Origin of the sequence: Streptomyces sp. NBC_00019 (genome assembly GCF_045041015.1) — a bacterium.
Taxonomy (GTDB): Bacteria; Actinomycetota; Actinomycetes; order Streptomycetales; family Streptomycetaceae; genus Streptomyces.
Genome location: NZ_CP108302.1, coordinates 5,568,925 through 5,625,914, shown reverse-complemented (window position 1 = coordinate 5,625,914; position 56,990 = coordinate 5,568,925). Strand labels below are relative to the sequence as shown.

Sequence of the window (56,990 nt, the reverse complement as noted above, 5' to 3'; positions counted from 1 at the left end):
TCGGTCAGGAGGTTCGCGACGGCGATCTCCTTGACCGTGATCCGGTCCCGCTCCACGCGGCGGCGGTAGTTCTGGAACTCGGCCTGGAGCCGCTGGAGGTCCGCGGTGCGCTCTTCGAGCGCCTTGCGGGCCTGGTCCAGCTGGGCCGTCAGACCGGCGATCTGTGCTGTTGCGTCCCCGGCCGGGGCCGCCCCCTCCTGAGGGGCGGCCTTCGGCTCGGCGTCGTCGGGGGTCGCGCCGGAGGGGACGTCGGGCTTCTCCTCGAAGCCCGGGGTCTCCTCGGTCACGCGGCACCGTCCTTGCGCTCGTCGTCCACGATCTCGGCGTCCACGACGTCGTCGTCGGCCTTGGGAGCCTCGGCACCGGCGTCGGCGCCACCCGCGGACTGCGCGGCCTGGGCGTCGGCGTACATGGCCTGGCCGACCTTCTGCGAGACGGCCGCGACCTTCTCGGTGGCGGTGCGGATCTCGGCGGTGTCCTCGCCCTTGAGCGCGGTCTTCAGCTCCTCGACGGCGGCCTCGACCTCGGTCTTGACCTCGCCGGGGACCTTGTCCTCGTTGTCCTTGAGGAACTTCTCCGTCTGGTAGACGAGCTGCTCGCCCTGGTTGCGGGACTCGGCGGCCTCGCGGCGGGCGTGGTCCTCCTCCGCGTACTTCTCGGCCTCTTCGCGCATCCGGTTGACCTCGTCCTTCGGCAGCGAGGAGCCACCGGTGACGGTCATCTTCTGCTCCTTGCCCGTGCCCAGGTCCTTCGCGGTCACGTGCATGATGCCGTTGGCGTCGATGTCGAAGGCGACCTCGATCTGCGGGACACCGCGCGGGGCCGGCGGCAGACCGGTCAGCTCGAACATCCCGAGCTTCTTGTTGTACGCCGCGATCTCGCGCTCGCCCTGGTAGACCTGGATCTGCACGGAGGGCTGGTTGTCCTCGGCGGTGGTGAAGATCTCGGACCGCTTGGTCGGGATCGTCGTGTTCCGCTCGATGAGCTTGGTCATGATGCCGCCCTTGGTCTCGATACCGAGGGACAGCGGGGTCACGTCGAGGAGCAGGACGTCCTTGACCTCACCCTTGAGGACACCGGCCTGCAGGGCGGCGCCGATGGCGACGACCTCGTCCGGGTTGACGCCCTTGTTGGCGTCCTTGCCGCCGGTGAGCTCGCGCACGAGCTCGGCCACGGCGGGCATCCGGGTGGAGCCACCGACGAGGACGACGTGGTCGATCTCGTTGATGGAGACGCCGGCGTCCTTCATGACGTTGAAGAACGGGGTCTTGCAGCGCTCCAGGAGGTCCGCGGTCAGCTGCTGGAACTGAGCCCGGGTGAGCTTCTCGTCCAGGTGCAGCGGGCCCTCGGCGGAGGCGGTGATGTAGGGCAGGTTGATCGAGGTCTCGGTGGAGCTCGACAGCTCGATCTTGGCCTTCTCGGCGGCCTCGCGGAGGCGCTGGAGGGCCATCTTGTCCTTGGCGAGGTCCACGCCGTGACCGGACTTGAACTGCTGCACCAGGTAGTCGACGACGCGCTGGTCCCAGTCGTCACCACCGAGGTGGTTGTCACCGTTGGTGGCCTTCACCTCGACGACGCCGTCGCCGATCTCCAGGAGGGACACGTCGAAGGTGCCGCCACCGAGGTCGAAGACGAGGATCGTCTGGTCGTCCTTGTCGAGGCCGTACGCGAGCGCGGCCGCGGTGGGCTCGTTGACGATACGAAGGACGTTGAGACCGGCGATCTCGCCGGCTTCCTTCGTCGCCTGACGCTCGGAGTCGTTGAAGTACGCCGGGACGGTGATGACCGCGTCGGTCACCTTCTCGCCCAGGTAGGACTCGGCGTCGCGCTTCAGCTTCTGCAGGATGAACGCGGACATCTGCTGCGGGTTGAAGGGCTTCCCGTCGAGCTCGACCTTCCAGTCCGTGCCCATGTGGCGCTTGACGGAGCGGATGGTCCGGTCCACGTTCGTGACCGCCTGGCGCTTGGCGACCTCGCCGACCAGCACCTCACCGTTCTTCGCGAAGGCGACGACGGACGGCGTGGTCCTGGCACCCTCGGCGTTGGTGATGACGGTGGGCTCGCCGCCCTCCAGAACGCTGACGACCGAGTTCGTCGTGCCCAGGTCGATGCCGACCGCACGTGCCATGGTGATTTCCTCCAGCTGACTTGAGTGGAACGGACTCAAGTGTGCATGACGCCCGCCGCTCGGTCAACAGACCTGAGCCAGGAGGGCTCAACTCTTATCCGTTCCTTACACGCAACTGAGCTCTGACCTGCGCGGACGGCTTCGCACGGAGGAGTGCGAGAACGACGATCAGGGCGCCCGCGACCACCCAGAGGACCCCCGACTCCGCGAGCCACCCGACGTGCACGAGGACCCCGACGAGCACCCCGCAGAAGGCTCCCGCACCGAGGACGACGATCACTCCCTGCGGAGTGAGCCCGAGCCGCCTGAGCCGGTGGGCGAGGTGGCCGGTGCCGGTGCCGCGGCGGGTCAGGGCGACAAGGAGGACCTCGGCGGCGATCAGGGCCGTCAGCGCGAACAGCACCGCCGCGCTGGAGCCGAGCCCGTAGCCGGCCCGGGTCACCACCGCGGCCGAGGCGAGCACGAACCCGGCGAACAGCGACCCGCACGAACCGAGCCCCACGCGCGCGGGCGGCCAGTTGTGCATGAGGAACCCGGTCAGCGCAGCGGCCAGCACGCTCAGCAGCACCGCGAGCCCGTCCATCACCTCGACCGCGGCACAGGCGCCGACCCCGAAGGCGGTGACGACCCCGACGGCCCCCGCGAGACCGTCGGCATGGTCCAGAGCCCGGAAGCCGACGGTGACGAGGACGATCCAGCAGACGGCGAGGAGTCCCCCGGCGACACCGGTCTCCCCGTACGGCACGACACAGGCCGCCGCCACCGCCGTACCGGCGACCAGCGCCCGCGCCTTGACCCGCCGTACGTCCGCGAACAGCCCCAGCCCGGCGACCACGGCCCCGGCGACGAGCAGCTCGCCGACGCCGGAGCCGAGGGGCGCGACACCGGTCCGGTCCCCCACGACCGCCACCAGGCAGGTCGCGAGCACCACCGCCACACCCCCGAACAGCGGCACCTTGCGGTGCTGCCACCGCCGGTCGACGACCCCGAGCCGCAGAGCGGCCGTGCGGAGCAGTGCGGTGAGGACGGTGGCGAGAAGGAGGGCGGTCGTGGCGGCTGCGATCCCGTAGAGCACAGGTCTAAATTAGGGGCGAATGTATCAATTTGGTACGAATAACACGGTCAGTTCTTAAGGCAACCCTCAGCGACATAGATCACCGCACGGCTGGCTACAGTGCGAGAGACGATGCGGGTACTCTCGTAGAACTGCATAAGTTACCGCTTAGTAATCTCGCTTCACCCCGCTCGAAAGAACCCCATCGCAGGCCCGAGGAGCCCCGACATGCAACTCGCCGCGATCATCGTGTCGCTGGTCCTGACCGTGGTCGGCGCGGCACTGTTCGCACGCGTCATCGCGCAGTTCGTCCGGTTTTTCATGCTCGGCCAGCCTCTGCCCGCCGGCACCCGGATCGACAACCCCTACCAGCGCAGTGTGACGTTGGTGAAGGAGTTCCTCGGCCACACGCGGATGAACCGCTGGGGGATCGTGGGCTTCGCCCACTGGTTCGTGGCGATGGGCTTCCTGACGCTGATCCCGATCCTGGGCCAGGCCCTGGGCCAGCTCTTCCAGGCCGACTTCGTCCTCCCGGTCATCGGCGGCTGGCTGCCCTGGGAGATGTACGTCGAGTTCATCACCGTGATGACCGGCCTCGGCATCGCCGTGCTGATCGCGATCCGCCTGCTGAACCTGCCCTCGCGCCCCGGCCGCAAGTCCCGCTTCACGGGCTCCACGGCCTGGCAGGCGTACTTCGTCGAGTACGTCATCCTCACCATCGGCATCGTGATCTACGTGCTGCGCGGCCTCGAGGGCGCGATGCACCACGTGGACCACTACGAGGCCGCGTTCTTCGCCTCGTACCCGCTGGTCGCCGCGTTCCGGACGCTCGACGTCTCCACGCTGCAGACGCTGGTCTACCTCTTCGCCGGCATCAAGGTCAGCGTCTCGTTCATCTGGATGATCGTCGTCTCGCTGAACGCCAACATGAGCGTCGCCTGGCACCGCTTCCTCGCGTTCCCGAACATCTGGTTCAAGCGCAACGCTGACGGCTCCACCGCGCTCGGCGGCCTGCAGCCCATGACCTCCGGCGGCAAGCCGATCGACTTCACCGACCCGGGCGAGGACGACGTCTTCGGCGTCTCCCAGGTCGAGCAGTTCTCCTGGAAGGGCCTCCTCGACTTCTCGACCTGCACCGAGTGCGGTCGCTGCCAGTCGCAGTGCCCGGCCTGGAACACCGGCAAGCCGCTCTCCCCGAAGCTGCTGATCATGTCGCTGCGGGACCACTCGCACGCCAAGGCGCCCTACCTGCTGGCGGGCGGCGGCAAGACGATGGAGGGCGAGGAGAAGGCGTCCGAGGAGCAGCTGGCCGGCGTGCCCGCCGCTGCTCTGGCGGAGGCCGAGCGCCCGCTGATCGGCACCGCCGAGGAGAACGGCGTCATCGACCCGGACGTCCTGTGGTCCTGCACCACCTGCGGCGCCTGTGTCGAGCAGTGCCCCGTCGACATCGAGCACGTCGACCACATCGTCGACATGCGCCGCTACCAGGTGATGATCGAGTCCGCGTTCCCGTCCGAGGCGGGCACGATGCTCAAGAACCTGGAGAAGAAGGGCAACCCCTGGGGCCTGGCCAAGAAGCAGCGCCTGGAGTGGCTCAAGGAACTCGACTTCGAGGTGCCGGTCGTCGGCAAGGACATCGAGGACCTGTCCGAGGTCGAGTACCTGTACTGGGTCGGCTGCGCGGGCTCCCTGGAGGACCGCGCCAAGAAGACCACCAAGGCCTTCGCGGAGCTGCTCCACATCGCGGGCGTCAAGTTCGCGATCATGGGCGGCGACGAGAAGTGCACGGGTGACTCGGCACGCCGGCTGGGCAACGAGCCGCTGTTCCAGGAACTCGGCATGGAGAACGTCGCGGCGCTGAACATGGCGTTCGGCGAGGACGACGAGGACGAGTCGACGAAGAAGCCGCGGTCGGCGAAGAAGATCGTCGCCACCTGCCCGCACTGCCTGAACACGATCGGCAACGAGTACCCGCAGCTCGGCGGCGACTACGAGACCATCCACCACACCCAGCTGCTCCAGCACCTCATCGACGAGGGCAAGCTGCTCCCGGTGACCCCGGTCGACGGCCTCATCACCTACCACGACCCCTGCTACCTGGGCCGTCACAACAAGATCTACACGCCCCCGCGCGAGATCATGTCGGCCGTCCCGGGCCTGCGTCAGCAGGAGATGCACCGCCACAAGGAGCGCGGCTTCTGCTGTGGCGCCGGTGGTGCGCGGATGTGGATGGAGGAGCGGATCGGCAAGCGCATCAACAACGAGCGCGTCGACGAAGCCCTCTCCCTGAACCCCGACATCGTCTCCACGGCCTGCCCGTTCTGCCTCGTCATGCTGACCGACTCGGTCAACGGCAAGAAGAACGAGGGCAAGGCCAAGGAGTCCATCACGGTCGTCGACGTGGCCCAGCTCCTGCTGGAGTCCGTGAAGACCCCGGTGGACCCGCAGGACGCGACGGAGACGGAGCCCGCCCCGGAACCGGAGCCGGTGAAGTAGCCCGTACCGCACTCCGACGCCCCTCACGCCCACCTGGGTGTGGGGGGCGTCGTGGCTCACCGGCCACAAGGCTCCGGATCCGGTCCAGGTGCTCGGCGATGTCACTGGCGAGGCCGCCGTCTTGTCGTAGGGGACGACGACAACCTCGCTCAAGGACTCAAGGAGTGGACGATGAACCTCGCCCTGTGGATCGGTGCCGCACTGCTCGCCGCGGTCGCCCTGGCCGGTGGCGTCACCAAGACCTTCGTGCCCCGGGAGAAGCTGGCCGCAGCCCCCGGCGGGGGCTGGACGGCACAGGTGAGCGTCGGTTTCCTGAAGAGTCTCGGCGTCCTCGAACTGCTGGCCGCCGTCGGCCTGATCCTGCCCGCCGTGGTCGACATCGCGCCGGCCCTGGTGCCGGTGACCGCCGTCAGGCCTACGTCGGGCCGTGGTTCCCGGAGCCGTTGCTCGCCGACCCCTACCAGGACCCGGAGCGGTCGGCGGAGCTGGCGGACTCGGTGTCGATGGCGGCCCTGTTGCTGCTGGAGCGGCTCAGTCCGCTGGAGCGGGCGGTGTTCGTGCTGCGGGAGGTGTTCGACTTCGGCTTTCCCGAGGTCGCGTCGGCGGTGGGGCGCTCGGAGGCGGCGTGCCGTCAGCTGGTGGTGCGGGCGCGGCGCCACATGGCCGAGGGCCGGCCCCGGTTCGAGGCGAGCCACAAGGAGCGGACGGAACTGGCGTCGCGGTTCTTCCAGGCGCTGCGCGAGGGCGATGTGGACGGCCTCCAGGAACTGCTCGCAGGCCGCCCCCCACCTGGACCAGCGCTGCGACGACGTCGTCACGGCGCCCGGACCGCCTTGGCGGACCCCCGGGCACCACAGCGCTCCCCAGCACTACATCGGCATCGACCGCAGCCGCGCGGGCCCCTGCGGCCACACCGCCCCCTCCGCCAGCGGCGTCCACATCGTCCGCAGCGGATGGTCGATCACCCCGCCCGGCTGCTCGATGCGCATACCGCCCGGCAGCACCCGCCACCCCAGCTTCTCGTACAGCTCCACCCGGTCCGGCAGACAGAACAGGAGCCCGAACTCCGCCCCGGCTCCCCGGGCGTGTGCGACGGCCGTGTCCACGACCAGCCGGGCCAGGCCGTGCCCTCGCATGCCGGGTGCGACGACCACACCGCCGAGCCCGGCCACCCGCAACCGCCGCTCCCCCACCTCGACGTCCGCCTCCACCAGCCCGGCGTGCGCGACCAGCCGGCCCTCGCTGCGGACCCCGAAGTGCACGTCCTTGTCCCGGGCCGTCACCCCGTACGCGGCGACCTCGAAGGGGTCCTCGGCACCGCCGGTGATCTCGGCGAGGTCGGCCTTGGTGTACCGCGCGAGCCGTACGACGGGGAGTTCCTGAGGGCCGTGGAGCGCCTGTCCGGCTCCGGTGGCGAGCGCCCAGTAGCGGTCGCCGTAGGACCAGTGCCACCACTCGGTGGGGTAGTTGACCAGGCCGGCCGCGGTCAGGGCGGTGCCGAGCAGCCGACGGTTCGCGCGCGCCTCGGCGCCGATGCCGGGGGCGTCCGTGAAGCAGGCGCCGTCGCTCTCCTCCGGACTGGCGTTGACCCGGGTCCCCATGTCGAGTTCGTGTCCGTCGGCGTCCACGAGGGTGAGGTCGACCGCCGCGCCGGCGCTGTGCGGGGCGATCTCCGGCGGGGAGACGTACCGGCTGGTGGCGTCCCGCAGCTCCGCCTCCGTCCGGTCCGGGTGGGCGGTGCGCAGGGTGCGGGCGTACTTCTCGAAGTAGAGGCGCTGAAGGGCGGGCGGCCGGTACCCCTCGACGAACAGCAGCCGGAGGCCCTGCGGCAGCAGCTCCTGCGCCTTCAGCAGCCGGGCCAGGACGCCCTCACGCAGATGCGCGAAGGCCCCGTACGCGTCCTCCCTGCGCGGGTCGACGTCGAGGAACTCCCTTACGTCGACGAAGGGTTCACCCCTGTCGGCCACGGGGACCGCCGCGATCCGGGGATCTGACATCAGCACGATCTCGGTCATGCATCGATCATGGCTTGCGGCACGTATGCGGCCATCACGCGGGCCCCTGCCCGCAAACCCCGGCTGAACTCCCCCTTAACCCCGGGCTCGAACGCGTGCATCATTGCCGGGGTTCGTTGTCGATGATGCTGACGAGGTGTGCGGTGCGCGTGCGAATGGCCGGGGCGGGTACGGCGGTGCTCTGCGGCGCCCTCCTGCTCGTCTCCTGCGGACCCACCCAGCACGCCGAGAGCGCCGACCACAGCACGCCGCCCGTGCGCGCCGCGAACGCTCCCGCGAAGCTGCCCGTCCCGCGCGGCAAGGGCAGTGAGGTCGCCGACGACTTCAACGGCGACGGCCACCGGGACCTCGTACTCGACGACCTGGTCAAGGCGCAGGAGCACGCGGACGACGCGGGCATCGGGGTCGTGTACGGGAGCGCGCGCGGGCTGACGCCGGGAGCGAGACAGTTGCTGAGTCCGGCGAAGCAGGCCGTCGCCACCAAGGGGCAACTGCCCGCAGTGTTCGAGGCGGAGGCCACCTGTGACCTCGACGGGGACGGCTTCACGGACCTCGTCGTGTCGACCGATCCGCCCTACGACGGCCAGGGACAGCCGCCGGTCCCGCTCCAGATCCTCTTCGGATCCCCGTCCGGCCTGACCGGCAAGGCGGTCAAGCTCGTCGTCCCGGCACGCGCCCGGGCCGGCAACGACTGGCCGGACCAGCCGGTGTGCGGCGACTTCGACGGGGACGACGCCCAGGACCTCGTCCTGCACGCGTCGGGCTCCCGACTCACCTATCTGCGGGGCCCGTTCACCAAGAAGGGCGCCCCGAAGGCGGCCACTGCTCCCGTCACCGCCCCCGGCGAGCTCCCCACGGGCCCGGCCACGGACGTGAACCGCGACGGATACGACGACCTGGTCGTCCGTACGGCGGACGGCACCGCCACCTCCGCCCTCGTCCTCGGCGGCCCCACCGGGCCGACCAGCACCGGCACCCTCCTGCCGGCCGGCATCGACGTCGCCCTCGGCCGCTTCGGCAAGGGCAAGGCCCTGGACGCGGCGATCGGCGCGATGGGCGGCACCGCCCTGCGCTACGACCTGCCCACCGCCGGCCGCGCCACCCTCTCCTCCCCCGGCTCCATGCTCGACGCGGCCGACTTCGACGGCGACGGGCTGAGCGAACTCGTCTCCAGCGGGTCGCGGATCAAGGTGTTCCGAGGCCGTACGGCCGGACTGTCGACGTCGGGCATGGTCACCGTCGAGCCGGGCGCGGTGGGCACCACCCGGGTCCTCGCCGTGGGCGACTTCGACGGGGACGGGCGGGCGGACCTCGCGGTGCGCACGTACCAGGGCGAGACCAAGGACACTGTCGCCGTCTTCCCCGGGGCGAAGAAGGGGCTCGTGAGCACCGAGCCGACGGTCACCTTCTCCACCTCGGAGTTCCTGGAAGTCGACTGAGAAACCCCAGCGGTCACAGAGGGCACAAGAATTTACCGAACACACGTACAACCCTTACGTACCGACAGAGGTCTCCTGTGCGCCGACCGACCTGTGTAGCCGAGGAGTACTCCCGGCGAACACGGCCGGTCCGCCCCCATCGACTGTGGACGCCCCGCCAGGCGTCCCCGCATGCCGCAGGAGAACCCGCATGCACCAGCACCATCTGCGACTCGCCCTCGCGACGGCCACCGCGGCCGCGCTGACGGGCGGTCTGCTCACCTTCTCGGCCGCGACGGCGACGGCCGCGGACTCGACGGTCGTACCGAAGGCCGACTTCAACGGTGACGGCATCGGCGACGTGGCCTTCTCGGCCGCCGGTGCGTACGTCAACGGCAAGAGGGGCGCCGGGCAGCTCGTCGTCCTGTACGGCACCGGCACCGGAGTGTCGTCCGCGAAGCGCTCCGTCATCAGCCAGAACACCACGGGCGTGCCCGGCACCGCCGAGACGGACGACTTCTTCGGCGCGGAGACCGCCTACGGCGACTTCAACAACGACGGCTACGACGACATCGCCGTCTCCGCCCCCTGGGAGGACGTCGGCAGCGACACCGACGGCGGCGGTCTCGCCGTGCTGTGGGGCTCCACGAAGGGCATCACCGGCACCGGCGTGACCATCGCCGACCCGGCCCCCTCCTCGCACGACACCTGGGGCAAGAACCTCGCCGCCGGCGACTACGACGGCGACGGCACGGACGACCTCGCGGTGGGCAACACCTCCAGCACGATCTACGTCTACAAGGGCGGCATCAGCGCCTCCGGCACCGCGGTCGGCGGCCGCTCCACCATCAAGCCCCCGATCCAGTCCGGCGGCAGCGCCCGCGGCCCGCTCAACCTCACCGCGGGCGACGTCAACGGCGACGGCCGCACCGACCTGGTGGTCGACGGCTTCGAGACCGAGACCGACTACGGCTGGAACACCAACTACCTGGTCCCGGGCACCGCGAGCGGCCTGTCCGTCGCGTCCGCGCAGACCCTCAAGCCCGGTGCCATCACCGCGATCGGCGACATCAACGCCGACGGCTTCGGCGACATCGTCTCCGGCATGTACTGGAACAAGACCACCGACGACGGCAGCGTCACCTACCCGGGCGGCGCCGACGGCGGCAAGGTGTGGATCACCTACGGCTCCGCGAGCGGCGCCGGCTCGGTCACCGGCATCACCCAGAACACCGGCAACGTCCCCGGTACCTCCGAGAAGAACGACTGGTTCGGCTACGAACTGGACCTCGGCGACATCAACGGCGACGGCTTCCAGGACCTCGTGGTCGGCGTCGCCGGCGAGAACATCGACGGCGTCACGGACACCGGCATGGTCACCGTCCTGTACGGCTCGGCCTCCGGTCTGAACACCTCCTCCGGCGCCCAGTCCTTCGCCCAGTCCACCGCGGGCGTGCCCGGCGAGGACGAGAAGAACGACGCGCTCGGCGCCGACGTCAAGCTCGACGACGTCACCGGCGACGGCCGCGCCGACCTGATCGCGGGCTCGTACGAGAACGACGGCAACGGCGCGGTCCTCTACCTGCCCTCCAACGGTACGAAGATCACCACGGCCGGCTCCCGCACGGTCTCCCCGAGCACGTCGGGCGTCTCGACGACGGGCAGCCCGGCCTTCAGCGCCAACTTCGCCGACTGACCGACTGACCGGCTGAGCGGCTGAGCGGCTGAGCCACTCGGCCACTGAGCGGCTGAACCACTCGGCCACCGGGCCGGTCCGCGGCCCGGTGGCCCGGCGCCGTACGACCTCGACGTACCCCCGAAACGGAAGAACCCCATGCGACTTCTGCGCATCGCCACCGCGGTGGCGCTCACCGGCGGCCTGCTCACCCTCGCGGCCCCGGCCTCGACGGCGGCCACGACGAAGCAGTACACCGCGGACTTCAACGGCGACGGCTACGGCGACGTCGCGTTCGCCGCGCCGTACGCGAAGGTCGGCGGCAAGGGCATGGCCGGCTACGTCGCCGTCCTGTACGGCACCAAGATCGGCCTCGACCCCGCCAAGCGCACCGTCCTCAGCCAGAACACCACGGGCGTGCCCGGCACCGCCGAGGCCGAGGACGCCTTCGGCGAGGCCCTCGCGATCGCCGACCTCAACAAGGACGGCTACACCGATCTCGCCGTCGGCGCCCCCGGCGAGGACGTCGGCACTGACGTCGACGGCGGCTCCGTCACCGTGCTGTGGGGCTCCGCGAGCGGCGTCAAGGGCGGCACCACGGTCAAGGACCCGGCGGTCTCCTCCCACGACAACTGGGGCAGCCTCCTCACCACCGGAGACTTCGACGGCGACGCCAGGGCCGACCTCGCCGTCGGCACGGGCGGCACCAAGTCGTATGTGATCCGCGGGGGTTTCACCAGGTCCGGCACCACCGGCACGGTGAAGAAGATCGGCCTGCCGGAGACGGCGTACTCCGTCGACGCCATGAAGGCCGGCGACACCGACGGCGACAAGAAGTCCGACCTGGTCCTCACCTACCGCACCCACAACACCTCGCACGCCTCGGGCAGTTGGTCCAGGGGCGTCGCCTACCTCGGCTCCGCCGCCGGCCCCGACACCAGCTCGCCGCGCCCCCTGAACGGCGGCACGTCGATCGCGCTCGGCGACATCGACGGCGACGGCTACGACGAGATCGCCCTCGGCAACGTCTTCACCGAGGAGGACGACCAGTCCGGCAGCCTCGGCGGCCGGGTCGTCGTCATCCGCGGCTCGGCGGGCGGGCCCGTCAACGGGGACGCGCCGATGGCCGAACTCACCCAGAGCTCCGAGGGAGTCGCGGGCACGGACGAGGCCGGCGACGGCTTCGGCGGCGCGGTCTCCATCGGCGACTTCAACGCCGACGGCCGCGGCGACCTCGCGATCGGCGTCCCCTTCGAGGACACCACCCAGGCCGAGGACGCCGGCGCCTCCATGGTGCTGGTCGGCCCGCGTCTCGACGGCGGCCGCGCGATCTCGCAGGACACCTACGACGTGCCCGGCACCTCGGAATCCACCGACTACTTCGGCTCGGACGTGCTGCTCTCCGACGTCGACGGCGACGGCCGCGCCGACTACACGGTGACCGCCGGCTTCGAGAACGAGGGCACCGGCGCCGTCTGGTCGCTGCACGGCACGACGAGCGGCATCACCACCGCCGGCATCCGTTCCTTCGGACCCGGTTCCCTCGGCATGTCCAGCGGCTACGGCGCGTTCGGCGCCGGCCTCATCGGCTGACCCACAGGAGCGATACCCATGCGCAGAAGCACCGCAGCCGCCCTGACCGTCACCCTCGTGGCGACGGGCCTCACCCCGCTGTTCCTCGCCGCCCCCGCGTCGGCGGCGGTCGCCAAGCACTACGACGACTTCAACGGCGACGGATACCGGGACCTGGCGTACAGCCACTACTACTCGGGCATCTCCGGCGACGACGGCTGGACCGGCGGCGCCGTCAACATCGTCTACGGCAGCGCGAGCGGCCTCGACACGACGCGCACCCAGGTCGTCCACCAGGACAGCGCCGGCATCCCCGGGACCGGCGAGGAGGACGACTACTTCGGCGAGTCGATCAGCAGCGCCGACCTCAACAAGGACGGCTACGCGGACCTGGTCGTCGGCAACGACACGGAGCACGTGGGCAGCGCGCAGTACCGCGGGACGGTCACCATCGTCTGGGGCTCCAGGACGGGCCTGTCCGGCGGCACCGGCCTCGCCCCGAAGTCCGGCGCGAGCGGCTCCCAGTCCCACTTCGGCAGCGAGCTCGCCACCGGCGACTTCAACGGCGACGGCTCGCCCGACCTCGCCGTCATCGGCGGCAACGAGACGTGGCTGTACCGCGGCCCGTTCACCAAGTCCGGTACGACGGGCAGCGTCAGCAAGATCGACAAGGTGGGCCAGGGCTGGTACTCGCACGGCCTCGCCGCCGGCAAGGTCAACGGCGACGGCAGGACGGACCTGGTCGTCCTCGGCACGCAGTTCGTCGACAACCGGCCCGCCAACCGCATCTGGTACCTCAAGGGCGCCTCGTCGGGCCTGACTTCGGGCGCCTCCAAGACGTACGCCAGTGAGCCGTGGGCCGCCGCGATCGGCGACTTCGACAAGAACGGGTACGGCGACATCGCGGTCGGCCTGCCCGACAACAACGACGGCAGGGGCATCGTCAGCGTCTGGCACGGGACGTCCTCGGGGCCGAGCGGCTCGATGACGTACAACCAGGCCTCCTCCGGTGTGCCCGGCAGCCTCGAGGCGGGCGACAACTTCGGCTACTCCGTCTCGGCCGGCGACACCAACGGCGACGGCTACGCGGACCTCGCGGTCGGCGTGCCGCAGGAGGACGTGGACGGCAAGGAGGACCAAGGCGGCGTCACCGTCTTCCGCGGCGGCTCCGGCGGCCTGACCGGCACCCGCTCCACCTGGATCCCGCAGACGGTGCTCGGCCCGGCCGACTCCTACGTCTCCTTCGGCTCCCCGGTCCGCCTGCGCGACCTCGACCGCGACGGCAAGGCCGACCTGACGGTGGGCGCGAACGGCGACGCCCTGCTCATGCGCGGCACGAGCACCACACCGACCGCGACGGGCGCCGTCCACCTGCCGGAGTACGGCGGCGGCTTCCTCGACTGACCTTTCCCTCCGCGCTTTCTTCGCTTTCCTCGCTTTCTTCCAGGAGAACCCGATGCGTCACCTCAGAACCACCCTCGCGACCGCCGTCGCGGCCACCCTCACCGGCGGTCTGCTCACCCTCTCGGCCGCGACGACCGCGACCGCCGCCCCCTCCGGCCTGGCCGGCGACTTCAACGGCGACGGCTACCGCGATGTCGCGATCGCCGCCCCCATCGCCAAGATCTCCGGCAAGACCGGCGCGGGCTATGTCGCCGTCGTCTACGGCAGTGCGAGCGGCCTCGACACCAGCAAGCGCCAGATCATCAGCCAGGCCACGGACGGCATCCCCGGCACCCCGGAGGCCGGCGACTACTTCGGCGACCGCCTCACCACGGGCGACATGGACGGCGACGGCTACACGGACCTCGTGGTCGGTGTGCACGGCGAGAAGATCGGCTCCACCGACTCCTACGGCGCGCTGACCGTGCTGTGGGGCGGCGCGACCGGCATCAAGTCCGGCACCGACATCTCCTCCCCGCTGCCGGAGTACCGCAACGAGTTGGGCTGGTCCCTCGCGGCCGGCGACTTCGACGGCGACGGCCACACCGACCTGGCCGCCGGCAACAACTCCACGCCGTCCCTGAACATCTTCCGCGGCCCCGTCTCCCGTACCGGCAAGGCCGCTTCGCTCGTCGGCGTCGACACGATCGCCCAGACCACGATCTACCCCGACGGCCTCATCGCGGGCGAGGTCAACGCCGACGGCCGCACCGACCTGCTGGTCATGGGCCAGGAGGAGACCAGCACCGGCGACTACCGCACCCGCAGCGTCCTCTACACGGGCGACGCCACCACCACCCTCAAGGTCGGCAAGAAGCTCGCGGGCGGCTACGCCGGCGTCATCGCCGACGTGAACAAGGACGGCTACGGCGACATCGTCACCGGCAACTTCATGGAGAAGTCGACGTCCGAGCCGAACGGCGGCCTCGGCGGCGCGGTGACGGTGACGTACGGCGCGTCCACGGGCGTGTCCACCCGTACGCCGGTGAAGTTCACCCAGGACTCGGCGAGCGTCCCCGGCACGGCCGAGAAGTTCGACTTCTTCGGCTGGAGCCTGTCGGCCGGCGACGTCAACGGCGACGGCTACGCCGACATCGCGGTCGGCTCCGAGCAGGAGACCATCGGCTCGGCGAAGCACGCGGGCACGGTCACCGTCCTGCGCGGCTCGGCCTCCGGCCTGACCGGCACCGGCTCGAAGTCCTACTCCCAGAACACGGCGAACGTCCCCGGCACGGCGGAGTCCTACGACCACTTCGGCTACGCGGTCCACCTCACGGACATCGACAACAACGGCCGCACGGAACTGGTGACCTCCGCCTCCGGCGAGAACAGCAGCGACGGCGCCGTCTGGTTCCTCAAGTCCACCACCTCCGGCATCACCGCCACCGGTTCGAAGTCCTTCAGCGGCCCGACCCTGGGCGGCCCCTCCGGCGACGCGTACTTCGGCGACGTCCTGGAAGGCTGACCCGTGCGCATCCGTACGACGGCGCTCGCGGCCCTGCTGGCCGCGGGCCTCGCCCCGCTGACCCTGGCCGCCCCGGCCACGGCCGCGCCCTCGGGCCTGCCCGGCGACTTCAACGGCGACGGCCGCGACGACCTGGCCGTGGGCGCGGGCAACTACAACGGCGTCTCCCTCTACCTCGGCGGCACCGGCAAGGGCAGCACCCTGGCCGGCCGCACCGGCTTCGCACCGGGCGGCCGCAACGCTCTGGGCCTCGACAGCCTCACCGCCGGCGACATCGACGGCGACGGCACGGACGACCTGGTGATCGGCGGCGGCAACCTGGCCACGGTCGCCCGCCAGGCGGTGTACCTGTCGCCGGGCGGCTCCGCCAGGACGTTCGCCGGGGAGGCCGGCCCGGGCTACGCCACCGCGGTCGGCGACATCGACGGCGACGGCCGCGCCGACCTCGCGGTCGGGGCCCGCCACGAGACGATCGGCAGCAAGGAGTACGCCGGTTCGGTCACGGTCGTCCCGGCCGGTACGACGGGCCTGTCGCCCGGCACGTCGTACAGCTACCAGCAGGACACGGCCGGCGTCCCCGGCACGTCCGAGCGGGACGACCAGTTCGGCACCGCCGTCCAGCTGACCGACACCAACCGTGACGGCAAGGCCGATCTGGCCGTCGGCGCGCCTGGTGAGAACGCTCACGACGGGGCCCTGTGGTTCCTCAAGGGCACCTCGACCCGGCTGACGACGAAGGGTGTTGTGAGCTTCGGTGCGGCCTCGATCGGTCTGGGCGCACACCCCCAGCCGGAGCTCAGCACGCCGATCACGGGCTGACCCTCACGACGTGTCAGGGACAGGCATGACAACCCCTTAGGGGATGTCACAGCTCGGCCGCAAAGCCGGGCCCGAACCCTCGGGCCCGGCACGTGACTCTCCGGGACCAGGTACGTTCGAAGGCGTGGCTGGATTCAGGATCGGACGCGGCCGGGACAACGGCGCTCCTCACACGCGACCGCAACAACCTCCGTACGGGCAGCAGGCCCCGCAGGGACCGTCGTACGGCGGCTACCCCGCGCCGCCTTCGCACCCGCACCCGGGGCAGCAGCAGTACGGCGGCCCCCAGGGCGGCGGCTACGACGAGCCGGAGTACTTCGGCGACGGCGGCCACGACCCGTACGCGGCGAACAACCCGGGTCACACCCAGGCCTTCTCGGTCGGCGAGGACCCCTACAACCAGGGCGGCACGTACCGCGCGGGCTCGACCCCGCCGGCCGGCCCGGTGGGCCCCCGCCTCCACTGGAAGGACCTCCTGAGGGGCATCGTCACGGCCCCCAACCGGACCTTCCTCCAGATGCGCGACTACACGATGTGGGTCCCGGCCCTGATCGTGACGTTCCTCTACGGCCTGCTCGCCGTCTTCGGCTTCGACGGCGCCCGTGAGGACGCGATAAACGCCACCCTCTCCAACGCGGTGCCGATCGTCCTGACGACGGCGGTCGCGATGGTCCTGTCCTCCTTCGTCCTGGGCGTGGTGACCCACACCCTGGCCCGCCAACTCGGCGGCGACGGCGCCTGGCAGCCCACGGTCGGCCTCTCCATGCTGATCATGTCCCTGACGGACGCCCCCCGCCTCGTCCTCGCCATGTTCTTCGGCGGCGACGCCACCTTCGTCCAGGGCGTCGGCTGGGCGACCTGGGTGGCAGCAGGCGCCCTCCTGACCCTGATGGTCTCCAAGTCCCACGACCTCCCCTGGCCGAAGGCCCTGGGCGCGGCGTCGATCCAACTGATCGCCCTGCTCTCGATCGTGAAGCTGGGCACCTTCTAGGCGACGGTCCTCCAAGTACGCCGAAGAGGGGCTCCCCACAACGGGGAGCCCCTTTGGCTTGCTCAGGGCGAGGGCGTGAAGCCGGTGGAGAGGTTCAGGTGGAACGGGGAGCCCGGAGCCGTTGGGGTCCAGCCCTCACGAAGAGCAAGCTGGATGGTCCGGGTGACGTCGGACGGCAGGACGGGCTTGGCTTCGCGCCCGAACCAGTTGCTCGGGTGCGGCTGGTCGGTGGTGACCACGAGCGTCGTCCCGGGAACGTCCGCGTGCTCGACCGCGAACGTGCACGGTGTCCAGGCAAGAGCCTGGAAGTAGGTCGGCCTGCGTCGCAACCGCCAGCGGTAAGCCGTACCGTCCACGACGATGCGTCGCGCTCCCTTGCGGCCCAGTGCCATGACTCCTCCTCGACTCCGAGAAGGCTAACCAGTCCGGCCAGCCCGGGTGGGTCAGCAGTCGCATACTCCCTCGCCTGTTGGCCGCAGCCCGCGTATGGTCGCGCGTCGGGAGTGACTCACTGACGGACCGCACGCGGCTGTGCCGGGAACGGGGGACCGTGAGCAGGAGACGCTACGTCGCCCGGGGCGTGCCGGGTGGCTACCGGATCTGGGACAACCGGGGACGTCGATGGTGGGGCGACTTCTACGAGTTGTGTCCTGACGATCTCCTGGCCGAACTCAATGGCCAGGCTGACCAGGCACGGATCACTGCGCTGATGAAGCGCTACAGGGCGCAGAAGAGGTAGGCGGCCCCCACCGGTTGTTCACGATGTGGCGGGATACCGGTAATGGCCGACCTCTGGATCCGGCAGGCCGCTCATCCCCAGGTCTCTGCGCATGGCCTCCCGGAGATGAGCGTTCTCCCGCCAGAGATCAGCCCGTACCTGAAAGTACGCGTCCCCTCTGAGGTCGGGGTCTGCGACGAGCCCGTCTCTCATGCTGATCAACGCGTCACAAGCCTTCACAGCCAGCCCAATGATCTCGGCCGAAGCAGTGAGCGACAGACTCTGCCTCAGCCGCCATACACCCGAGCCATCCAGAGCCTGATGAAGGTCGGCGTAAAGTCGATCACCGGTCGCGCCATCGACTCGGAAGACGACTGTCCGCATGTCGGAGTGTCCTCGGCTGAGCGCCATGAGGAACTCGGAGTACACGCCCCTGCGTGTCTGGACGCCCTCCCGCTCTTGGTCACGACGCCAGCGAATGCGCTCAGCGATCAGAGCGGAGCTCACGCCGACCACGGCACCGGCCAAGGTGCTCACGGGAGATATCCAGTCCACCGAGACGTGCTACCCAGATGACCGATATCCACTAACACCTGGGTGCTGACGAATGCGTGCTAGACCGCTTCCTTGTTCTCCTTCGGCGCCTCGCCCGACCTACCCACCGGAGGCAGCACACTCCACGGAAAGTTGATCCACTCGTCCGTCCGCTTCCACACGTACTCGCACTTCACCAGTGACTGCGTCTTCTCGTAGATGACGGCGCTGCGGACCTCGGCGACGGTGTCGAGGCAGAAGTCGCGGACCAGCTTGAGGGTCTTGCCGGTGTCGGCGACGTCGTCGGTGATGAGGACCTTTTTGGAGGAGAAGTCGATGGTGTTGGGGACGGGGGCGAGCATGACGGGCATGTCGAGGGTGGTGCCTACGCCGGTGTAGAACTCGACGTTGACCAGGTGGATGTTCTTGCAGTCCAGCGCGTACGCGAGGCCACCCGCGACAAACACACCGCCGCGGGCGATGGAGAGGACGATGTCGGGCTCGTAGCCGTCGTCGGCGATGGTCTGCGCGAGCTCGCGGACGGCGACGCCGAATCGCTCGTACGTCAGGTTCTCCCGTACGTCGCTCATACCTGCGTCCGGTGGAAGTTGAGGAAGGAACGGGAGGCCGTCGGGCCACGCTGGCCCTGGTAGCGGGAGCCGTAGCGCTCGCTGCCGTAGGGGAACTCGGCCGGCGAGGAGAGCCGGAACAGACAGAGCTGGCCGATCTTCATGCCGGGCCAGAGCTTGATGGGGAGGGTGGCGAGGTTGGAGAGCTCCAACGTCACGTGCCCGGAGAAGCCGGGGTCGATGAAACCGGCGGTGGAGTGGGTGACGAGGCCGAGGCGGCCGAGGGAGGACTTGCCCTCCAGGCGCGAGGCGAGGTCGTCGGGGAGCGAGATGACCTCGTACGTCGAGGCGAGGACGAACTCGCCGGGGTGGAGGATGAAGGGCTCGTCGCCCTCCGGCTCCACGAGGCGCGTGAGGTCCGCCTGTTCGACGGAGGGGTCGATGTGGGGGTAGCGGTGGTTCTCGAACACCCGGAAGAAGCGATCGAGGCGCACGTCGACACTGGACGGCTGCACCATGGATTCGTCGTAGGGATCGATCCGTACTCGCCCGGCATCGATCTCGGCCCGGATGTCCTTGTCTGAGAGAAGCACGCCCCGAGGATACGCAAGGCGCGCGGACCGACCACCATCGGACGGTCCGCGCGCCTGGGTGCTACTCCTTTATCGCTTCTCCAAGGTCACCGGAACGACGCTGCGAAGCCGGGCGCAACGAGGGCACCGGACGAGTCTTCCGGGACCGAGCCGCTCGGCCTGCTGCATCGGGAACGAAGCGGTGCTGAACACGTGCCCATCGGCACAACGGACGACAGTGCGCTCCATCAAGTTCTGGAGTCCCTTCCCCAAGAGCCGCGTCCGGCTGCTGCTCGCCGGACGACAAAAGCCACATTACGGGATGGAAGGAACGACTCTCCAGGCGGCACTCCGACCTCTCCCGGAGCCTCTCCCACCTCTCCACCGTACGCCCCAACTCCGGCGCCCCGCAGCCCCATCGCTCCCCTGAAACGCACTCAGACCCCGCGGCTCCGGCGCCGGGGGTCTGGCATGAGGTAGAGTGACAGAGCGTTCCGACACCGGTCTCAACCGGCGTCTTACGCGGGTGTAGTTTAGTGGTAGAACATCAGCTTCCCAAGCTGAGAGTGCGAGTTCGATTCTCGTCACCCGCTCTTTTCGTAGCCCCAGGTCAGTGGCCTGGGGCTTGTGCATTGGCGGGGATTTTCCGCAGGATCTGGCCTGCAGGTGCATGAAAGACAGGGCACGTGGAGGGCACGAGTTCCCGGTGGCCGTGGCAGGCTCGTCGCTACCGGCGCCAAAAGGCGCATCTGACCTGCCATTCCGCTGTGGCATCCGCATCGGTCGTGCCCGTAAGCCCTCAGCCTGCCCGTCCCCTCGGGAGAGCGGACGGCGTTTGCGGACGCCGCAGCATTGCCGGTCGCCCAACTCATGTCCAAGAGGCAGTACTTCAACTGACGCGCCATGGTGGCCACGAACGGACCGGGCGGCACGCAGGCTCGGCGGAAACGACTCAGACGATGTCGTGGATGTTGTGCTCGGTCAGGTCGGATGCGTGCCGGGCGATGGCGCGGTAGTCGGCGTCGTCGTGGAGGACGGCGAGGCCGTGGTGGGCCGCCGTGGCGGCGATGACCAGGTCGACCGCCGATGCGCTGCGGTGCTCCCCGGCCCGGGCCATACGGTTCTGCACCGCGCCGATCCAGCGTCCCGCGTTCTTCGGCACCGACACGTCGGGGTACAGGTCGGTGAACATCTCCACGATCTCGCCATGCTCGCGTCCGTTCCGCGCACTGTGGAGGAACTCGGCGCGTTGCACGTAGCAGGACGCGATGGCCCCGGCGTCGATCGCGTCGTACCAGGCCACTTGGAGTTTCTGATCGCGGAGGAGGCGGACCAGGCCGGAGGTGTCGAGCAGGTAGATCACCGGCTGTTCTTCTCCGCCCGGTGCAGGCGCTCGGCGTCCTCGACAGCACCCCATTCACGCGCACGCTCGAAATGACGGCTGATGCGCGCCGCACGCTCCTGCTGCTCGGCGTAGAAGTTCAACGCGAGATTGACCGCCTCCTTCTTGGTCCTGACCTTGGCCAGAGCCATGGCGCGTTCGAGGGCGTCGTCATCGATGTCGATCTGCGTCACAGACATGTGGCACCTCCTACACGATGTTGGCAATGTACATAAGAGAATATGTCACCAACATCGACGCGCAAATGCCGTCAGGCCGATGTAACCGATCTCGTCGGTGCCCTGGATCCCCTTCTCCGCATCCACCGTCGTCGCGAAGAGAGCTCATGGGCGTCAACCCGATCGAGGCAAGCAAGGCGAGCACACCGTCCGGGCAGGTGGAGGTCGGTGAGCGGCGAGTCATCGCTCTCGTCGCGCATGCGCGGCCCGGAGGGGCCTGAAGCGAGTGCCGTTCCGCCCCCGTATCCGCCGTCCGTGTCAGTCCGCGACCCATACGTATCGGTGTTCGGGGCGGCCGGTCTCGCCGTACTTGAGGGTGAGGCCGATGCGTCCGGCACGTTCGAGGTACTTGAGGTAGCGCTGGGCGGTGGACCGGCTGATGCCGGTGCGTTCGGCGACTTCGTGGGCGGAGAGGGGCTGTCCTGCCTGGTCCAGGGCGCGGCGAATGACGTCGATGGTGGGAGTGGAGTAGCCCTTGGGGAGGGTGGAGTGAGGGTCGGCGGTGGATCTCAGGGCGCTGAAGATCTGGTCCACCTGGTCCTGGCCCGCCCGGCCTCGTCCGCCGACGTCCTCGAGGGCGTGGCGGAGGGTGGTGTAGCTGTCGAGTTTGGTGCGCAGGGCAGCGAAGGCGAAGGGTTTGACGAGGTACTGGAGGGCTCCGTACCGCATGGCGGCCTGGACGGTGACGATGTCGCTGGCCGCCGTCACCATGATGACGTCGGCATGGTGGCCGAGCTGGCGCATGCGGCGCACCAGGGTCAGCCCGGTCTCGTCGGGGAGGTAGTGATCGAGGAGGACGAGGTCGATGTGGGTGCGCTCGAGGGTGGCCAGGGCGTGGGCGGCGGTGTGAGCGCGGGCGGCGACCCGGAAGCCGGGTACCTGGGTGACGTACGTGGCGTTGATCTCGGCGACGTGGAAGTCGTCGTCCACGACGAGGACATCGATCATCGGGACTCTCCTGAGGCGGCGAGCTCGACCACGGGGGCGTTGTCGTCAGCGGTGTCGTCGGCCATGTCGTCGAGGGCGAGCGCTTCGGGCAGGACAACGGTGAAGACAGCGCCTCCGTCGGCGCGGGCGGCGACCCGGGCCGTACCGCCGTAGCGCTCGGCGAGTCGCCTGACCAGGGCCAGGCCGATGCCTCGGCCGTGCGGGCGGTGGTCCGGGGGTTTGGTGGACCAGCCCTCGGTGAACACCTGCTCGCGCATCTCGGGCGGTACGCCCGGCCCGTTGTCGGCCACGCGCAGGACAGCGGTGGTGTCTTCGGCCCGCAGCTCCACCTCGATGAACGGGCCGGAGGGTCGGTGCCCGGCCACCGCGTCCACCGCGTTGTCGATGAGGTTGCCCAGGACGGTGACCAGGTCCCGCGGGTCGACCACCCGCTCGGCCAGCAGCGTGGCGGGGGACAGGCGCAGGGGTACGCCGCGTTCGGCGGCGACGGCGGACTTGCCGACCAGCAGCGCCGACAGCAGCGGGTCCCGTACCCGCTCGGCGATCTGCTCGGCGGAGGACCGGTGGGTGTGGGCGACGCCCGCGATGAGCTGTGCGGCCCGGTCGTGGCGGCCGATCTCGATCAGCCCGAGGATGGTGTGCAGGCGGTTGGCGTGTTCGTGGCCCTGAGCGCGCAGCGCGTCCAGCAGCCCTTGCGTGCTGTCCAGTTCGCGGCCGAGGAGTTCCAGTTCGGTGCGGTCGCGCAGCGTCACCACCGTCCCGCCGTCCCGGGTCGGCATGCGGTTGGCGACCAGTACCCGGCCGCCGCTGACGGTCAGCAGGTCGGCTCCGTCGACGCGTCCGGCCAGTACGTCCGCCGTTCGGCCCCGGGGCAGGGCCTCGTCCGGGGTGTGGCCGGTGGCGTCCGCGTCGAGCGTCAGCAGTCTCCTGGCCTCGTCGTTGACCAGGCGGATCCGACCGCGCCGGTCGCAGGCGACGACACCCTCCCGGACACCGTGCAGCATGGCCTCGCGCTCGTCGAGGAGGGCGGAGATGTCGGCGAAGGCGACGCCGTGGGTGCGGCGGCGCACACTGCGGGAGACCAGGAGCGCGGCCAGGACACCGACGGCGAGCGCGGCGCCCGCGTACAGCATCATTCCGGGAACCGCACCGAACAGCTGATCGCGCACGCTGCCGTAGGCGATGCCGACCGAGACCGCCCCCACGATGTCGCCCCGGTCGTCGCGCAGCGGCACTTTGGCGCGGGCGGAGCGGCCGAGCGTTCCGGTGTCGATCTCCATGACCTCGTGGCCGGCGAGCACGCGACCGGGATCCGTGGAGACGTGGTAGCCGATCTCGGCCGGGTTGGTGTGCGACCAGCGCACGCCGTGGGTGTCCATCACGACGACGTACAGCGCCCTGGTGGCCCGGCGTATGCGTTCGGCCTCGTGTTGCACCGGCCCCGACGCACTCGGCTCGGTGGCGACCAGATCGCGCGCGACGTCCGGCTCGGCGGCGGTCTGGGCGATGGCGAGCGCCCGGCGCATCGCCTGGTCGTCGAGCTGGGAGCCGAACGGGGCGAGGAACAGGCCGGTGGCGAGAATCGTCACCCCGGTAGTGATGGCCAGCTGCACGGCCAGCACCTGGGCGAAGACACGCCGGGGCCGCGGAATCCGCACCTGCCCACCTCATCTTCCCTGGTCACCCGACGTCACCCGCCGTCTCGTGAACTGATTCATCCGATTGACGTGGTTGTGAACGCAAGGTAAGCGCCAGAGAGGCTGCTGCCCAGACCTATGGCGTGTTTTCGTCGTCACAGCGTCATCCCGGGCGTCGGCACAACGAGCAGAACAGGGCTTGTGAGCACAAGAGGGGGTTGCGCCCACAAGACTCCCGGTGTGGCTGCGGTCACTCCTAGCCTCCCGGCAACAGATGCCGACGGGCATGCACTAGGAGGAGAACCATGGCCAGAAACCACCGCTCCGCGATCGCACTCGTTCTGGCGCTCACGCTCGGCGGCGCGCTGACCGCCTGCGGGGGCGGCGGCAGTGACGCACCCAAGGCGGCGGAGAACAAGATCAGCAAGGGCGAGGTGCCGGCCTACTACCCCAAGGACTACGACGCCCTGATCGAGGCGGCCAAGAAGGAGGGCGGGAAGATCACCGTCTACTCCAACCTCGGCGACGACAACATGGCGCCCATCGTCCGGGACTTCAAGAAGAAGTACGGCTTCATCAAGACCGTGGACATCAACGAACTGGACAGCGACGAGCTGTTCCAGAAGGTCCTCTCGGAGAACGCGGCCGGCTCGTCCCCGGCGGACGTGATGATCTCCAGCGCGGCGACCGCCTGGGCGGACTTCTCCGGGCGCAAGGACACGGTGCTGGAGTACAAGTCCCCGGAGCTCTCCGAGCTCGGCGAGTCCGCGGAGCTGCTGCCCAGCGTCTACGCGATGTCCAAGGACCCGATGACGATCGCGTACAACACCTCGCTGATGGAGAAGGCGCCGACCGGCATCGCCGACCTGGCCGCGATCATGAAGGCCGACGAGGGCAAGTTCAAGAACAAGGTCACCGTCCGTGACCCCGAGGGCTCGTTCGGCTTCACCGTCACCCACGCCCTCACCGAGGGCAACTCCGGGGCGTGGGACGCCCTGGGGACCATGCTTCCGCTGGCCCGTCCGGAGACCTCCTCCGGCACGCAGCTGGAGAAGATCGTCGCCGGTGAGTACACGGCCGGCTTCCTGATCAGCGCCTCCCCCGCGTACCCGGTCGTCGAGGACAGCGCGGGCCTGGTGAAGATCGTCTTCCCGAAGGACGGCACCGTCGTCCTGCCGCGCGGCATCGGCATCGCCGCCGAGGCCCCGCACCCGGCCACCTCGAAGCTGTTCCTGGACTTCGCGCTGTCGCAGGAGGGCCAGCGCGCTGTCGCCGAGGGCGGCCTGTCGTCGTACCGCAAGGGCGTCCAGGGGCAGGGCCTGCACACCTACCAGGAGGTCGTCGACGCGGTCGGCGAAGACCACATCATCCCCGTCGAGTACACCGCCGTCAGCAAGAACGACGCCGAAGCCTGGCTCGACCGCTTCAACGGACTCGCCAAGAAGTAGGCACCCCTGACGCGACGATCGGAGCCAGAGCACATGTCAACCCTGACCCAACCGCCCGGCACAGTGGCCGACGAACATGCGGAAACGTTCAAGCCGCCGCGCTACCGCCGCCCCCTCGGCATCGGACGTGACCAGGCCGTCCAGTACGCGGTACTCGCGTTCCTCGCGGTCCTGGTGCTGGCTCCGATCGTCCCGACCCTCTACCAGAGCGTGCGCAACCGCCCGCTCTACGAAGCGGGCGGCGCCTTCACCCTCAGCGGCTACGCCCGGCTCTTCACCGACGCGGGCTTCGGCGAAGTCGCCCTCAACACGCTGCTGTTCGCCGCGATGACCACGCTGCTGAGCCTGGTCATCGCGATCCCGATGGCGGTCGTGGTGGTCCGTACGAAGCTGCCGGGCGGCCGGCTGATCGCGCTGGCGATGCAGTGGCCGTTCTTCATCTCCTCGCTGATCCTGGGCTTCGGCTGGATCATCATGTACGGGCCCGCCGGGTTCGTCTCCATCAAGTTCCAGCAGGTCTTCGGCGGCGTGCCGTGGAACCTGTACTCGATCCCCGGGATGGCCCTGACGGAGGCCGTGGCGCTCGCCCCGATCGCCTACGTGTTCTGCGCCAACGCCCTGCGTCAGTCGGACGCGTCCCTGGAGTCGGCGGCCCAGGTGTGCGGTGCGGGACCGCTGCGGATCCTGGCGCAGGTGGTCGTACCGCTGCTGCGCCCGCCGATCGTCTACAGCGCCATCCTGGTGTTCTCCGTCTCGCTGGAGACCCTGAGTGTGCCGCTGCTGTACGGCCAGCCGGTGAACATCGACGTGTTCTCGACGTTCCTGTACCACAACGGCCTGACCTCGGTGAATCCCGACTACACGGTCCTGGGCGCCGCCTCCACGCTCATCCTGCTGATCGCGCTCAGCCTGGTCGTGGTGCAGGCGAAGCTGCTGAAGAACGCCGCCCGGTTCGTGTCCGTGCGCGGCAAGGCGACCCGCCCCCACAAGCTCGACCTGGGCTGGCTGAAGTGGGTGAGCATCGTGTTCATCTGGTGCTACCTCATCGCCGGGGCCCTGATCCCGATCGCCGGCCTGGTCTTCCGCTCGTTCACGCTGATCTTCACCCCGCTCCAGTCGCCGCTGAAGACGGTCACCACGCAGAACTACGCGATGGTCTTCGAGTCCGACAACTACGTACAGTCCCTGTGGAACAGCCTGATCGTGTCCGGGGTCGGCGCGGTGACGGTCAGCACGCTCGCGGTGGTCTCGGTCATGGTCGCCCGCCGCTCCACCTTCCGCTTCGGCCGGGCCGTGGAGTACCTCGCGCTGATCCCGCAGTCGATGCCGGGCATCATCGTCGGCATCGGATTCTTCTGGGCGCTCGCCCTCGCCCCGTTCGGCATCGGCTCGGTGCTGCAGGGCACGATCTACGCCGTCATCATCGCCTTCGGCATACGCGCCCTGCCCAGCGCGTTCGGCTCGGTCGCCCCGGCGATCATGCAGATCGGCGGCGAGCTGGACAACGCGGCCCGGGTCTCCGGCGCCGACTGGGTGATGACGTTCCTCCGCGTCCTGCGGGCGCTCGTCACCCCGGCCTTCGCCGGGGCGCTGATCCTCACGTTCGTGATCATGCTCAAGGAGTACTCCCCCGCGGTGTTCATCAGCTCCGCGGACAACAACATCCTGGGAACGACCATGCTGCGGCTCTGGACCCAGGGCCGGGCCGGGTCCGTCGCCGCTCTGGCAACCCTCCAGATCGCCATCACCGCGGTCTTCGTCGCACTCGCAGGTCTGCTCATGAAGGGAAAGCACGATGCCTGAGGTGACCGTGAAGAACCTGGCCAAGACGTTCGGGGACAACTCCGTCCTGCGTGACGTCACCTTCACCATCGAGGACGGTGAGTTCTTCACCCTCCTGGGAGCCAGCGGCTGCGGCAAGTCCACGACGCTCAACTGCATAGCCGGCCTCGAACAGCCCACCGAGGGCTCCATCACCGTGGGCGGCCGGCCCTTCGTCGACGCGGCGGCCGGTGTCTTCCTGCCCCCCGAGGAGCGCAACCTCGGCATGGTGTTCCAGTCGTACGCGCTGTGGCCGCACATGACCATCGCGAAGAACCTGGCGCTGCCCCTGAACATCCGCAAGGTCCCCAAGGACAAGCAGAAGACCCTCATCCACGACGCCCTCGACAAGGTCGGCCTCGCCGAGCTCAGCGGCCGCTACCCGCACCAGCTCTCCGGCGGCCAGCAGCAGCGCGTCGCGCTCGCCCGCGCCCTGGTCTACTCCCCCACGGTCCTCCTCCTCGACGAGCCGCTGTCCAACCTCGACGCCAAGCTCCGTGAGCAGGCCCGGGCGTGGCTCAAGCGCCTGCAGGAGGAGCTGGGCATCACCACCGTCTACGTCACCCACGACCAGGAGGAGGCTCTCGCCCTCAGCGACCGGATCGCGGTCATGGAGGGCGGCAACATGATCCAGATCGGCACGCCGCACGAGATCTACGAGCGCCCGGCCGCCCCGGCGGTCGCCGCCTTCGTCGGCCGCTGCAACTTCCTCACCGGCCGGGTGATCGGACAGGAGGGCAGACGGCACCGGATCCTCCTCGACTGCAGCGCCGACGTGGTGCAGGTCGACAGCGACGAGCGCCTCGGGGGCGGCCAGTCCGTCACGGTGGCGATCCGTCCGGAGCGCCTCGAGGTCGTCCCGCAGTCCGGTACGGCGTCCGGCACCAACCGTCTGACGACCCAGGTCCTCACCAGCTCCTACGTCGGTTCCCGCTACGAGTACGACGTCCGCCTCGGCGACCAGGTCGTCCAGGTCCTCAGCGGCCATGTCGGACTCTCCGGGGAAGTGTCCCTCGTCTTCGAGCCCGCCCATGCCCTCCTGTACGCGGACAAGGTCGAACTCCCCGAGGAACAGCGCGACTTGCTGACGGTCAGTCCGTGAGGAACGCGAACCCCGGCCGACCGGCCCGGAGACGGCGCCCCGACCCGCGTTCGGGTCGGGGCGCCACCGGGGCCTTCACCGGACCCCAGGTCCTCCGCGGGGCACGCTGAACAGCCGCTCTGCTCCACGCTCTGTGTGCCTTCTGGGCCATACCTGGGAGCCCGTGCGAGCTTCAGTCGGTGAGGGTGGGGTAGTCGGTGTAGCCGCGGTGGTCCCCCGCCGTAGAACGTGGTGGCGTCGGGCTGGTTGAGGGGGGCGTTGTCCTGCCAGATCTGCACCAATTGTTTGCGCCCGCAACATCGTCCGGCAGCACTTCACGGAACCGGTATCCGGTACACCACCCCGCCGACAGGACCGCTGTGATCAGTGGTCGGGTGCCGGATTCGTTCCGGCGTGCCATGCAGGCTCAGACGCCGGCCCGGTCCAGGGCGCTCTGCAGGGATTGCTGGTAACCCGCGCTGGTGTACGTGGCGCCGGACACCGTGTCGATGTCCGCGCTCTGTGCCTCAAGGGTCTCCCGGTTGAGCTGGGGGACGGCCGTGGAGGAGATGTCCTTGCTCCGCCCCGTCTCGTCGGGAGACTGGACGGCGGTCGCCCCGGTGATCCTGCTGCCGGTGAGGGTGATCCTTACCTGGACCGGACCGTACTTCGTCTGCGCCGTGGCGCCGGTGACGGAGCGGGTGGTGGGCGCGGCCGAAGTGGTCTTCGGGGCGGAGGGGGCGCTGCTGGTCTTCGCCGGGGTGGTCGACGCCGGGCGTGACCGCGACGCGCTCGTGGTGGATGAGGGCCGGGCGTCCTTTTTCCTGGGCGCCTTCGGCGGCGAGGCCGACACGGACGGGGACACCGACACGGAAGGGGACGCTGAGGCCACCGCCGTGATCCCGGGCGTGGGGTCGCCCGCCTGCGCGAGCGACGGGTCCGTGGTCGGCTTGAGCGCGAGCAGCAGCACGATGCCCGAGACGGTGCCGACAGTGGCCAGCAGGGCGTGGCGAAGGGGGTGCTTCTTCCTCACGGGAGTCCCAGCGGATCAGAAGGAGTGGGTGTCACAGGGGCAGCGCCTCAGAACTCGAAGGACTCGTGGTGGATGCGGCGACGCGGGACACCGGCCTCGCGGAGTGCGTCGTACGACTCCTCGGCCAGTCCCGGCGGCCCGCACAGGTAGACGTCGTGACGGGCGATGTCCGGCAGGATCCCGCGCAGCATCTTCGCGGTGACAGCGGGTCGTCGTCCCTCCGGGCTGTTGACCGCGTACAGCAACCGCGCTCCACGTTCGTCCGCGATCGCCTCCAGTTCGTCCCGCAGTGCCAGTTCCTCAGCCGTGCGGGCCCGGTAGAGCAGGGTCAGGTCTCCCGGTGCGCCGGGCAGCGTCTCGAACAGCACCCTCAGCGGTGTGATACCCGCTCCGCCCGCGAGCAGGAGCACCTTGCCGCGACTGCGGCGGGCGGCCGTCATCGCACCGTACGGCCCTTCCGCCCACACGCGCGTGCCCACCCTCAGCCCGGCCAGCGCCGCGCTGTGCCCGCCGGCTGCCTTGACGGTGATCCGCAGCAGGTCGGGGCGAGGCGGTGCCGAGAGTGAGTACGGGTTGGCGCTCCACCGCAGTCCCCTGGTGAGGAACCGCCAGCGGAAGAACTGGCCCGCCTCGGCGCCCAGACGGTGCAGCCGCCGGCCCCGGATCAGTACGGAGACCACCTCCGGAGCCTCCTGCACGACCGACTCGACCCGCATGCGGTGCAGGAGGTTGAGCCGCACCGGGGTGAGCACGCGGTACCAGAGGACCAGGGCGCCGACCGTGGCATAGAGGGCGTACCAGGCCGCACGGGCGGCGGCGTTGGCGGCGAACTCGTCGCCCGTGGCGAGCTGGTGCCAGAAGGCGAGGTAGACCGCGGCGTAGGTGAGCAGGTGCAGGTAGTACCAGAGTTCGTAGCGCATACGGCGGCGTACGGCGCCGGCGGACACGAAGCCGACGAGGAGCAGGAACAGCGTGCCCACGGTCGCCTTGATCATCTTCGGGTAGTCGGTGACGACGGAGACCGTCTGCGCCACGATGCCGGTGTCCGACTGCAGCGCGTATCCGTAAAGGATCAGCACGACGTGGGCGACGGTCAGGCACAGCGCATAGCGGCCGGTTCTCGCGTGCCAGCCGGCCACGCGGTCGGACCCGACCCGGCGTTCGAGGGCCGGGACGCGCGCCATCTGCGCGATCACCAGGGCGATCGCATAACCGGCGAGCAGTCCGGTGATCCGGCCCGCGTTGACCATCCGTTCGGCGGTGCTCGCGGCGACGGCGGGGGTGTTGTGCCACCACAGCCACAGCACGGCGGCCGCACCCGTCCAGGAGAGCACCAGCAGGGGTGCCGCAGGCGAACGCCGGGGTCGGATCCGGCGCGTGGCCTGGCGTCGTCCCGCCCGGCTGTGCTGGATGGTCGTCAAGGACGTACTTCCCTTTACTTGCCTCGTGCCCTGGCACCGTACAGCGGCTGGATGGCCGAAACCCGCCGGTGAAGACGGGGCGCGCGCTCCAGGAGACCCACTCCGGGAAGCGGCGTTCGCGGGCCCACTTCCCCCTATCCACCTAGTCCAGCGCATCGGCAGGCCTGAGCGTCACCGTCTCCGTGACGCGGGAGCCGCCCGCCCCTTTCGGACACTCCGGCGGTACAACGCGTGGCTACACTCGCCGCCCATGCAACAACTCGGACCGAAGACAAATCAGCAGAAAATACATGCCCCTTCATCGGGTGCCAACGCTTTCAACACCCCTGTGGAGAGTGCGTGGACCACTGCCGCATTCGTCGCGGTCCGCCTCGTCGGGCCGGCGTCCCCCACCGCTGAGCGCAGTCTCGGATCCGCACTCCTCTCACCGGTCCGCAGCGGGCCCGGAGCGCCCGCAGTCGCCCCCGACACCCGCCGGACAGGCCCCGGTTCAGCCGTGATTAACGTCACTCCGGGGAGCGTGGTGTGAGCCGTTCGGCACGACGCAGGCACGCCCGTTCCCGCGAGCCCCGCGGTCACTGGCGGCTGCTGGCCCTGACCCTGACCGTCGTGTTCGCCGCCCTGCTCTTCGAGGGCTGGACCATCCAGGAGGTCGACGCCGCCAAGTCGCGGCTTCCCTGCACCAGGCCCGTGCCCAAGGCCGTGGACGAGAGCGGTCCGGTCCTGCGTCGCATCAGCGGGGACGACGTCGAGTCCTCGTCCGTGCCGGCACGTACCGTCGCGCTCACCTTCGACGGCGGGCCCGACCCCGTATGGACCCCGCGCCTCCTCGACCTGCTGCGCAAGCATCATGCGCACGCGACCTTCTTCCTGTTCGGTGCGCAGGCGGCCCGCCATCCGGAGCTGGTCCGGCGGATCCTCGACGAGGGCCACGAGATCGGCTCGAACACGTACACGGGGGCCGACCTCGGTTCCTCGTCGCGCGTGCGCACCGCGATGGAGCTGACGCTCACCCAGAAGACCCTCGCCGGCTCGGCGGGCATCCGCACGAGCCTGCTGCGGATGCCGCTGACCACCCAGGTGGACACGCTGTGCGGCGCCGAGTGGACGGCGGCCCGGCACGCCGCGGCGGACGGCTATGTGCTGGTCGCCGCGGACCGGCCCGACCGTGATCCGGCACACGGCATGGTCCGCCAGTTCAGCCAGACGGACCTGGCGTACCAGGAGGCGAAGGACCTGCTCGGCAACCGGCACGCCGACCGGTTCACCACCGTCACGGACGCGCTCGGCATGCCCTCGGCCGACACCCGGGTGTCGGCCGTCGAACGGTGGCAGGGCAGGGCGTTGATCTGGACCACGACCGCCGGTCACGCGTTCACGCACGCCATGACCTGGGTGTTGTTCGGGCTCGGCGTGCTGGGCGTGCTGCGGCTTGTGCTGCTGACCGCCTTCGCGCGTGCCCATGTGCGGCGCCTGACCCGCTACCGCCCCGGCGCGCCCCGGCTTCGGGAGGTCGACGCACCCGTGACGGTGCTCGTACCGGCGTACAACGAAGAAGCCGGCATCGAGTCCACGGTCCGTTCCCTGCTCGCGTCCACGCACCCGTACCTCGAGGTCATCGTGATCGACGACGGATCGACGGATCAGACGGCGGATCTCGCGACGTGGATCGACGACCCCCGGGTGCGGGTGATCCGGCAGCCCAACTCGGGCAAGGCTGCCGCGCTCAACACCGGCCTGGCGCAAGCCTCGTACGACGTCGTCGTGATGGTCGACGCCGACACCGTCTTCGAGCCCGACGCCCTGTACCGGCTCATCCAGCCCCTCGCGCACCCGGCCGTCGGAGCCGTCAGCGGCAACACCAAGGTGGGCAACCGGCGCGGGCTGCTCGGCAGATGGCAGCACCTGGAGTACGTCTTCGGCTTCAACCTCGACCGGCGGATGTTCGAGGTGCTGGAGTGCATGCCGACAGTTCCTGGAGCCATCGGCGCCTTTCGCCGGGACGCGCTGATGGGTGTCGGCGGGGTCAGCGAGGACACCCTCGCCGAGGACACCGACCTCACAATGGCCCTGTGGCGGGCCGGCTGGCGGGTGGTCTACGAGGAGTCGGCCGTCGCCTGGACCGAAGTACCCACCTCGCTGCGGCAGTTGTGGCGGCAGCGCTACCGCTGGTGCTACGGAACGATCCAGGCGATGTGGAAGCACCGCGGAGCCCTCCTGGAAGTGGGCACGGCCGGACGCTTCGCCCGCCGCGGTCTGACGTATCTGACGCTGTTCCAGGTGTGCCTGCCGCTGATCGCCCCGGTCATCGACCTGTTCGCGCTGTACGGGGTGCTCTTCAGCGATGCCGGGCAGTCGCTGGGGATATGGCTGGCCTTCCTCGTCATCCAACTGTTCTGTGCCGGTTACGCGCTGAGGCTCGACGGGGAGAGGCTGCGGACCCTGTGGTCGATGCCGTTCCAGCTCTTCGTCTACCGGCAGCTGATGTATCTGGTCGTCATCCAGTCCGTCTTCGCCCTCCTGGGCGGAACCCGGCTGAAGTGGCACCGCATGCAGCGTGCGGGTACGGCCGCCACCGAGCAACTGAGACAGCCGGTCGCCGCACGGGAGTTGTCGTCGAGGTGATCAGGGGGTGGAGCCCATGAGTGACTGGAACAGGAACGGGGAGACACAGGCGCACCGAGTGATCACGGGACACGTCGTCGCACAGACGGAACAGACACGGCCGTACGAGCAACCCGTCCCTGGCCCGCAGGCGGTGCGACCCGGCGGTGGTCACACCCGCAGCACGCGGCCCCCCTGGGTACGCCCCAGCCGGCGGCGGCGGATCGCCCGTCTGCTGGCGCTCCTCGTGTGCGCGCTGATGCTCGCCGGCGGCGGCACGTACGCCTGGGCCGACTTCGAGCTCGACCGGGCCGTCGACCTCGGCAAGGTCGGGGACCGTCCGCCGCAGGGGAAGGGAACCACGTACCTCATCGTGGGCTCCGACAGCCGCGACGGCCTGTCCGAGCAGGACCGGAAGGATCTGCACGCAGGCGGTGGCGGCGGCAGCCGCACCGACTCGATGATGCTCCTGCACACCGGCGCCCACGGCACCACGATGGTGAGTCTGCCCCGCGACTCGTGGGTGACCCTCCCGTCGTACCTCGACCCCGACACCGGCAAGCGGCACCGCCCGGCGAAGGACAAGCTGAACGCGGCCTACTCGCTGGGCGGTGCCCGGCTGCTGGTGCGGACCATCGAGCTCAACACGGGTATGCGCGTCGACCACTACGCGGAGATCGGCTTCGGCGGCTTCGTCGGTGTCGTGAACGCCGTCGGCGGCGTGGACATGTGCGTGGACCGGAACATCGAGGACGAGAAGTCCGGTCTCGACTTGACGAAGGGCTGCCACACCCTGGACGGCTCCCAGGCGCTCGCGTTCGTCCGCCAGCGGCACCAGGAGGCCGATGGCGACCTGGGGCGCAGCAGGAACCAGCAGAAGTTCCTCGCCTCGCTGGCCCACAAGGCGGCCACCCCGGGCACCGCGCTCAATCCGTTCCGGGCCTATCCCCTGCTGGGCTCGGTGCTGGACACCCTCGTGGTGGACAAGGACATGCAACCGCGCACCCTCGTCTCGCTGTTCCAGGCGATGCGGAGGGTCTCGTCCGGCGACGGCAGGCAGCTCACCGTCCCCCTGGCCGGCCTCGGATTCAGCACGTCGAAGGGCAGCGCCCTGAAATGGGACGTGGTGAAGGCGCACCAGCTCTTCACCGAGCTGAGGAGCGACCGGCCGGTGAGCTTCGAGGGGAAAGGCTGACTGTCCGCTGTCGGTCCGAAGAACGTGCAGAGCGGCCGGGGCCCCGTGCGTGGCCGGAGCCCCGGCCGGCCCCGTCCCTCTCCATGTCGCTCCCGGGGGGAGTCAAGGGCGGCGCGGAGAGAGGTTTGGGCAGTGGTCGGGTGGGCGACGTCCGTTCGTGCGGCCGCCGTTGGCCGGTCGGGCGTGGCCTATGACTCACACAACGCTCGGCCGGCGCGAAACATCACCCGGAGGCCGGTGCGCGGCCACGGCGGAGCACGCCGGCCGAGCGCCGGATGCGCCTGGCGTCGATAAGCCGTCACGCCGCCCGGCCTCGGCGTACCGGCTCAACGTGCGGACGCAGCCCGTGCCTTGGGCGCGGTCGACGGCCTTCGTGTCTTCGCCGCCCGGGCGACGGGGCGCCGGCGACGACGTGAAGGACTCCTGATGCGTTGTGACACTTCGGTGAGAGCGCACGCTTGTCACCATGGGGCCGTCGATGCCATTGGGGCGCCTCGGACAGCGCGAAACTCGCAATGAACCCGGTGCGAACGAGGACAGTCTTGGGCAAGGAACGGCAACCCCGCCAGGCACGGCCGTACGACGGGGAACTGGGTGCGGCCGTCGCGCGGGCCCAGGACGGGGACGAGAACTCTTTCGCGGTCGCCTATCGGATCATGCAGCCGGGCCTGCTCGGCTATCTGCGCGGAATCGTCGGCGAGGACGCGGAGGACGTGGCCTCCGACGCCTGGCTGGAGATCGCCCGCAACCTCGGACGGTTCAAGGGAGACGGGGCCGGTTTCCGCGGCTGGACGGCGACGATCGCCCGACACCGGGCAGTGGACCATCTGCGCCGCCAGCGTGTGCGGCCCCGGCCAGGGGCGAACGAACAGGACATACTCAACCTGCCCGGCCCGCACAGCACCCATGAACAAGCCCTGGAATCCCTCTCCACCGAGCGGGCCCTCGAACTGGTCCGCGGACTGCCGCAGGACCAGGCCGAGGCCGTGCTCCTGCGGGTCGTCGTCGGCCTGGACGGTCCCGCTGCCGCACGCGTCCTCGGCAAGCGCCCGGGAGCGGTGCGCACGGCCGCCCACCGAGGTCTGAAACGCCTCGCCCGCCAGCTGGGCGTCGAGAGCGAGGGGGGAGGGAGCGTGACGGATGAGGCTTCCCGGACGCTGGGGAGTCGGAATGAACGACTACGGCGGCAGCGGACCGGCGGACCGGCCCGAGGGACCGGCACGCCGTATGAATCGAACCTGTCGGACAGGAACGGAAGCGGACATGGGTGAACGGCTGAGCGGCAACGGAGTTGCGGGCCCTGGCGATGCCGTGTCCGGCCCGGGGGGCGTACGTCACGACGTCGCGCTGGAGACGGTGCTGGCCGCCGTCCTGCGAGCGAGCGATCTCGGCCCCGAAGCCGAGCAGCGGGCGGCGGCCGCCTTCCGGGACGCCCGCGGCACGGGCCTGCACCGGGCGCGTACCCGGCGCCGGGACGACTGGCGGCTGCCCGCCGAGCGGCGTGCCGGGCGCCCTGTGAAGGCGACGTTCGGCGCCGTGTTCGCCAGTCTCGCCCTGGGCGGTGTCGCGGTCGCGGCCATTGGTTCGGTCGGCTCGTCCGCGGACGGCGGCGGCCGGAGGACTGCGCACCCCCCGGTTGTCGCCCCGCTCCCGCCGGGCGGTGAGACCTCGACAGCGTCCTCCGATGGCCTCGGAACGGCGAACGGTCCAGCCACCGCCCAGGACATCGAGGCCCACTGCCGCGCCTACGAACAGGCGAAGAAGCGCGGCAAGGCGCTCGACGCGACGGCCTGGCAGCGACTCGTCGCGGCCTCGGGCGGCGAGGGCAAGGTCGCCGCGTACTGCTCCGAACAACTCGCGCGGGCGACAGCCGTGCCCAGCAGGTCCGGCGACACGGGCAACCCCGACAAGGGGACTGCAGACGCCGGCACGGGAACGGCGGGCAACACCGGCACGTCGGGCAACGGGGATCCCGGCAACGGCTCCGGCGGCGCGGGCAATGCGGCCGGCAACGGCCAGACGAGCGGCGGAAAGGACGAGTAGCACCCGCAACCATCGGCCGGGCCGATCGCCGTTCGGGGGTGCCGGTCGCGTTCGCCCGTCATGGTGTCCGCGTCATGGTCCCGCCCACCAGGTACGAGGCATGTTTCTGTGACGTTTGCAGCGTCCATTTCGATCTGTAGGTCATGGGGAAGTTGAGTGCTATCGAGTGCTCTGGTGTCAGTGGTGCACATGTGGCAAGAGAGGTGGCGGAGATGTGATGACCTTCCCCGGACGCGGCAGAAGTGACGAATCCCGGAGGTTTCGAGTGCGACCGTTCACCCTCAACTACGCCCTCTCCAGGGCGGTTCCGACCGTGGTGACGCCCTACCGATTCGACGAGTCGCTTCAACTGAACGTGCTTCCCGACGGACGCCCGGCCGTAAGTGACCCGGACCTGCTCCTGGCGGCCGGTACGACGACGTCCACCGCCGGTTCCCAGACTCACTTCGACGACTGACGGCCAGTGAACGGATGACCGTACTGATCCTCACGTCCGAGGAGGACGTCACCGCCGACATGGTGGTCGCCAAACTGCATGAGACGGGGGTACCCGTGATGCGGCTGGACCCGGCCGACCTGCCGGGCAAGGCCGCGGTGTCCGCGGACTACGCCCATGGTGACTTCGAGGGCCACCTGTCGGTGAACGGCCATGTGCTCAGCACGGCAGGCCTGCGCTCCGTATGGGTGCGCAGGCCCGGCGAACCGGCCGCGCACGCGCCCCACCCATCGGCGTGGCTGACCGCCGAGACCCGTCAGGCGCTGTTCGGAATGCTCTACTCCGCCTCTGCGCGATGGATGAACCACCCGCTCGACGCGGACCGAGCCCGACTGAAGCCATGGCAGTTGAAGGCCGCTCACTCAGCAGCTTCGCCGTACCGCCGACTGTCATCACCACCTCCCCGCGGTTGGCACGGCAGTTCGCCGACGAGCACAGGAACGTAGTGGTGAAGTCTGCCTCTGGGCCGCCGCCCGGTGACCCCGCCCTGGCTCTGCCCACCACCCTGGTCGGCCCGGACGCGGACTTCTCCGGCGTCGCGGCCGGTCCCGCGCTGCTGCAGCGGTACGTGCCCAAGCGTGCCGACATTCGTCTGACCTGTGTCGGCACCCGGCTGTTCGCCGCGCGGAAGGCGGCCGAACCCGGCCAGGTCGATGGGCGCTACGGCGACACGGAGCACGCCTGGGACGTGGTCCCGGTTCCTGAACGCGTCGGCAGATCGGTGTACGAGTACGTCACCCTTGCCGGCCTGGCGTATGCCGCCTTCGACTTCGCCGAGGATGAGGAGGGTGTCTGGTGGTTCCTCGAGTGCAACCAAGGCGGCCAGTTCGGGTTCGTCGAACTGGAGACCGGGCAGCCGATCTCGGAGGCGGTCGCCCTATGGCTGTCACAGCACAAGGCGGACCGTCGTGTTCCGCAGGGCCAATGGTGAGGCAGCCACCCGACAAGCGGCGGCCATCGCACGCCGCCGGCCGCGGCCGGAGTCCGGTGCACCTCGCCTCACTCGAAAGCGCCGCAGAACGACACGAGCCGAGGCCGTGCCCAATCCGTGCCCGTAAGACCGGACAAGCACGGTCAACAGCGGTGCGTCAGCGCCGCCCCCGCACGCCGACACAACGACATACGTGCAGGTCAGCACCATGTGGCCACGCAAGTGCCGTCGCTTCCCAAGCTGAGAGTGCGAGTTCGATTCTCGTCACCCGCTCTTCTCAAAGCCCCAGGCCGACGGCCTGGGGCTTTCGCGTCGCCGGAACGCTCAGCGCAACCCCTTTGCGGGAGCGGGCGCTTGGCCGCCGCTTACGCCGTCGCCGCTTCAGATGACGCCGTCGCCCGCCACATTCACCGAAACCCCCGATGCCGGATGATGGCGGCCATGCGCATCCGCATCGACGCCATCGACCTGCCCGGCCTCACCCACCCCGCCCCTGTCGACGGCGCGGTGACCACCTACGACAACGTCCATGTCGCCGTGCAACGCCGCGACCGGCCGGCCGAGCTCCTCGAGCCGCAGCCCGGGGACGCGCCGTCGGCGACGTGGACCCTGGAGTGCACCGCGAGCGCCTCGCCGGCCGGTACCGAGGTCAAGGGTCCCTACGTGCAGAACCGTCTGGGGCGGCGGTTCATCTATCTGTCATGGGGCACGGTCGACGAGTCGGGCACGTTCACGATGTTCCGCCGCGCCAAGCTCATGCTCGACGTCATCCCCGCCGACACGCTCGCCGCCGCCGCGCGCGGCGGGCTGCTGGTCGGGCGGCTCGGACTGACCGACGCGCAGGGCGGGCCGCTGTGCGCACGGGTCGAGCCCCCACGGATCACCTGGACCGCGGCACACGCCGGGTAGATGTGACATTCATTGCGTCGGCCGGGCCTCGGCACGTCCGCCGGTGTCCCCTCCGGCGAGGGCGTCGGCAGCGGCACACGGCACATCGCCGGAGGTCATGGCGCTGCGGCCGGAAACGTTCGTCAGAAAACAGCCCATCCGCGCGGGCCAATATCTGTATCCGTGAAGTAAGAAATGAGTGCGGTGCACTGCGAGTATTCCTCGACCGTCAACCTCGGTGGAATTACGGACCGCACAGGGCCGATCGCGGCATGCTAATGTCGTTCTCAGTTGCAGGTGTGGTTGCCAGAGGGTTCATTTTCCGACGGGCTAATCAGCACGGGCGACGCGGAATCCACACAGGGTGAATTCCGGAAATCGTCTCCGAAGGAGAAATGACATGGCTACTGGCACCGTGAAGTGGTTCAACGCGGAAAAGGGCTTCGGCTTCATCGAGCAGGACGGCGGCGGCGCCGACGTCTTCGCCCACTACTCCAACATTGCCGCCCAGGGCTTCCGCGAGCTGCTGGAAGGTCAGAAGGTGTCATTCGACATCGCGCAGGGCCAGAAGGGCCCGACGGCCGAGAACATCGTTCCCGCCTGACACCGGCAGCAACGCATCTTTCGCAGCTGGGGCCCGCACCTTGGGGTGCGGGCCCCAGCTCGCTGCATTTCAGAGCGCGTGACGGGAAGGCTCCATCGCATCACCGAACGGTGACGCATTCCCCCGTCGATCCGATTCGGCGCTCATCATCACCGGGCCGTTCTCGTGATTATCTGCGCCGTTCCTTTTGCTGCGGAAACTCCTTGCTACGTGCCTACGTGCTCACATCGAGGAAAGGTTCCGCTTGAACCGCGCACGCACCGCCCGCACTGCCCGCACCACTCGCACCGACCGCCCGGCCCGCACCTCCTGGAGCTCTGCCGCCCAGCGCTCGGGTGCTCCGCGGCGTTCCAACGGCAACGGGCGCCGACCGGCCGCACTCCAGGGCGAGTTCGCGCTCCCGGTGACGATCACTCCCGCGCTGCCCGCGGTCGAGTCGTTCTCCGACCTCGCCCTGCCGACGCCCTTGCTGGCCGCGCTCGGACGCGAGGGCATGACCGTGCCGTTCCCCATCCAGGGCGCGACGCTCCCGAACTCCCTCGCCGGCCGTGACGTGCTCGGCCGCGGCCGTACCGGGTCGGGCAAGACCCTCGCTTTCGGCCTCGCGGTGCTGGCCCGTACTGCGGGCCGGCGCGCGGAACCGGGGCAGCCGCTCGCCCTGGTCCTCGTCCCCACCCGCGAGCTCGCCCAGCAGGTGACCGACGCGCTCACCCCGTACGCCCGCTCCGTGAAGCTCCGGCTGACCACCGTGGTCGGTGGCCTGCCGATGAGCAAGCAGATGCGCGCGCTGCGGGCCGGGGTGGAGATCGTCGTCGCGACACCGGGACGGCTCAAGGACCTCATCGACCGTGGCGACTGCCGACTGGACGACGTCGACATCACCGTCCTCGACGAGGCCGACCAGATGGCCGACATGGGCTTCATGCCCCAGGTCACCGCCCTGCTCGACCAGGTGCGCCCCGAGGGGCAGCGGATGCTCTTCTCGGCCACCCTGGACCGCAACGTCGACCGGCTGGTCCGCCAGTACCTGTCCGACCCGGTGGTCCATTCCGTCGACCCGTCGGCGGGTGCGGTCACCACGATGGAGCACCACGTGCTCCACGTGCCTGAGTCGGACAAGCACCGCACGACCACCGAGATCGCGGCGCGCGACGGCCGGGTGCTCATGTTCCTGGACACCAAGCACGCCGTGGACCGGCTGACCCAGCACCTGCTGAACAGCGGCGTCCGCGCCGCGGCCCTGCACGGTGGCAAGTCCCAGCCCCAGCGCACCCGGACCCTCGCCCAGTTCAAGACCGGGCATGTGACGGTGCTGGTGGCGACCAACGTCGCGGCCCGCGGCATCCACGTCGACAACCTCGACCTGGTCGTCAACGTGGATCCGCCCACCGATCCCAAGGACTACCTGCACCGCGGCGGCCGTACCGCCCGTGCCGGCGAGTCCGGCAGCGTCGTCACCCTCGTGACTCCCGGCCAGCGCCGTGGCATGACCCGGTTGATGGCCTCGGCCGGCATCACCCCGCAGATCGCCTCCGTACGGTCCGGTGAGGCGGAACTGACGCGGATCACCGGCGCCCAGGCCCCTTCCGGTGTCCCGGTCGTCATCAAGGCACCGGTCGTGGACCGTCCCCGCCGCGCCGGGTCCTCCGGGGCCCCCTCGTCCCGAGGCCGTCAGGACCGCTCCGGTCGCGGACGCGCCGGCGGAGGAGCGGGGCGGCGCCGTGCGCAGCGGCCCGCCCTCGACTCCGCGGCCTGACCCCGCGGCCCGAAGCATCGTCCAGAAGCTCCCCATCTCCGAGGAGGCACCTTTGACACCGGTTCGGACACAACGACAGCACGCGGACCTGGCCCCGATGGCCGTGGTCGACGCCATGGACACGTCCGGCCCCCGGGTCCGGGACGACATGACCGTCGAGGTCGCGCTGTCCGTCATGGCCGGTGCCCGTGTCGAGTTCCTCCTCCTGGTCGACGGGGACGACCAGTGCACGGGCTCGGTCACCCGGGCCGAACTCGCCGTTCACCGTGACAGTTCCACGTACACGGACCGGATCCGTCTGCGGGACGTCCTCGGCGGAGCGTTCATCTCGCCCGTTCCCCGGCGCACCGTCGTCGCGGAGCACGGCCGGGCCCTGGCTCGACTCGGCTAGAACCACCTTCAGGATCCCGGTGAGGGCCCTGCCGACACACGTCGGCAGGGCCCTCACTGCTGTCCGGCGCCGTCCGTTCTTCGCCCCTGCGGGGAGGGTCACATCACCCTTAGTGACAGATCAAAGCTATCTGTTCCCCCAAGAAGGCGAAATCTGTTCTTGTCAGAGTAGACATTGAGCTCCGACACGGTTAGCCTTTTTCTCATCGAGCACGGTCCAGCGATACCCGGCAGACACGAACTGCCGGGGTTGCAGTACCTGAAGTTCGCAGGCCAAGAGGTTGGTACAGAGGAAGGACGGAGGACGGACGCCATCAGGATCGCCCGGCCCGAGGAGCACTCGGCCGGGTACCGCAAGACCCCGGATTGGAAGGTGGTCCCCGGTCACGCAGCCGCGATCCCCGCACCCCCTCCTGCAGGGCTGGTAGCGGAAACAGAAGGTCGGCACAGCACGAGAGCCGACAGATGGTGTTGAATTTCCTTCGGGGCCCTGGTGCCGTACGGCACCAGGGCCCCTCGACGCGTTGCACTACGAGGTGACATGACAGCAGATACCCCCCTCGGTAATCGTCTCGACGACGACGACTACCCCGCATACACGATGGGTCGGGCCGCCGAGATGCTCGGCACCACCCCGGCCTTCCTCCGAGCCCTCGGCGAGGCTCGTCTGATCACTCCGCTGCGCTCGGAGGGCGGACACCGCCGGTACTCCCGCTACCAGCTGCGGATCGCCGCGCGCGCCCGCGAGCTCGTCGACAAGGGCACCCCGATCGATGCCGCTTGCCGCATCGTCATCCTCGAGGACCAGCTCGAGGAGGCTCAGCGCATCAACGCCGAGTACCGCCGCCGTGCCGGACACGAGGCGCACGACGGGTCCGTCCCCGGTTCCAGCTGATCACGTCGTGGCGACCCGGCCCCTCGAAGGTCCGCGAGAGCAGTGGCTCGTCCCGGACCCGGTTCGCCGTCGCCGCGAGTGGATCCCCCTGCCGGATGATCCCGGCCTCGCTCCCACCGACGCCTGGCCGCCCCCCTTACGACCTCTCCTCAGCCGCTCGCGCCGGCCGACGGGCCCCGTCCCCGGGTCTCGGTGACCGTGGGCACGTTCCCCGCGCTGCCGGGAGCGAGTCCGCAGGTGCCCGACCTCGATGCCCCGTCCAGTCCTCTCAGCTCCACGACGATCCGGCCGTCGCCGTCCTGGCTGTAGGCGATCGTGCAGGTGAGCTGGCGCAGGGCGGTGGTGTCCAGCCCCTCCAGGGCGAGCGGGAGGCGGGTCGTGACCCTGCCGCTCAAAGAGGTGTCGACCTTGACGATTCCGGGGCGGGCGGCGGGGAGAGCGGTGGTCAGGCCCGCGGCCCGGTCTTCGTCCCCCGGGCCGGCGAGGAGCGCCGAGACGACCTTCTCCGTCGGCACGGGCTGAGTCGCGTCCTGGTCTCCGGCGGTCGTCGTATGGACGGCTCCTTCTTCGCCGAACACGGTCTCCGACCCGGCCGACCGGATCACGGGGCTCAGCCCTCCGTCGGGGGAGCGGAAGAAGAGCAGCATGTCGGTATCGCGGTTGAGGAAGGCCTGGACGCTGGCGGGGCCGCCCGCCTCGATGACGTCGGTCTCCTGGATACCGCAGCCACCGAGCAGCGGTACACCGGCCGCGACAGCGAAGGCCACAGCCGACACACGTCGCCTCATCCGCCGGTTCCCTCCGAGTAGAGCGGTATTTCGACGGCGAAGACGGCACCGCCCCCCGGCCGGTTCCCGGCGTGGATCGTGCCGCCGTGCAGCTTCACGTTCTCCAGCGTGATCGCCAGTCCCAGGCCGCTGCCCGCCGAGCGGGTACGGGCCGAGTCGGCCTTGTAGAAGCGGTCGAAGATGTGCGGCAGCGATTCGGGGCGGATGCCGGGCCCGCTGTCCACGACGTCGGTGATCAGCACGGGCGGGCCCGGAAGGCGTGCCTCGGTGCGCAGACGTACCGTGACGGGCGCGCCGCCGTGCCGCAGGGCGTTGCCGACGAGGTTGGCGATCACGACGTCGAAGCGGCGCGGGTCGAGCCGCGCCCGGATGCCGTCGGGGAGCTCGGTGCGGACCCGGTCGTCGGTCCAGTGCCGGTTCTGCAGGGTCTTGCGGATGGCCACGGCCACGTCGACCTCGTCGGCGTTCAGCTCGGCCGCGCGGGCGTCGAAGCGGGAGATCTCCATCAGGTCCTCGACGAGCACGGCGAGCTTTCCGGTCTCCGCGCTGACCAGCCGGACCGCCCGGGCGGTGTCGGGGTCCAGGCCGGCCGCGTCCTCGTCGAGGACCTCGGTGACGGCGAGCATTCCGGCGAGGGGGGTGCGCAGTTCGTGCGAGACGTCGGAGGCGAAGCGGCGGGCGCGTTCCTCGGCCTCGCGCAGTTCCCGCACCGACCGCTCCAGTTGGCCCGTCGACTCGTTGAACGTCCGTGCCAGGTCGGCCAGTTCGTCGCTGCCGCGCACCCGGATCCGGGTGTCGAGTCTGCCGCTGCCCATGTTCCGGGCCGCCTGGCGCAGTTCCCGCACCGGACGCAGCACGCTGCGCGCGGCGATCAGGGCGGGTATCAGCGCGATGGCGAGGCCGGGCAGGGCGCCGTCCCGGGCGGCCAGGAGGAGGGCGTCGACGTTGATCTGCTCGTCGGTCATCCGCATGACGGCGTACAGGACGAGCCCGGTGGGCAGCAGGCTGTCCGGGCTGGTCTTGAAGACGGTCGGCATCGCGATGGTCAGATAGGGGATGCCGTCCTTGACGACTCGTTCGAAGCTGCCGTGGGGGTTGGCCCGTGCGGCGCGGCGCAGTTCGGGGGTGATGACGGTGGAGACGGGGTTCTCGCCCGAGGAGGCGCGGAGCGAGCCGTACTCGGCGAAGACCACCCAGGGATGGGGCTTGCCCTTGCGGGCGATGTCCCGCAGGACGTCCTCCATGCCCTCCTTCCGCACGGGCAGAGGGAAGCCCGTCTGCTGGACGTGGTCGCGGAACGACGTGACCGCCGTGTCCTGGGCCGTCTCCAGCAGCGAGTTGCGGGCCTCACGGTAGGTCAGCGCGGCCGTCGTGCCGGCGCTGACGGCGGCGACCAGCAGGAAGGCGAGCAACAACCGCGCGCGCAGCCCGAACGCCCTGACCCGCGAGCGCTGCTCGCCGCTGCTCACAGCGGCCCGAAGCGGTAGCCGAAGCCCCGCAGTGTCTGGACGTAGCGGGGACTGCCGGCCTCGTCCTCGATCTTGCCGCGCAGACGGCGGACGCACGCGTCGACCAGGCGGGCGTCGGCGTGGTAGCTGTGGTCCCAGACGTGCTCCAGCAGTTGCTGCCTGCTGAACACCTGCTCGGGGGCGGCGCAGAGGTGCAGCAGGAGCTTGAGCTCCGAGGGAGCGAGCGCGAGCGGACGGCCGGCCTTGGTGACGGTCAGCCCGACGCGGTCGACGGTGAGATCGCCGTAGACCTCGATGGCCGGACGGCCCGGGCCGCTGTCGTCCAGGCGGCGCAGTACGGCACGGATCCGGGCCTCGATCACCTCCGGGCGGGCGGGTTTGACGATGTAGTCGTCGGCGCCGGCCTCCAGGCCGATGACCACGTCGAAGTCGTCGCCGCGCGCGGTGAGCATGATGATCGGCAGCTGGCTCTGCTCGCGGACCTGCCGGCAGACCTGTACGCCGTTCATTCCGGGCAGCATCAGGTCGAGCAACAGCAGATCGGGGCGGAACTCGGCCAGCGCGGCGAGGCCTGACTCGCCGGTCGCTGCCGCCCGTACCTCGTGGCCGCGGCGGCGCAGACCGAGTTCGACCCCCTCGCGTACGGAGGGGTCGTCCTCGATGAGGAGCACGCGGGGCATCGGCAGTTCTCCCTCGGTGATGGTCAGGTCCGGGTCCGTCTGGGGCGTACGCGCGAGAGCAGTGCGTCGAGTTCGGCGAGTCGCAGCGGACGGGTGAGCAGGGCGAAGGTGAGGACGACGGCGACCGCCCCGGCAGTTGCGGCGACCAGGGCGCCCGCCCGTACCGTGGCCAGGACCGCGAGGTGGCCCAGCACGCTGGCGGGGACGGCGGCGAGCAGCAGCCTCGCGTGGGCGCCGACGGCGGAGGAGCGCAGGGGGCGGGCGACGCCGAGCCGGCGGCTCAGCACCAGGCCGGTCACCGCCCAGCCCGCGCACAGCGCCAGGGAGTACGCCGCCGCCATTCCCGTCACGGCCCAGCGGGCCGGCAGCAGGTGGGCGGCGGCCATCGACAGTCCCGCGTTGAGGGCGACGATCAGCAGGTTGAGCAGGAACGGCGTACGGGTGTCGGAGAGCGCGTAGAAGGTGCGGGACAGGACGTACTGGCCGGACAGGGCGACGAGTCCCGGCGCGAAGGCCATCAGGATCCCGGCCATGGCGGCCGTGTCGTCGGCGCCGGTCCTGCCGTACCCGAAGACGAGGGCCATCACCGGCTGGGCGAGGGCGAACAGCGCGCAGGCGGCGGGGACGACGGCAGAGGCGCTGACGCGCAGGGCGTAGGAGACGTCGCGCCGCACGGCCGCGGTGTCCCCGTCGGCGGCGGCCGCGCTCATCCGGGGCATCAGCGCGGTCACCAGGGAGACCGTGATGATGCCGTGCGGTACGACCCACAGGGCATAGGCGTTGTTGTACGCGCCGTATCCGGGGCCGCCGTCGAGGCCCGCGGTGGTGGCCAGCCGGGTGGTGACCCAGTAGGCGGCCTGGTTGGCCAGGACCAGCAGGACCAGCCAGCCGGCCGCGCGCAGGGGGCGGGTCAGTCCGCTGCCGCGCCAGTCGAAGCGGGGCCGCCAGCGGAAGCGGGCCGCGCGCAGGGCGGGGACGAGGGCGAGGGCCTGGACGGCGATACCGGCGGTCGTGCCCCAGCCGAGCACGGCGGTCTCGGTCGCGGTGAGCGTGTCCCCGTCGCCCATGGCCAGCGCCAGGTACAGCCCGAACACGGTCATGACGACGAGGTTGTTGAGGACCGGCGCCCACATCATCGCGCCGAACCGGCCCCGTGCGTTGAGTACTTGTCCGAGCAGCGTGAACAGTCCCAGGAAGAAGATCTGGGGCAGGCAGTAGCGGGCGAGCGCGGTGGTCATGGCCGCCTGCGGGCCGGTGTAGTCGGTGTACGCGTCGACGATCGCGGGTGCCGCCCATACGGCGGTCGCGGTGATCGCCAGCAGGGCGACGACGCACACGGTGACGAGCCGGTCGGTGTACGCGGTGCCCCCGTCGTCGTGCTCCTTGGCGGCCTTGACCAGTTCGGGGACGAAGACGGCGTTCAGCGCGCCGCCGAGGAGCAGCATGTAGACGATGGTGGGCAGGGCGTTGCCGACCGCGTAGCCGTCGGCGGTCGGCCCGATGGTGCCCAGCGCTGCCGCGACCACGGCGGAGCGGGCGAAGCCGGTGGCCCGGGACACGATGGAGCCGGCGGCCATGACGGCACTGCTGCGTGCCGCCGTGTTCGTCGGTGCGGTGGTGGTCGGCGCCGTCTGCGTCATCGGCGGTTCAGATACGCCTGGAAGGCGCGGTAGAGCGCGTGGTTGGCGCTGCCGCCCAATGGCCTCTCCCATTCCCCCAACGTCTCGACGACCTGTCCCCCGGTGCCGAGCTTCCACCGCAGCAATCCGTACGCACGTTCCTCAGGATCGAGAGTGGAGGGTACCCCGCGCATGTCGTAGACGTCCGCGCCCAGGGCGAGGGCGTCCTGCAGCATCCGCCACTGCAGGGCGTTGGAGGGCCGGACCTCGCGACGGTGGTCGGCTGAGGCGCCGGTCTGGTACCAGGCCCGGCGGCCCACCGTGATCATCGTGTGGGCGGCCAGGATCTCTCCTCGGTGCCGGGCGAGGTACAGCTTCATCCGGCCCGGTTCCTCGGCGTTGAGCGCCGCGTACTGACGCTCGTAGTAGGCGAGCGAACGGCCGAGCCGGAACCCGTCGCGTCGCTCGGTGATGCCGAGGAGCCGGTAGAACTCGGGGAGTTCGGCCGTACTGCCCACCACCACCTCCACGCCCTCCTTCCGGGCCCGGCGCACATTGCGGCGCCACTCCTGGTTGAGCCCGGACCACAGGTCCTCCGTGGTGCGTCCGGCGAGCGGTACGTGGAAGACGTGCCGGGGCTGGGCGTCCCCGTCCCCGCCGGTCCCCTCCCCTCCCGTCCCGTCACCGCCGCAGCGGCGCCAGCCGCGGGCGCGCAGCCGCTCGGCGACGGCGGTGCCGAGCGGGTCGACCTCGCTGGCGAGTACGTCGCCGAGGCGCCGGCCCGGGCCGGTGAGCGGCTTGAGCCGGGCGGCGTCCCAGCGCCGGTAGGCGGGCGAGGGGCCGATGCGTACGGCGAAGGCGCCCGCGCGGCGCAGGTGTTCGAGGAGCGGGCCGAGCCAGCCGTCCACGTCGGGGTCGTTCCAGTCGGCGACCGGCCCTTCGGGAAGGTAGGCGAAGTGCTTGCGGGTGCCGGGGAACTGCCGCAGCAGCACCAGCGCCACACCCGTCAGCGCGCCGGCCTCCGGATCCGGCCCCCAGCCGAGCAGTTGGGCCCGCCAGCCCTCCTTGACGTCGGCCCAGGACGGGCACTGCAGGAATCCGGCGCCGAGAGCGGCGCCGTCGGGGGAGGCGAGGAAGGCGCGGTAGGTCTCCGCGGTGATGGTCCGCAGGGCCGTGCCCTGGTTCCGTGCTTGGGACACGCGGCTGGGCGGAACGAGCAGCGCTGACACAGTCTGAGCCTCTCCTTCTCCCCGGCCCGGTCGCGGGGACGCAAAGGATGCTCACAGCGGTCCATGACCGCTCCGCGCGGCGAATGTGACCGGACCATGACCGTTCCTCACCAGTCGCCGTCACATTGCCCCATAGCGGCTGACCTCGGGTTTTCCGGCTCTAGAGTCACGACATCGCCGACTCGTCCACCCCCTTCCCGCCCTTTCCTTCCTTTCCGGAGGTCCTGTTGTCGCGCACTCGTGCACTCGCCCATAACCGCGTCCGGGCCGCCGTCGTGGCCGCCCTGCTGGCGCCGCTCGCCGCCTGCTCGTCGACCTCCTCCGGCGGCGCCTCCGACACCGAGGTGACTCCCAAGGCCGACGACCGCCCGGTCACGGTCACCGTCACGCCCAAGGGAGACCAGGTCCGGGCGGGCGACTCCGTGCGGATCACGGCCTCGGGCGGCAGGCTCACCTCGGTGACCGTCACGGACGCCGAGGGCCGCAAGCTCGGCGGTGAGGTCGCCGCCGACGGCCGCTCGTGGGTCTCCGGCCGCAAGGCCGTACCCGGTACGTCGTACACGGTGAGGGCGGCGACCCGGACCGAGGCCGGAACCGTCAAGAACACCACGTCCTCCTTCACCACGGCTCCGGCGGACAAGGTCAACAAGGTCGACTGGCGGCCGGGCACCGGCACCACCGTCGGCGTCGCCCAGCCGATCTCCCTGGTCTTCGACAACCCGGTCAAGAACCGGGCCGAGGTTGAGAAGCAGCTCAGGATCACCACCTCGAACGACACCGAGGGCTCCTGGGGCTGGGTGACCGACTGGTCGGGCAGGGACCGGGTGGACTGGCGCCCCAAGTCGTACTGGAAGCCCGGCACCAAGGTCACGCTGAACGCCGAGCTGAACGGCACCGAGTCGGGCACGGACGGCGGCTGGTTCGTACGCGACTACACGACCACCTTCACCATCGGCGCCCGGCAGATCGCCAAGGTCGACCTCGACCGCCACCGGCTCACCCTCGTCCGCGACGGCAGGACGGTCCGCCGCATACCGGTCTCCGGCGGCACACCGGGCGGTGACAAGCGTTCCTGGCACGGAACCGCCGTGCTCATGGCCAAGGAGGGCACGATCAACATGAACTCCGAGACCGTGGGCCTCGGCGACGCCTACGACAAGATGGTCGAGCACTCGATGCGGCTGACCTGGTCGGGCATGTACGCACACGCAGCCCCGTGGAACGCCGCCTACTTCGGCAGGGCCAACCACAGTTCCGGCTGCATAGGGATGAGCGACGCGGACGCGGCCTGGTTCTACGACCAGGTGCGGCCCGGCGACCCCTTCGAGATCACCGGCAAGGACACCAAGGGCGTGGTCGCACCGGGCAACGGCTTCGGCGCGTGGAACCTCACCTGGACCGAGTGGCAGCAGAAGAGCGCACTGCGCTGAGAAGCGTCCGGTCCTCCCCGCCGGCCGTGGTGCTCGGCGGGAGGCCGGCCACTCGCGGGGGGCGTGGGACCTGCCGGAGTAGAGTGAGGGGTCCGGCCCGTGTCACACCGGGACATCGAACTCTGAGGTCGCCATGCAGCCCACGGAAACACCCGCGGACGGGCATGCCGAAGTCCGCATCGTCGCCGCCTCGCCCGAGGTCGCCCGCCGGGTCGCGGAGGTTCTCCGCCACTGCTTCGCCGCCACCGAACAGCGCAGCTACCCCGCGTCCGCCGACGGCGGAACCCGCCTCCAGCTCACCGTGGACACCACCCGTGCCGCAGAACCCGCACGGTCGTGGCTGGAGACCAGCGAATCCACGGATGAAGCCGGCCGGCGGACGTGAGGCGGCGCCCGGGACGTCCCGCCCGGCCCCCTCGGGGAGTAGCTTGAACGTATCGGGAGCACTTCGCGCATCGGCCCAAACGCCGGTGTCGTTCCCGGTGAGCGACAACACCGGGCGGCTGCCCTCCCGCAGGGGCTCGGAGACAGGTTTGCGCGATGTCCGCGACCAGCTCGCCCACCCCGCTACGGACCGTTCCCTTCATGCCCCCGACCGCGCGCCTCGCGCTGAAGTCCGAGAGCCACTCCGGCGGGCCCGCCGAGCTGGACGGCGCCTGGTGGCCTCGTTCACGTGACCTGACGAGCGAGCTCTCCGCCCTGGCGGACATGCTGGATCCGCTGTGGGGACGGATCACCCGTATCGCGGTCAACCCCCGCAACTGGCCGATCCTCCCGCCCAGGATCTACGTCAACGGCCATGTGGTGAAGGTCGGTTGGTTCACCACGGAGCTGGATCCGCACGCGATCGTGCTGCTGTCCTTCACCGCGGGCCGCTGGAACCTCCTGGTCGTACCCCCGGAGACCGACGCCCCCTCGGCCACCCGGCTGATGGCCGCCGCGAGCGCGGACACCGGCCCGCCGGTCACCGCGACCGCGCTCATGACGGCGGAACGAGCCCGCGGGGGATGCCCGCAGGCCGACACGGACGGCAGCGACGGCACCCTCCTGCCGCACGTCCCGGACCACCAAGACGCCGTGGGGATGTGACCGCCGTGGTCACCGCCCTGACCGTCAGCGCCCTGCTGATCCTGGTCGTCGCCGCGACCCGCCTGGTCCACCGGTTCGAGGCGAGGAGCGACGGCGGAGCGTCCACGAGAGATCGCCCGGCCCGGGATGTCCGGACGGGCCGCGCCGAGGAACGTGGACCTGTGCTACCTTGATGTAAAGTGGCAGTTTTGGTTATCAGAGGCTTCGAGTGCTCTTCGACCTTCGTCGACGGGCACTCTTTTCGTTTCGGGACCTTCCGGGGCTTTTCAGATCTTCCCGTGGGGTCACGCCGGGCCAGAAGGGCCGCAGGCCGAGAACATCGCCCCGCCTGACGCTGGTCGCGTACGCGTGAACCGCCGTATAGAGGAAGGTCCCCCATTGAACCGCCCCGCCCGTAGAAACCCCAGCTCCTCCTCCCGCACCCGCGCGCAGGGGACGGGCCGCCAGAGCGCCCCCTCCCGCACGGCCAAGAACACAGCGGCCAAGAACGGCACGTCCAAGGCCGGCCGCAGCGGGCGCGGAGGCCGTGCCCCCGCACCCGGCGGGGAGTTCGCACTGCCGGTCACCGTCACTCCGGCGCTGCCGCCGGTCGAGGCGTTCACCGAACTCGACCTGCCCAAGCAGATGTTGGCCACCCTCGCCGCGGAAGGGGTGACCACCCCGTTCCCCATCCAGGGCGCGACACTTCCGAACTCGCTGGCCGGCCGTGACGTCCTGGGCCGTGGCCGCACCGGATCGGGCAAGACGCTCGCCTTCGGCCTCGCCCTGCTGGCCCGTACGGCGGGACAGCGCGCCGAGCCCCGGCAGCCGCTGGCCCTCGTCCTCGTACCCACCCGGGAACTCGCCCAGCAGGTCACCGACGCCCTCACCCCCTACGCCCGCGCGCTGCGTCTGCGGCTCGCCACCGTGGTCGGCGGGCTGTCGATCGGCAAGCAGGCGAGTGCGCTGCGCGGTGGGGCCGAGGTCGTCGTGGCGACGCCCGGCCGGCTCAAGGACCTCATCGAGCGGGACGACTGCCGCCTGGACCGGGTCGAGATCACCGTCCTGGACGAGGCCGACCAGATGGCCGACATGGGCTTCATGCCGCAGGTGACCGCGCTGCTCGACCAGGTGCGTCCCGGCGGCCAGCGGCTGCTGTTCTCGGCCACCCTGGACCGCAACATCGACAAGCTGGTGCGCAACTACCTGGACGACCCGGTCGTCCACTCGGTCGACCCGTCCGCGGGCGCCGTGGTGACGATGGACCACCACGTGCTGCACGTGGAGGACGACGACAAGCACGCCACCACGACCGAGATCGCCGCCCGTGACGGACGGGTGATCATGTTCATCGACAGCAAGCACGGCGCGGACCGGCTGGCCAAGAAGCTCCTGGCCGTCGGCGTGCGCGCCGCCGCCCTGCACGGCGGCAAGTCGCAGTCCCAGCGCAACCGGGCCCTGGCCCAGTTCAAGGACGGCCACATCACGGCCCTGGTCGCCACCAACGTCGCCGCCCGCGGCATCCACGTCGACGACCTCGACCTCGTCGTCAACGTCGACCCGCCCGTCGACCACAAGGACTATCTGCACCGCGGCGGCCGTACCGCCCGCGCCGGCGAGTCCGGGACCGTCGTCACCCTGGTCCTGCCCCACCAGCGCCGCGACATGACCCGTCTGATGACCGACGCCGGCATCACCCCGACGACCACCAGGGTCCGCTCGGGCGGCGACGAACTCAGCCGCATCACCGGTGCCCAGGCCCCTTCGGGCGTGCCCGTCGTCATCGCTCCGCCGGTCACCGAGACCCGCCCCGAGCCCACCGCGGCCGCCCGGCGCAGCCGCCGCGGGGGCCGTCCTGGCCAGAGCCGCCGCCGTTCCTCCCCCGCCAGGGGTAACGGCCGCTGACAGAGCAAAGGCCCAGGTCGTCGGCCTGGGCCTGCCTTCTGTCGGGACCGGGTGCCGAATCGGCACGCTGTGCCCATTGACGCGCCGTACGGCAGTAGGCTGGCCGTACGGCAGCCCGTGACCCCGGCCCTCTCCGTGAAGGTCCGTCCCGCGCAACAGAGGCCCTGCGCAGGCGCAAGCCATTCCATGACGGAAGAGATGGGGCCCTATGAGCCCGCATCCGGAGCTGTTCGACGACTGCCGCCTGGTCCGGCCCAGCGGTGAGCTGGACCTGACGACCACGCCGGCCTTCGCTCGTGACCTGGAGAGCGCCCGCCTCGGCGGCGATCGGCTGTTCCTGATAGTCGATCTGCGCGGCGTGACCTTCATGGACGGAAGCGTCCTGGACCCGCTGTGCGCGGCGTGGCACGACTGCCGCGGAAGGGACGGATGGATACGGGTCGTCCATACCGGCCGGGGACCGGGTCTCGTCTTCCGCGGCGTCGGTCTGCTGACGCGTTTCCCCCGGTACGCCGACGTCGGCGATGCCTGGCTGGACGTACCCGCCGACTGCACGGCGATGGCCCGGGATACGTGATGTACTGCGGTGGCCGGGCGGCGCCCCGCCCCTCGGAGCCCCGCCCGCTGCGGAACGGAGCACGGTGATCAGCGAGGGCATGGCCGAGGTCCTGCGCTCACTGCGACTGAGCGGGGTGAACGGTGCTGCCCAGGCGTCCGCACGGGCCCTCGGTGCCGAGGGCGTCGCGCTGTCGGTGCTGGTGGGCCCGGACCGGCTGGCCGAACCGTTGTGGTGCTATCCGGAGCTGAGCGGGCGGTTCGAGGAGCTGCAGTTCACGCTGGGCGAGGGCCCGGCACACGACGCGATCCGCACCGGCTCACCCGTGCTGGAACCGGACCTGGCCCGGGTCCGCCCCGAGCGGTGGCCCGCGCTGCTGCCGGCCGCGCGGAAGATGGGCGTACACGGTGTGTGCTGCTTCCCGCTGGGCATCGGGGCCATCCGCGTCGGCGTCCTGACCGTGCTGTGCGACCCGGCCCGGCTGCCGGACGATCAGCAGTACGCCGACGCCACCGCACTGGCCGCCGCACTCACCATGGCCTGTCTGGACGGGGAACACCTGGACCGGCGGAACAACGGGACCCGCGGCCTCAACGAGCTGCAGACGTCCTTCCTGCACCGCGCGGCCGTGCACCAGGCCACCGGCATGGTCAGCGTCCAGCTGGGCGTGTCCATGGAGATCGCCCTCCTGCGGCTGCGAGCCCACGCCTACGCCGGCGAGCGCCCACTCGGCGTAGTGGCGCAGGACGTGGTGGCCCGACGGCTCCGATTCGACGACGATAAGAGCGGGCCGCATTCGCCCGACGGTGGAAAGGGATGATCGGCATGGCCCGCGAACGACGTCTGGCCGAGATCTTCGTGGAAGTCGCTGACTCCCTCGTCGAGGATTTCGACGTCATCGACCTACTACAACGGCTGTCCACCCGCTGCGTCGAGCTCCTCGACGTGTCGGCCGCCGGGATCCTGCTCGCGGACGCGCACGGTGAACTGCAGATCATCGCCGCCTCCGACGAACACACCCGCCTGCTGGAACTCTTCGCGCTCCAGCACGACCAGGGACCCTGCGTCGAGTGCTACCGCACCGGCAGCCCCCGCACCAACATCGACCTGACCCGCCCGGAGACCATCACGGGCTGGCCGAACTTCACCGCACGGGCCCGCGAGACGGGGTACATGGCCACCCACGCCATCCCGCTGCGCCTGCGCCACCGGATCGTCGGCGCCCTCAACCTCTTCCAGACCACCCCGCACCGCCTGGGCGACGACGACATCGCCCTGGCCCAGGCGCTCGCCGACGTGGCCACCATCACGATCCTGCAGCAGCGCACCCTGGAGCGGTCGCACGTCGAGAACAGCCAGCTGCAGAACGCGCTCACCAGCCGCATCCTGATAGAGCAGGTCAAGGGCGTGCTGGCGGAGCGCTGGGAGACCTCCGTCGACGACGCCTTCGCCGCGTTCCGGTCGTACGCCCGCGCCCGCCACCTGCGGCTGTCGGACCTCGCCAGCCAGATCATCTCGGGCGGCTTCGAAACCGCGGCCATCCCGGCCCCGGTGCCGGACGGCCCCGGAGAACAGCTCGGCTGACGGCCGCCGTCCGTTCGTCCGAGCCCGGACGGCGGCCGTCAGGGCTCCCGAACGCGGCCGTCCCCCCAAGTCGGGCGCGCGTTCGGGAGCCGGGTTCCCCGCGTCGGGCCGTGCGACGGAGCGCGGGAGGCACCGCGCAGGTCTCGCGACGAGGGGTAGGCGGGGGTAGGGAGACGAGGCGGACGCAGGGGTCGGCCGGAGTGGGCCATGAGGGCCGACTGCGCTGCGAATCGGTACTTGCCCGGGGTCATGGGGCACGGGCAGCTGACAGCTGCCGAACAGTGTGCGTTCCGGCGGATTTCCGCGGGCGACCAAACACCGCCAGCTTAGGTGCGCTTCCCCCTGGTGAGAACCCCCCGTGGGCCTCGTATGCGGTGTCTGTACAACGGCGGCCCGGGGTACGACAAGGGCGCCGTCCCGGTGTGGACGGCGCCCTTGTCGTACGTCTGCTGAAACGCTGTTGGTACGTGGCTACTTGACGTCCACGTAGTCGCCGGCCGCGCTGACCGCCGGGGTCGTGGCGGTGCCCGCGAAGCTGTAGCGGTAGTAGCCGTCGACCGAGGCCTTGACGGTGGTGCTCAGGTTGCCCGTCGAGTTGGTCTTGATGGTCTTGACCGTGGTGTAGGTGGTGCTGCCCTTCTTGCGGAACTGCAGCTTCACCGACTGGGTCGCGTACCCCGCGTACTTGTCGGTCTCCCAGTTCGCGCGGCTCAGCTTGCCGGTGACCGTGACGGTCTTGCCCTTGGCCACCGGCTCCGGCGAGGCGTTGACCGTCAGCTTCGAGGCGCGCTGCACCTTGAAGGTGGTGGCCGCGTCCCGGTGGATGTAGTCGAGGTCGTTGGCCTTGACCGAGACGGCGAGGTCCCAGGTGGCCGCCGCGGCGTTGTTGACGACACCGTTCCCCCACTGGGGGTCGAACGTCAGCGTGCCCGAGCAGGTCGACGTGGTGTCGCTCACTTCGACGCAGGTGATGTCGCCGTCGTCGAACCAGATGTCCGCGAAGTTCGGACTCGGACCCCACCCGCTGATGTACGTGGTCTTGGCGATGCCCGAGTTGTCCGTCGCGGTCACCGAGACCTTGGCGGACACCGCGTTGGTGGTGCCGACCACGACCGGCTTGCCGCCGTTGATGACGACCTTGTCGATCGTGATGTCGCCCGCACCGCCGTCCTCCGCCTGTGCGGCGGTGGCACCGGTGACACCGGCGACCAGCGCGAGGCTGGTGCCGAGCAGGGCGAGGCGCGTGGTTGCGCGCATGGATGTCCCCCCATGAAGTTTTGGTGATCAGAGGGAGCCTAAGGCGATGGCCAACGCTTCAGCACGTTGTTATTTCAACAGGTTCGTCACAACGTGGCTGCCGGGTCACCAGGTCAGTGCGTCGGCCATCGTCGACTGCCAGTACGAGACACGGATCGAGTCGTCGACGTACACGCCCTTCGCGGGGAGCGACGGGGTGGCGGCGGTCTTCGCGGCCGAGTTGAAGTAGACCTCGAGGGACTTTGCCGTGTAGCCGTTGGAGCCGCTGCCGTCCGCCGCCGAGAGCAGGACGCTCGCGTAGCCCGACTCGCCGGGGGCCAGCGTGACCACCGCCTGCGGCATGGAGTCCTCGAAGACCGGCGGGACGGACTGGGCCTCGCCGAAGCGGACGGCCGGGTAGTCGATGAGGGTGCAGTTCTTCGAGCCGGTGTTGGTGACGGTGAGGAGAACGTGGTTCAGGGGCCGGGAGACCTCCGTGGCGGTCGTCCGGGTGGAGGTCTTGGCGCAGGCGACCGTGGTGGCCGACGAGTCCGACGCCGAGTCCGCCGAGCCACCCGTGGAGCCCGAGGAACCCGACGTACCCGAGGAGGGGGTGGAACCCGAGGAGCCCGAGGAGCCCGTCCCGCCGCTCGAACCGGCCGCGCCGCCCGTCGAGCCCTTGGAAGCCCCGCTCGCCTCGGGCGAGGCCGTGGTGGAGTCCGTCGCCGTGGCGGAGGAATCCGTCGACGCACCCTCGTCGTTGACGCCCTCTCCGTTGTTGCACGCCGTCAGCGTCAGCGTGGCGGCCGCGAGTGCGGCGGCGGCGAGCATACGGGTGCGGTGGGTGCGAGTGAACATGTGAATCCCCCTGTGCGGTACGGGTGTTGGCATGGGCCGCTCGACCGGGTGCCGGGAGCGGCGTGCTTGGATGACAACAGCTTGTGCGGTGATCCGTCCCGACCGCCACGATTGCCGGGGTATCCGGGACACTGGAACGCTTGGAACAGCTCTGACCTGGGGGAATGACCTCCCCCTGGAATGGTGGTCCGGGACGTGGGGAGAGAGCGGAAGAGTGGCGGGCGACGAATTCGCGGAGCTGTTGGGCCAGTTGAAGGACCGGTCCGGGCTCAGTTACGGGGTGCTCGG

Annotated in this window: 52 protein-coding genes, 1 tRNA gene and 4 pseudogenes (2 of these 57 only partly in view); 35 read left to right on the top strand and 22 right to left on the bottom strand. The window is 70.1% G+C overall.

Annotation, left to right across the window (positions count from 1 at the left end; all coding sequences use genetic code 11):
• From grpE to OHU89_RS26510, 3 genes are all read right to left on the bottom strand, one after another.
• A protein-coding gene (gene grpE, locus OHU89_RS26520; protein WP_266889665.1) for a nucleotide exchange factor GrpE crosses the window boundary here: on the bottom strand, window positions 1-287 show its beginning. It extends 361 nt beyond the left edge of the window; 287 of the gene's 648 nt are visible here — the first part of the coding sequence; its start codon is at window positions 285-287; its stop codon lies off the left edge, out of view.
• On the bottom strand, window positions 284-2,128 hold the full coding sequence (dnaK, locus tag OHU89_RS26515) for a molecular chaperone DnaK (protein WP_405646379.1): 1,845 nt from the start codon (window positions 2,126-2,128) through the stop codon (window positions 284-286). Before dnaK ends, grpE begins: the two co-directional genes overlap by 4 nt.
• Window positions 2,129-2,222: 94 nt before the next feature.
• Window positions 2,223-3,203 (bottom strand): MraY family glycosyltransferase, encoded by a 981-nt coding sequence (locus OHU89_RS26510; RefSeq protein WP_405646377.1) that lies wholly within the window; start codon window positions 3,201-3,203, stop codon window positions 2,223-2,225.
• 207 nt (window positions 3,204-3,410) lie between these two features.
• Between OHU89_RS26510 and OHU89_RS26505 the strand changes: the two genes are divergently transcribed.
• The 3 genes and pseudogenes from OHU89_RS26505 to OHU89_RS26495 all read left to right on the top strand — a co-directional run.
• Window positions 3,411-5,678, top strand: coding sequence for a (Fe-S)-binding protein (locus OHU89_RS26505; RefSeq protein WP_405646376.1), 2,268 nt, complete (start codon window positions 3,411-3,413; stop codon window positions 5,676-5,678).
• A gap of 171 nt (window positions 5,679-5,849) precedes the next feature.
• A pseudogene (locus tag OHU89_RS26500) lies at window positions 5,850-6,029 on the top strand (DoxX family protein); the annotation flags it as partial.
• 53 nt (window positions 6,030-6,082) lie between these two features.
• A pseudogene (locus OHU89_RS26495) lies at window positions 6,083-6,454 on the top strand (sigma factor-like helix-turn-helix DNA-binding protein); the annotation flags it as partial.
• A 93-nt stretch (window positions 6,455-6,547) separates the two neighbouring features.
• On the opposite strand, the gene OHU89_RS26490 reads toward OHU89_RS26495, so the two are convergent.
• Both OHU89_RS26490 and OHU89_RS26485 read right to left on the bottom strand, forming a co-directional pair.
• Entirely contained in the window at window positions 6,548-6,961 is a 414-nt protein-coding gene (locus tag OHU89_RS26490) for a GNAT family N-acetyltransferase (protein WP_405654664.1), read from the bottom strand.
• A 90-nt stretch (window positions 6,962-7,051) separates the two neighbouring features.
• Window positions 7,052-7,693 (bottom strand): annotated as a pseudogene (locus OHU89_RS26485) (M15 family metallopeptidase); the annotation flags it as partial.
• Between the two features lie 155 nt (window positions 7,694-7,848).
• Between OHU89_RS26485 and OHU89_RS26480 the strand changes: the two are divergent.
• The 7 genes from OHU89_RS26480 (at window position 7,849) to OHU89_RS26450 (ending at window position 17,076) form a co-directional block, all read left to right on the top strand.
• On the top strand, window positions 7,849-9,132 hold the full coding sequence (locus OHU89_RS26480; RefSeq protein WP_405654661.1) for an FG-GAP repeat domain-containing protein: 1,284 nt from the start codon (window positions 7,849-7,851) through the stop codon (window positions 9,130-9,132).
• A 190-nt stretch (window positions 9,133-9,322) separates the two neighbouring features.
• A complete protein-coding gene (locus tag OHU89_RS26475; RefSeq protein ID WP_405646374.1) occupies window positions 9,323-10,807 on the top strand; it encodes an FG-GAP-like repeat-containing protein in 1,485 nt (494 codons plus the stop codon).
• A 138-nt stretch (window positions 10,808-10,945) separates the two neighbouring features.
• Entirely contained in the window at window positions 10,946-12,379 is a 1,434-nt protein-coding gene (locus OHU89_RS26470; protein WP_405646372.1) for an FG-GAP repeat protein, read from the top strand.
• Between the two features lie 18 nt (window positions 12,380-12,397).
• Complete coding sequence (locus tag OHU89_RS26465) at window positions 12,398-13,762, top strand: FG-GAP and VCBS repeat-containing protein (RefSeq protein WP_405646370.1); 1,365 nt, start codon at window positions 12,398-12,400, stop codon at window positions 13,760-13,762.
• A gap of 52 nt (window positions 13,763-13,814) precedes the next feature.
• Window positions 13,815-15,266, top strand: a complete 1,452-nt coding sequence (locus OHU89_RS26460) for an FG-GAP-like repeat-containing protein (protein ID WP_405646368.1) — start codon at window positions 13,815-13,817, stop codon at window positions 15,264-15,266.
• 3 nt (window positions 15,267-15,269) lie between these two features.
• Window positions 15,270-16,085: an FG-GAP repeat protein gene (locus OHU89_RS26455; RefSeq protein WP_405646366.1), complete on the top strand. Its 816-nt coding sequence runs from the start codon at window positions 15,270-15,272 to the stop codon at window positions 16,083-16,085.
• Between the two features lie 43 nt (window positions 16,086-16,128).
• Window positions 16,129-17,076, top strand: a complete 948-nt coding sequence (locus OHU89_RS26450; protein WP_266889693.1) for a Yip1 family protein — start codon at window positions 16,129-16,131, stop codon at window positions 17,074-17,076.
• A gap of 62 nt (window positions 17,077-17,138) precedes the next feature.
• On the opposite strand, the gene OHU89_RS26445 is transcribed toward OHU89_RS26450, so the two are convergent.
• Window positions 17,139-17,468, bottom strand: coding sequence for a hypothetical protein (locus OHU89_RS26445; RefSeq protein WP_405646364.1), 330 nt, complete (start codon window positions 17,466-17,468; stop codon window positions 17,139-17,141).
• A gap of 158 nt (window positions 17,469-17,626) precedes the next feature.
• On the opposite strand from OHU89_RS26445, the gene OHU89_RS26440 reads away from it, so the two are divergent.
• Window positions 17,627-17,815, top strand: a complete 189-nt coding sequence (locus OHU89_RS26440) for a hypothetical protein (RefSeq protein WP_266889698.1) — start codon at window positions 17,627-17,629, stop codon at window positions 17,813-17,815.
• A gap of 18 nt (window positions 17,816-17,833) precedes the next feature.
• On the opposite strand, the gene OHU89_RS26435 is transcribed toward OHU89_RS26440, so the two are convergent.
• The 3 genes from OHU89_RS26435 to dcd all read right to left on the bottom strand — a co-directional run bounded on the left by OHU89_RS26435 (window position 17,834) and on the right by dcd (window position 19,490).
• Window positions 17,834-18,178, bottom strand: coding sequence for a hypothetical protein (locus OHU89_RS26435; RefSeq protein ID WP_405646362.1), 345 nt, complete (start codon window positions 18,176-18,178; stop codon window positions 17,834-17,836).
• Window positions 18,179-18,408: 230 nt separating this feature from the next.
• On the bottom strand, window positions 18,409-18,918 hold the full coding sequence (locus OHU89_RS26430; protein ID WP_405646360.1) for a phosphoribosyltransferase: 510 nt from the start codon (window positions 18,916-18,918) through the stop codon (window positions 18,409-18,411).
• Window positions 18,915-19,490 carry a dCTP deaminase gene (gene dcd, locus OHU89_RS26425; RefSeq protein WP_037702868.1) on the bottom strand — a complete coding sequence of 192 codons (576 nt, stop codon included), beginning with the start codon at window positions 19,488-19,490 and terminating at the stop codon, window positions 18,915-18,917. The genes OHU89_RS26430 and dcd overlap by 4 nt, the downstream gene beginning before the upstream one ends.
• 501 nt (window positions 19,491-19,991) lie before the next feature.
• Between dcd and OHU89_RS26420 the strand changes: the two genes are divergently transcribed.
• Window positions 19,992-20,062: transfer RNA gene (locus OHU89_RS26420), tRNA-Gly, on the top strand.
• A 359-nt stretch (window positions 20,063-20,421) separates the two neighbouring features.
• Here the strand turns inward: OHU89_RS26420 and OHU89_RS26415 are convergent.
• The 4 genes from OHU89_RS26415 to OHU89_RS26400 all read right to left on the bottom strand — a co-directional run bounded on the left by OHU89_RS26415 (window position 20,422) and on the right by OHU89_RS26400 (window position 23,695).
• Window positions 20,422-20,832: a PIN domain-containing protein gene (locus OHU89_RS26415; protein ID WP_405646358.1), complete on the bottom strand. Its 411-nt coding sequence runs from the start codon at window positions 20,830-20,832 to the stop codon at window positions 20,422-20,424.
• Complete coding sequence (locus tag OHU89_RS26410; protein ID WP_031120842.1) at window positions 20,829-21,050, bottom strand: type II toxin-antitoxin system VapB family antitoxin; 222 nt, start codon at window positions 21,048-21,050, stop codon at window positions 20,829-20,831. The genes OHU89_RS26415 and OHU89_RS26410 overlap by 4 nt, the downstream gene beginning before the upstream one ends.
• Before the next feature lie 297 nt (window positions 21,051-21,347).
• Entirely contained in the window at window positions 21,348-22,037 is a 690-nt protein-coding gene (locus tag OHU89_RS26405) for a response regulator (RefSeq protein WP_405646357.1), read from the bottom strand.
• Window positions 22,034-23,695, bottom strand: a complete 1,662-nt coding sequence (locus OHU89_RS26400; protein ID WP_405646355.1) for an ATP-binding protein — start codon at window positions 23,693-23,695, stop codon at window positions 22,034-22,036. The genes OHU89_RS26405 and OHU89_RS26400 overlap by 4 nt, the downstream gene beginning before the upstream one ends.
• Before the next feature lie 284 nt (window positions 23,696-23,979).
• Here OHU89_RS26400 and OHU89_RS26395 point away from each other — a divergent pair, with 284 nt between their 5' ends.
• From OHU89_RS26395 to OHU89_RS26385, 3 genes are read left to right on the top strand one after another with little or no spacing between them, the layout of a single operon-like run.
• Window positions 23,980-25,122, top strand: coding sequence for an ABC transporter substrate-binding protein (locus tag OHU89_RS26395; RefSeq protein ID WP_405646353.1), 1,143 nt, complete (start codon window positions 23,980-23,982; stop codon window positions 25,120-25,122).
• 33 nt (window positions 25,123-25,155) lie between these two features.
• The gene (locus OHU89_RS26390; protein ID WP_405646351.1) at window positions 25,156-26,925 is read left to right on the top strand and encodes an ABC transporter permease; all 1,770 of its coding nucleotides are present in this window, start codon (window positions 25,156-25,158) and stop codon (window positions 26,923-26,925) included.
• On the top strand, window positions 26,918-28,045 hold the full coding sequence (locus tag OHU89_RS26385) for an ABC transporter ATP-binding protein (RefSeq protein WP_405646349.1): 1,128 nt from the start codon (window positions 26,918-26,920) through the stop codon (window positions 28,043-28,045). The genes OHU89_RS26390 and OHU89_RS26385 overlap by 8 nt, the downstream gene beginning before the upstream one ends.
• A gap of 406 nt (window positions 28,046-28,451) precedes the next feature.
• Here OHU89_RS26385 and OHU89_RS26380 read toward each other — a convergent pair whose 3' ends face one another.
• Both OHU89_RS26380 and OHU89_RS26375 read right to left on the bottom strand, forming a co-directional pair.
• Complete coding sequence (locus OHU89_RS26380) at window positions 28,452-29,057, bottom strand: FMN-binding protein (protein WP_405646347.1); 606 nt, start codon at window positions 29,055-29,057, stop codon at window positions 28,452-28,454.
• A gap of 47 nt (window positions 29,058-29,104) precedes the next feature.
• Window positions 29,105-30,478 carry a ferric reductase-like transmembrane domain-containing protein gene (locus OHU89_RS26375; RefSeq protein WP_405646345.1) on the bottom strand — a complete coding sequence of 458 codons (1,374 nt, stop codon included), beginning with the start codon at window positions 30,476-30,478 and terminating at the stop codon, window positions 29,105-29,107.
• A gap of 525 nt (window positions 30,479-31,003) precedes the next feature.
• Between OHU89_RS26375 and OHU89_RS26370 the strand changes: the two genes are divergently transcribed.
• The 11 genes and pseudogenes from OHU89_RS26370 to OHU89_RS26320 all read left to right on the top strand — a co-directional run bounded on the left by OHU89_RS26370 (window position 31,004) and on the right by OHU89_RS26320 (window position 42,280).
• Window positions 31,004-33,103: a bifunctional polysaccharide deacetylase/glycosyltransferase family 2 protein gene (locus OHU89_RS26370; RefSeq protein ID WP_405646343.1), complete on the top strand. Its 2,100-nt coding sequence runs from the start codon at window positions 31,004-31,006 to the stop codon at window positions 33,101-33,103.
• 16 nt (window positions 33,104-33,119) lie between these two features.
• Entirely contained in the window at window positions 33,120-34,277 is a 1,158-nt protein-coding gene (locus OHU89_RS26365; RefSeq protein ID WP_405646341.1) for an LCP family protein, read from the top strand.
• 515 nt (window positions 34,278-34,792) lie between these two features.
• The gene (locus OHU89_RS26360) at window positions 34,793-35,548 is read left to right on the top strand and encodes an RNA polymerase sigma factor (protein ID WP_405646339.1); all 756 of its coding nucleotides are present in this window, start codon (window positions 34,793-34,795) and stop codon (window positions 35,546-35,548) included.
• Complete coding sequence (locus OHU89_RS26355; RefSeq protein ID WP_405646337.1) at window positions 35,541-36,320, top strand: hypothetical protein; 780 nt, start codon at window positions 35,541-35,543, stop codon at window positions 36,318-36,320. The genes OHU89_RS26360 and OHU89_RS26355 overlap by 8 nt, the downstream gene beginning before the upstream one ends.
• Window positions 36,321-36,585: 265 nt before the next feature.
• Window positions 36,586-36,777, top strand: a complete 192-nt coding sequence (tgmA, locus tag OHU89_RS26350; RefSeq protein ID WP_405646335.1) for a putative ATP-grasp-modified RiPP — start codon at window positions 36,586-36,588, stop codon at window positions 36,775-36,777.
• 14 nt (window positions 36,778-36,791) lie between these two features.
• Window positions 36,792-37,747 (top strand): annotated as a pseudogene (gene tgmB / locus OHU89_RS26345) (ATP-grasp ribosomal peptide maturase).
• 441 nt (window positions 37,748-38,188) lie between these two features.
• Window positions 38,189-38,656, top strand: a complete 468-nt coding sequence (locus OHU89_RS26340; protein ID WP_405646333.1) for a DUF5990 family protein — start codon at window positions 38,189-38,191, stop codon at window positions 38,654-38,656.
• Between the two features lie 379 nt (window positions 38,657-39,035).
• On the top strand, window positions 39,036-39,239 hold the full coding sequence (locus OHU89_RS26335) for a cold-shock protein (protein ID WP_004986771.1): 204 nt from the start codon (window positions 39,036-39,038) through the stop codon (window positions 39,237-39,239).
• A gap of 244 nt (window positions 39,240-39,483) precedes the next feature.
• The gene (locus tag OHU89_RS26330; protein ID WP_405646332.1) at window positions 39,484-40,995 is read left to right on the top strand and encodes a DEAD/DEAH box helicase; all 1,512 of its coding nucleotides are present in this window, start codon (window positions 39,484-39,486) and stop codon (window positions 40,993-40,995) included.
• Window positions 40,996-41,092: 97 nt separating this feature from the next.
• Window positions 41,093-41,386 (top strand): hypothetical protein, encoded by a 294-nt coding sequence (locus tag OHU89_RS26325; protein WP_405654659.1) that lies wholly within the window; start codon window positions 41,093-41,095, stop codon window positions 41,384-41,386.
• 540 nt (window positions 41,387-41,926) lie between these two features.
• A complete protein-coding gene (locus OHU89_RS26320; protein ID WP_266889711.1) occupies window positions 41,927-42,280 on the top strand; it encodes a helix-turn-helix domain-containing protein in 354 nt (117 codons plus the stop codon).
• Between the two features lie 149 nt (window positions 42,281-42,429).
• On the opposite strand, the gene OHU89_RS26315 is transcribed toward OHU89_RS26320, so the two are convergent.
• From OHU89_RS26315 to OHU89_RS26295, 5 genes are read right to left on the bottom strand one after another with little or no spacing between them, the layout of a single operon-like run.
• Window positions 42,430-43,068, bottom strand: a complete 639-nt coding sequence (locus OHU89_RS26315) for a hypothetical protein (RefSeq protein ID WP_405646330.1) — start codon at window positions 43,066-43,068, stop codon at window positions 42,430-42,432.
• A complete protein-coding gene (locus OHU89_RS26310; protein WP_405646328.1) occupies window positions 43,065-44,633 on the bottom strand; it encodes an ATP-binding protein in 1,569 nt (522 codons plus the stop codon). The genes OHU89_RS26315 and OHU89_RS26310 overlap by 4 nt, the downstream gene beginning before the upstream one ends.
• Entirely contained in the window at window positions 44,534-45,217 is a 684-nt protein-coding gene (locus OHU89_RS26305) for a response regulator transcription factor (protein ID WP_266889715.1), read from the bottom strand. Before OHU89_RS26305 ends, OHU89_RS26310 begins: the two co-directional genes overlap by 100 nt.
• Before the next feature lie 23 nt (window positions 45,218-45,240).
• Window positions 45,241-46,857, bottom strand: coding sequence for a murein biosynthesis integral membrane protein MurJ (murJ, locus tag OHU89_RS26300; protein ID WP_405646326.1), 1,617 nt, complete (start codon window positions 46,855-46,857; stop codon window positions 45,241-45,243).
• Entirely contained in the window at window positions 46,854-48,065 is a 1,212-nt protein-coding gene (locus OHU89_RS26295) for a lipid II:glycine glycyltransferase FemX (RefSeq protein WP_405646324.1), read from the bottom strand. Before OHU89_RS26295 ends, murJ begins: the two co-directional genes overlap by 4 nt.
• 227 nt (window positions 48,066-48,292) lie before the next feature.
• Here OHU89_RS26295 and OHU89_RS26290 point away from each other — a divergent pair, with 227 nt between their 5' ends.
• From OHU89_RS26290 to OHU89_RS26255, 8 genes are all read left to right on the top strand, one after another.
• Window positions 48,293-49,495, top strand: a complete 1,203-nt coding sequence (locus OHU89_RS26290; protein ID WP_405646322.1) for an Ig-like domain-containing protein — start codon at window positions 48,293-48,295, stop codon at window positions 49,493-49,495.
• 133 nt (window positions 49,496-49,628) lie between these two features.
• Window positions 49,629-49,880: a hypothetical protein gene (locus OHU89_RS26285; protein WP_405646320.1), complete on the top strand. Its 252-nt coding sequence runs from the start codon at window positions 49,629-49,631 to the stop codon at window positions 49,878-49,880.
• Between the two features lie 200 nt (window positions 49,881-50,080).
• Window positions 50,081-50,584 carry a DUF5994 family protein gene (locus OHU89_RS26280; RefSeq protein ID WP_405646318.1) on the top strand — a complete coding sequence of 168 codons (504 nt, stop codon included), beginning with the start codon at window positions 50,081-50,083 and terminating at the stop codon, window positions 50,582-50,584.
• Complete coding sequence (locus tag OHU89_RS26275) at window positions 50,581-50,757, top strand: hypothetical protein (protein ID WP_405646316.1); 177 nt, start codon at window positions 50,581-50,583, stop codon at window positions 50,755-50,757. Before OHU89_RS26280 ends, OHU89_RS26275 begins: the two co-directional genes overlap by 4 nt.
• 205 nt (window positions 50,758-50,962) lie before the next feature.
• Complete coding sequence (locus tag OHU89_RS26270; protein WP_405646314.1) at window positions 50,963-52,468, top strand: DEAD/DEAH box helicase; 1,506 nt, start codon at window positions 50,963-50,965, stop codon at window positions 52,466-52,468.
• Between the two features lie 208 nt (window positions 52,469-52,676).
• On the top strand, window positions 52,677-53,045 hold the full coding sequence (locus OHU89_RS26265) for an STAS domain-containing protein (protein ID WP_405646312.1): 369 nt from the start codon (window positions 52,677-52,679) through the stop codon (window positions 53,043-53,045).
• A 64-nt stretch (window positions 53,046-53,109) separates the two neighbouring features.
• The gene (locus OHU89_RS26260; protein ID WP_405646310.1) at window positions 53,110-53,844 is read left to right on the top strand and encodes an ANTAR domain-containing protein; all 735 of its coding nucleotides are present in this window, start codon (window positions 53,110-53,112) and stop codon (window positions 53,842-53,844) included.
• Complete coding sequence (locus tag OHU89_RS26255) at window positions 53,841-54,608, top strand: GAF domain-containing protein (protein WP_405646308.1); 768 nt, start codon at window positions 53,841-53,843, stop codon at window positions 54,606-54,608. Before OHU89_RS26260 ends, OHU89_RS26255 begins: the two co-directional genes overlap by 4 nt.
• Window positions 54,609-55,079: 471 nt before the next feature.
• Here OHU89_RS26255 and OHU89_RS26250 read toward each other — a convergent pair whose 3' ends face one another.
• Both OHU89_RS26250 and OHU89_RS26245 read right to left on the bottom strand, forming a co-directional pair.
• Entirely contained in the window at window positions 55,080-55,865 is a 786-nt protein-coding gene (locus OHU89_RS26250) for a calcium-binding protein (RefSeq protein WP_266889743.1), read from the bottom strand.
• Window positions 55,866-55,970: 105 nt separating this feature from the next.
• The gene (locus tag OHU89_RS26245) at window positions 55,971-56,702 is read right to left on the bottom strand and encodes a DUF4232 domain-containing protein (RefSeq protein ID WP_405646306.1); all 732 of its coding nucleotides are present in this window, start codon (window positions 56,700-56,702) and stop codon (window positions 55,971-55,973) included.
• A 214-nt stretch (window positions 56,703-56,916) separates the two neighbouring features.
• On the opposite strand from OHU89_RS26245, the gene OHU89_RS26240 reads away from it, so the two are divergent.
• Window positions 56,917-56,990, top strand: partial view of a helix-turn-helix domain-containing protein gene (locus tag OHU89_RS26240; protein ID WP_405646304.1) — the start only. It continues 1,171 nt past the right edge of the window; the window shows 74 of its 1,245 coding nt (coding positions 1-74); its start codon is at window positions 56,917-56,919; its stop codon lies beyond the right edge, outside the window.

Coding starts and splice junctions, on each gene's coding strand:
- dnaK (WP_405646379.1), bottom strand. CDS start 2,128: ATGGCACGTGCGGTCGGCATCGACCTGGGCACGACGAACTCGGTCGTC.
- OHU89_RS26505 (WP_405646376.1), top strand. CDS start 3,411: ATGCAACTCGCCGCGATCATCGTGTCGCTGGTCCTGACCGTGGTCGGC.
- OHU89_RS26480 (WP_405654661.1), top strand. CDS start 7,849: ATGGCCGGGGCGGGTACGGCGGTGCTCTGCGGCGCCCTCCTGCTCGTC.
- OHU89_RS26475 (WP_405646374.1), top strand. CDS start 9,323: ATGCACCAGCACCATCTGCGACTCGCCCTCGCGACGGCCACCGCGGCC.
- OHU89_RS26470 (WP_405646372.1), top strand. CDS start 10,946: ATGCGACTTCTGCGCATCGCCACCGCGGTGGCGCTCACCGGCGGCCTG.
- OHU89_RS26465 (WP_405646370.1), top strand. CDS start 12,398: ATGCGCAGAAGCACCGCAGCCGCCCTGACCGTCACCCTCGTGGCGACG.
- OHU89_RS26460 (WP_405646368.1), top strand. CDS start 13,815: ATGCGTCACCTCAGAACCACCCTCGCGACCGCCGTCGCGGCCACCCTC.
- OHU89_RS26450 (WP_266889693.1), top strand. CDS start 16,129: ATGTCACAGCTCGGCCGCAAAGCCGGGCCCGAACCCTCGGGCCCGGCA.
- OHU89_RS26445 (WP_405646364.1), bottom strand. CDS start 17,468: ATGGCACTGGGCCGCAAGGGAGCGCGACGCATCGTCGTGGACGGTACG.
- OHU89_RS26435 (WP_405646362.1), bottom strand. CDS start 18,178: ATGCGGACAGTCGTCTTCCGAGTCGATGGCGCGACCGGTGATCGACTT.
- OHU89_RS26430 (WP_405646360.1), bottom strand. CDS start 18,918: ATGAGCGACGTACGGGAGAACCTGACGTACGAGCGATTCGGCGTCGCC.
- OHU89_RS26410 (WP_031120842.1), bottom strand. CDS start 21,050: ATGTCTGTGACGCAGATCGACATCGATGACGACGCCCTCGAACGCGCC.
- OHU89_RS26405 (WP_405646357.1), bottom strand. CDS start 22,037: ATGATCGATGTCCTCGTCGTGGACGACGACTTCCACGTCGCCGAGATC.
- OHU89_RS26395 (WP_405646353.1), top strand. CDS start 23,980: ATGGCCAGAAACCACCGCTCCGCGATCGCACTCGTTCTGGCGCTCACG.
- OHU89_RS26390 (WP_405646351.1), top strand. CDS start 25,156: ATGTCAACCCTGACCCAACCGCCCGGCACAGTGGCCGACGAACATGCG.
- OHU89_RS26385 (WP_405646349.1), top strand. CDS start 26,918: ATGCCTGAGGTGACCGTGAAGAACCTGGCCAAGACGTTCGGGGACAAC.
- OHU89_RS26365 (WP_405646341.1), top strand. CDS start 33,120: ATGAGTGACTGGAACAGGAACGGGGAGACACAGGCGCACCGAGTGATC.
- OHU89_RS26360 (WP_405646339.1), top strand. CDS start 34,793: ATGAACCCGGTGCGAACGAGGACAGTCTTGGGCAAGGAACGGCAACCC.
- OHU89_RS26355 (WP_405646337.1), top strand. CDS start 35,541: ATGGGTGAACGGCTGAGCGGCAACGGAGTTGCGGGCCCTGGCGATGCC.
- OHU89_RS26340 (WP_405646333.1), top strand. CDS start 38,189: ATGCGCATCCGCATCGACGCCATCGACCTGCCCGGCCTCACCCACCCC.
- OHU89_RS26335 (WP_004986771.1), top strand. CDS start 39,036: ATGGCTACTGGCACCGTGAAGTGGTTCAACGCGGAAAAGGGCTTCGGC.
- OHU89_RS26325 (WP_405654659.1), top strand. CDS start 41,093: ATGGCCGTGGTCGACGCCATGGACACGTCCGGCCCCCGGGTCCGGGAC.
- OHU89_RS26320 (WP_266889711.1), top strand. CDS start 41,927: ATGACAGCAGATACCCCCCTCGGTAATCGTCTCGACGACGACGACTAC.
- OHU89_RS26315 (WP_405646330.1), bottom strand. CDS start 43,068: ATGAGGCGACGTGTGTCGGCTGTGGCCTTCGCTGTCGCGGCCGGTGTA.
- OHU89_RS26305 (WP_266889715.1), bottom strand. CDS start 45,217: ATGCCCCGCGTGCTCCTCATCGAGGACGACCCCTCCGTACGCGAGGGG.
- murJ (WP_405646326.1), bottom strand. CDS start 46,857: ATGACGCAGACGGCGCCGACCACCACCGCACCGACGAACACGGCGGCA.
- OHU89_RS26285 (WP_405646320.1), top strand. CDS start 49,629: ATGCAGCCCACGGAAACACCCGCGGACGGGCATGCCGAAGTCCGCATC.
- OHU89_RS26280 (WP_405646318.1), top strand. CDS start 50,081: ATGCCCCCGACCGCGCGCCTCGCGCTGAAGTCCGAGAGCCACTCCGGC.
- OHU89_RS26265 (WP_405646312.1), top strand. CDS start 52,677: ATGAGCCCGCATCCGGAGCTGTTCGACGACTGCCGCCTGGTCCGGCCC.
- OHU89_RS26255 (WP_405646308.1), top strand. CDS start 53,841: ATGATCGGCATGGCCCGCGAACGACGTCTGGCCGAGATCTTCGTGGAA.
- OHU89_RS26250 (WP_266889743.1), bottom strand. CDS start 55,865: ATGCGCGCAACCACGCGCCTCGCCCTGCTCGGCACCAGCCTCGCGCTG.
- OHU89_RS26245 (WP_405646306.1), bottom strand. CDS start 56,702: ATGTTCACTCGCACCCACCGCACCCGTATGCTCGCCGCCGCCGCACTC.